General features: G+C 68.5%; 48 protein-coding genes (2 of these 48 running past the window's edge). 23 read left to right on the top strand and 25 right to left on the bottom strand.

The features are described from left to right. The 3 genes from ACRC20_RS12075 to ACRC20_RS12065 all read right to left on the bottom strand — a co-directional run. A protein-coding gene (locus ACRC20_RS12075; protein WP_438686697.1) for a metal-sensitive transcriptional regulator crosses the window boundary here: on the bottom strand, window positions 1–281 show its 5' portion. The gene continues 58 nt to the left of window position 1, outside the view; only the first 281 of its 339 coding nucleotides appear in the window; the start codon lies at window positions 279–281; the stop codon falls past the left edge of the window. Window positions 282–353: 72 nt separating this feature from the next. Next, window positions 354–707: an MmpS family transport accessory protein gene (locus ACRC20_RS12070; RefSeq protein ID WP_438686619.1), complete on the bottom strand. Its 354-nt coding sequence runs from the start codon at window positions 705–707 to the stop codon at window positions 354–356. 234 nt (window positions 708–941) lie between these two features. After that, complete coding sequence (locus ACRC20_RS12065) at window positions 942–1,553, bottom strand: MmpS family transport accessory protein (RefSeq protein ID WP_438686618.1); 612 nt, start codon at window positions 1,551–1,553, stop codon at window positions 942–944. Between the two features lie 184 nt (window positions 1,554–1,737). Between ACRC20_RS12065 and ACRC20_RS12060 the strand changes: the two genes are divergently transcribed. The 5 genes from ACRC20_RS12060 to coaD all read left to right on the top strand — a co-directional run bounded on the left by ACRC20_RS12060 (window position 1,738) and on the right by coaD (window position 6,614). Continuing rightward, entirely contained in the window at window positions 1,738–2,652 is a 915-nt protein-coding gene (locus tag ACRC20_RS12060) for a metal-dependent hydrolase (protein ID WP_438686617.1), read from the top strand. Then, the gene (locus ACRC20_RS12055) at window positions 2,645–3,826 is read left to right on the top strand and encodes a PDR/VanB family oxidoreductase (RefSeq protein WP_438686616.1); all 1,182 of its coding nucleotides are present in this window, start codon (window positions 2,645–2,647) and stop codon (window positions 3,824–3,826) included. The genes ACRC20_RS12060 and ACRC20_RS12055 overlap by 8 nt, the downstream gene beginning before the upstream one ends. Window positions 3,827–3,933: 107 nt before the next feature. Continuing rightward, window positions 3,934–4,848 carry a metal-dependent hydrolase gene (locus ACRC20_RS12050; RefSeq protein ID WP_438686615.1) on the top strand — a complete coding sequence of 305 codons (915 nt, stop codon included), beginning with the start codon at window positions 3,934–3,936 and terminating at the stop codon, window positions 4,846–4,848. Between the two features lie 10 nt (window positions 4,849–4,858). Beyond that, entirely contained in the window at window positions 4,859–6,040 is a 1,182-nt protein-coding gene (locus tag ACRC20_RS12045) for a PDR/VanB family oxidoreductase (protein ID WP_438686614.1), read from the top strand. Between the two features lie 91 nt (window positions 6,041–6,131). Then, entirely contained in the window at window positions 6,132–6,614 is a 483-nt protein-coding gene (gene coaD, locus ACRC20_RS12040; protein WP_438686613.1) for a pantetheine-phosphate adenylyltransferase, read from the top strand. On the opposite strand, the gene ACRC20_RS12035 is transcribed toward coaD, so the two are convergent. Then, complete coding sequence (locus ACRC20_RS12035) at window positions 6,611–8,014, bottom strand: MFS transporter (protein ID WP_438686612.1); 1,404 nt, start codon at window positions 8,012–8,014, stop codon at window positions 6,611–6,613. The two genes, coaD and ACRC20_RS12035, sit on opposite strands and share 4 nt — an antisense overlap. A 102-nt stretch (window positions 8,015–8,116) precedes the next feature. Between ACRC20_RS12035 and ACRC20_RS12030 the strand changes: the two genes are divergently transcribed. Further along, window positions 8,117–8,989 carry a helix-turn-helix transcriptional regulator gene (locus tag ACRC20_RS12030; protein ID WP_438686611.1) on the top strand — a complete coding sequence of 291 codons (873 nt, stop codon included), beginning with the start codon at window positions 8,117–8,119 and terminating at the stop codon, window positions 8,987–8,989. A gap of 2 nt (window positions 8,990–8,991) precedes the next feature. Here ACRC20_RS12030 and ACRC20_RS12025 read toward each other — a convergent pair whose 3' ends face one another. Further along, the gene (locus ACRC20_RS12025) at window positions 8,992–9,906 is read right to left on the bottom strand and encodes an alpha/beta hydrolase (protein WP_438686610.1); all 915 of its coding nucleotides are present in this window, start codon (window positions 9,904–9,906) and stop codon (window positions 8,992–8,994) included. Window positions 9,907–10,004: 98 nt separating this feature from the next. Then, on the bottom strand, window positions 10,005–10,598 hold the full coding sequence (locus tag ACRC20_RS12020) for a CGNR zinc finger domain-containing protein (RefSeq protein WP_438686609.1): 594 nt from the start codon (window positions 10,596–10,598) through the stop codon (window positions 10,005–10,007). 127 nt (window positions 10,599–10,725) lie between these two features. Here ACRC20_RS12020 and ACRC20_RS12015 point away from each other — a divergent pair, with 127 nt between their 5' ends. From ACRC20_RS12015 to ACRC20_RS11995, 5 genes are all read left to right on the top strand, one after another. Then, window positions 10,726–11,718 (top strand): EamA family transporter, encoded by a 993-nt coding sequence (locus ACRC20_RS12015; protein ID WP_438686608.1) that lies wholly within the window; start codon window positions 10,726–10,728, stop codon window positions 11,716–11,718. Window positions 11,719–11,740: 22 nt separating this feature from the next. Then, window positions 11,741–12,568, top strand: a complete 828-nt coding sequence (locus ACRC20_RS12010) for an exodeoxyribonuclease III (RefSeq protein WP_438686607.1) — start codon at window positions 11,741–11,743, stop codon at window positions 12,566–12,568. Window positions 12,569–12,642: 74 nt separating this feature from the next. Then, a complete protein-coding gene (trpS, locus tag ACRC20_RS12005) occupies window positions 12,643–13,704 on the top strand; it encodes a tryptophan--tRNA ligase (protein WP_438686606.1) in 1,062 nt (353 codons plus the stop codon). 3 nt (window positions 13,705–13,707) lie between these two features. Further along, window positions 13,708–14,790 carry a YhjD/YihY/BrkB family envelope integrity protein gene (locus ACRC20_RS12000; RefSeq protein WP_438686605.1) on the top strand — a complete coding sequence of 361 codons (1,083 nt, stop codon included), beginning with the start codon at window positions 13,708–13,710 and terminating at the stop codon, window positions 14,788–14,790. A 116-nt stretch (window positions 14,791–14,906) separates the two neighbouring features. Further along, window positions 14,907–15,152 (top strand): hypothetical protein, encoded by a 246-nt coding sequence (locus ACRC20_RS11995; protein ID WP_438686604.1) that lies wholly within the window; start codon window positions 14,907–14,909, stop codon window positions 15,150–15,152. Between the two features lie 335 nt (window positions 15,153–15,487). Here the strand turns inward: ACRC20_RS11995 and ACRC20_RS11990 are convergent, their stop codons facing one another. From ACRC20_RS11990 to ACRC20_RS11940, 11 genes are read right to left on the bottom strand one after another with little or no spacing between them, the layout of a single operon-like run. Next, window positions 15,488–16,171, bottom strand: coding sequence for a 3-oxoacid CoA-transferase subunit B (locus tag ACRC20_RS11990; RefSeq protein WP_438686603.1), 684 nt, complete (start codon window positions 16,169–16,171; stop codon window positions 15,488–15,490). Next, a complete protein-coding gene (locus ACRC20_RS11985) occupies window positions 16,168–16,833 on the bottom strand; it encodes a 3-oxoacid CoA-transferase subunit A (protein WP_438686602.1) in 666 nt (221 codons plus the stop codon). Before ACRC20_RS11985 ends, ACRC20_RS11990 begins: the two co-directional genes overlap by 4 nt. Continuing rightward, window positions 16,830–18,017, bottom strand: coding sequence for a thiolase family protein (locus ACRC20_RS11980; RefSeq protein WP_438686601.1), 1,188 nt, complete (start codon window positions 18,015–18,017; stop codon window positions 16,830–16,832). The genes ACRC20_RS11985 and ACRC20_RS11980 overlap by 4 nt, the downstream gene beginning before the upstream one ends. After that, entirely contained in the window at window positions 18,014–19,219 is a 1,206-nt protein-coding gene (gene pcaDC, locus ACRC20_RS11975) for a bifunctional 3-oxoadipate enol-lactonase/4-carboxymuconolactone decarboxylase PcaDC (protein WP_438686600.1), read from the bottom strand. Before pcaDC ends, ACRC20_RS11980 begins: the two co-directional genes overlap by 4 nt. Then, entirely contained in the window at window positions 19,216–20,589 is a 1,374-nt protein-coding gene (locus ACRC20_RS11970; protein ID WP_438686599.1) for a lyase family protein, read from the bottom strand. The genes pcaDC and ACRC20_RS11970 overlap by 4 nt, the downstream gene beginning before the upstream one ends. Then, a complete protein-coding gene (gene pcaG, locus ACRC20_RS11965; protein WP_438686598.1) occupies window positions 20,586–21,179 on the bottom strand; it encodes a protocatechuate 3,4-dioxygenase subunit alpha in 594 nt (197 codons plus the stop codon). Before pcaG ends, ACRC20_RS11970 begins: the two co-directional genes overlap by 4 nt. Further along, window positions 21,179–21,964, bottom strand: a complete 786-nt coding sequence (gene pcaH / locus ACRC20_RS11960) for a protocatechuate 3,4-dioxygenase subunit beta (RefSeq protein WP_438686597.1) — start codon at window positions 21,962–21,964, stop codon at window positions 21,179–21,181. Before pcaH ends, pcaG begins: the two co-directional genes overlap by 1 nt. Before the next feature lie 59 nt (window positions 21,965–22,023). Further along, on the bottom strand, window positions 22,024–22,968 hold the full coding sequence (locus tag ACRC20_RS11955; RefSeq protein ID WP_438686596.1) for a helix-turn-helix domain-containing protein: 945 nt from the start codon (window positions 22,966–22,968) through the stop codon (window positions 22,024–22,026). Continuing rightward, complete coding sequence (locus ACRC20_RS11950) at window positions 22,965–24,053, bottom strand: alcohol dehydrogenase catalytic domain-containing protein (RefSeq protein WP_438686595.1); 1,089 nt, start codon at window positions 24,051–24,053, stop codon at window positions 22,965–22,967. The genes ACRC20_RS11955 and ACRC20_RS11950 overlap by 4 nt, the downstream gene beginning before the upstream one ends. Continuing rightward, window positions 24,050–25,345, bottom strand: a complete 1,296-nt coding sequence (locus ACRC20_RS11945; RefSeq protein ID WP_438686594.1) for an MFS transporter — start codon at window positions 25,343–25,345, stop codon at window positions 24,050–24,052. The genes ACRC20_RS11950 and ACRC20_RS11945 overlap by 4 nt, the downstream gene beginning before the upstream one ends. Next, complete coding sequence (locus ACRC20_RS11940) at window positions 25,342–25,875, bottom strand: 2,4'-dihydroxyacetophenone dioxygenase family protein (RefSeq protein WP_438686593.1); 534 nt, start codon at window positions 25,873–25,875, stop codon at window positions 25,342–25,344. The genes ACRC20_RS11945 and ACRC20_RS11940 overlap by 4 nt, the downstream gene beginning before the upstream one ends. 414 nt (window positions 25,876–26,289) lie before the next feature. Between ACRC20_RS11940 and ACRC20_RS11935 the strand changes: the two genes are divergently transcribed. Then, window positions 26,290–26,568, top strand: coding sequence for an MspA family porin (locus tag ACRC20_RS11935; RefSeq protein WP_438686696.1), 279 nt, complete (start codon window positions 26,290–26,292; stop codon window positions 26,566–26,568). Between the two features lie 563 nt (window positions 26,569–27,131). On the opposite strand, the gene ACRC20_RS11930 is transcribed toward ACRC20_RS11935, so the two are convergent. From ACRC20_RS11930 to ACRC20_RS11920, 3 genes are all read right to left on the bottom strand, one after another. Then, window positions 27,132–28,040 carry an aldo/keto reductase gene (locus ACRC20_RS11930; protein WP_438686592.1) on the bottom strand — a complete coding sequence of 303 codons (909 nt, stop codon included), beginning with the start codon at window positions 28,038–28,040 and terminating at the stop codon, window positions 27,132–27,134. A 362-nt stretch (window positions 28,041–28,402) separates the two neighbouring features. Continuing rightward, window positions 28,403–31,708 (bottom strand): arabinosyltransferase domain-containing protein, encoded by a 3,306-nt coding sequence (locus ACRC20_RS11925; protein WP_438686591.1) that lies wholly within the window; start codon window positions 31,706–31,708, stop codon window positions 28,403–28,405. After that, complete coding sequence (locus tag ACRC20_RS11920; protein WP_438686590.1) at window positions 31,709–34,972, bottom strand: arabinosyltransferase C-terminal domain-containing protein; 3,264 nt, start codon at window positions 34,970–34,972, stop codon at window positions 31,709–31,711. 181 nt (window positions 34,973–35,153) lie between these two features. Here ACRC20_RS11920 and ACRC20_RS11915 point away from each other — a divergent pair, with 181 nt between their 5' ends. From ACRC20_RS11915 to ACRC20_RS11895, 5 genes are all read left to right on the top strand, one after another. Then, window positions 35,154–36,305 carry a glycosyltransferase family 4 protein gene (locus ACRC20_RS11915; protein ID WP_438686589.1) on the top strand — a complete coding sequence of 384 codons (1,152 nt, stop codon included), beginning with the start codon at window positions 35,154–35,156 and terminating at the stop codon, window positions 36,303–36,305. A 10-nt stretch (window positions 36,306–36,315) separates the two neighbouring features. Beyond that, on the top strand, window positions 36,316–37,011 hold the full coding sequence (locus tag ACRC20_RS11910) for a demethylmenaquinone methyltransferase (RefSeq protein ID WP_438686588.1): 696 nt from the start codon (window positions 36,316–36,318) through the stop codon (window positions 37,009–37,011). After that, entirely contained in the window at window positions 37,008–38,024 is a 1,017-nt protein-coding gene (locus ACRC20_RS11905; RefSeq protein ID WP_438686587.1) for a polyprenyl synthetase family protein, read from the top strand. Before ACRC20_RS11910 ends, ACRC20_RS11905 begins: the two co-directional genes overlap by 4 nt. Window positions 38,025–38,108: 84 nt before the next feature. Continuing rightward, entirely contained in the window at window positions 38,109–39,959 is a 1,851-nt protein-coding gene (locus ACRC20_RS11900; RefSeq protein ID WP_438686586.1) for an alpha/beta hydrolase-fold protein, read from the top strand. Then, the gene (locus tag ACRC20_RS11895) at window positions 39,956–40,504 is read left to right on the top strand and encodes a DUF732 domain-containing protein (RefSeq protein ID WP_438686585.1); all 549 of its coding nucleotides are present in this window, start codon (window positions 39,956–39,958) and stop codon (window positions 40,502–40,504) included. Before ACRC20_RS11900 ends, ACRC20_RS11895 begins: the two co-directional genes overlap by 4 nt. 6 nt (window positions 40,505–40,510) lie before the next feature. On the opposite strand, the gene ACRC20_RS11890 is transcribed toward ACRC20_RS11895, so the two are convergent. Continuing rightward, window positions 40,511–40,990: a lipoprotein LpqH gene (locus tag ACRC20_RS11890; protein WP_438686584.1), complete on the bottom strand. Its 480-nt coding sequence runs from the start codon at window positions 40,988–40,990 to the stop codon at window positions 40,511–40,513. 24 nt (window positions 40,991–41,014) lie between these two features. Continuing rightward, window positions 41,015–41,509 carry a lipoprotein LpqH gene (locus ACRC20_RS11885; RefSeq protein ID WP_438686583.1) on the bottom strand — a complete coding sequence of 165 codons (495 nt, stop codon included), beginning with the start codon at window positions 41,507–41,509 and terminating at the stop codon, window positions 41,015–41,017. Between the two features lie 140 nt (window positions 41,510–41,649). Between ACRC20_RS11885 and ACRC20_RS11880 the strand changes: the two genes are divergently transcribed. The 5 genes from ACRC20_RS11880 (at window position 41,650) to ACRC20_RS11860 (ending at window position 53,043) form a co-directional block, all read left to right on the top strand. Further along, on the top strand, window positions 41,650–42,696 hold the full coding sequence (locus ACRC20_RS11880) for a cutinase family protein (protein WP_438686582.1): 1,047 nt from the start codon (window positions 41,650–41,652) through the stop codon (window positions 42,694–42,696). A 66-nt stretch (window positions 42,697–42,762) separates the two neighbouring features. Continuing rightward, entirely contained in the window at window positions 42,763–43,770 is a 1,008-nt protein-coding gene (locus ACRC20_RS11875; RefSeq protein WP_438686581.1) for a TIGR03621 family F420-dependent LLM class oxidoreductase, read from the top strand. Window positions 43,771–44,026: 256 nt separating this feature from the next. After that, window positions 44,027–45,955 (top strand): long-chain-fatty-acid--AMP ligase FadD32, encoded by a 1,929-nt coding sequence (fadD32, locus tag ACRC20_RS11870; RefSeq protein ID WP_438686580.1) that lies wholly within the window; start codon window positions 44,027–44,029, stop codon window positions 45,953–45,955. A gap of 46 nt (window positions 45,956–46,001) precedes the next feature. Continuing rightward, window positions 46,002–51,422 (top strand): polyketide synthase Pks13, encoded by a 5,421-nt coding sequence (gene pks13, locus ACRC20_RS11865; RefSeq protein ID WP_438686579.1) that lies wholly within the window; start codon window positions 46,002–46,004, stop codon window positions 51,420–51,422. 34 nt (window positions 51,423–51,456) lie between these two features. Then, on the top strand, window positions 51,457–53,043 hold the full coding sequence (locus ACRC20_RS11860; protein ID WP_438686578.1) for an acyl-CoA carboxylase subunit beta: 1,587 nt from the start codon (window positions 51,457–51,459) through the stop codon (window positions 53,041–53,043). A gap of 9 nt (window positions 53,044–53,052) precedes the next feature. Here ACRC20_RS11860 and ACRC20_RS11855 read toward each other — a convergent pair whose 3' ends face one another. Continuing rightward, on the bottom strand, window positions 53,053–54,804 hold the full coding sequence (locus tag ACRC20_RS11855) for a hypothetical protein (RefSeq protein ID WP_438686577.1): 1,752 nt from the start codon (window positions 54,802–54,804) through the stop codon (window positions 53,053–53,055). A gap of 143 nt (window positions 54,805–54,947) precedes the next feature. Between ACRC20_RS11855 and ACRC20_RS11850 the strand changes: the two genes are divergently transcribed. Further along, window positions 54,948–55,415, top strand: coding sequence for a DUF4334 domain-containing protein (locus tag ACRC20_RS11850; RefSeq protein WP_438686576.1), 468 nt, complete (start codon window positions 54,948–54,950; stop codon window positions 55,413–55,415). Window positions 55,416–55,428: 13 nt separating this feature from the next. On the opposite strand, the gene ACRC20_RS11845 is transcribed toward ACRC20_RS11850, so the two are convergent. Next, window positions 55,429–56,346, bottom strand: coding sequence for a D-alanyl-D-alanine carboxypeptidase family protein (locus ACRC20_RS11845; protein ID WP_438686575.1), 918 nt, complete (start codon window positions 56,344–56,346; stop codon window positions 55,429–55,431). Window positions 56,347–56,405: 59 nt separating this feature from the next. Further along, window positions 56,406–57,544: the 3' portion of an ABC transporter permease gene (locus ACRC20_RS11840; RefSeq protein ID WP_438686574.1), read on the bottom strand. It continues 481 nt past the right edge of the window; the window shows 1,139 of its 1,620 coding nt (coding positions 482–1,620); the start codon falls outside the window, past its right edge — the gene reads right to left on this strand; it ends in the stop codon at window positions 56,406–56,408.

Here is a 57,544-nt window from a genome sequence, read left to right as displayed (position 1 = left end):
TCGTCGCCGTGGTGGATCGCCGAGGCGACGCACCCTTTCAGGTGCTCGTCGAGCAAGCCAAGCGCCATGGATTGCAGCGCCCGAGTCGTCGCCGAAACCTGGGTGAGCACGTCGATACAGTAATCGTCCTGCTCGATCATCCGGGCGAGGCCCCGGACTTGCCCCTCGATCCGGCGCAGCCTGCGAAGGTGGCTGTCCTTGTTCTCGTTGTAGCCGTGCGCGCCGTGCTCGGCTTTGTGGCAGCATTCCACGTCGGCCTTCACGGGGGCCGGGCCGAGCATGTTTTCGACGGCGCTGTTCTCGCTCATCCTGCGATGATACCCCAGGAGGGTATGAACGGCTCGAACCGAAGCTCAGGACCCGGTGATGTCCGTGCTGCAGCGCGCGGAGTATTTGCCCTTGATCTCCGACGTGGGCTTGCCGTCCACGGCGATCTTGCAGGTGACCTCGCCGTTCGGGACGACCACGTTCAGGTGGATGGGGATGGTCTTGGGGATCGCCACCGTCTTGCTCCACGGCAGGGGCACGTTGGTCTCGGTCTGCTTGGTCCCGGTCTCGTCCCAGTAGACGAGCTCGGTGGCCTTGCCGGAACCGACGACTTGGTACGCGACAGTCACGGGGGCCGCGGAGGCGAAGCTCGCGGGCAACGCGAGGGGGAGCGCTGCCGCTCCGATGAGGACTGTCTTGGCCAAGGCAGACATGTGCATGGTTGCTGAGATCCTTTCTCGCCCCGTTGCCGCTGCCGGGCGGTCCAAGTCCCCCTGTTCAGCACTGTTCGGCAACGCTCTTCCCCACGAATGCTAATGCTGGCGCCGTCCCGGTGCAAGCGCTCGGGGCTGGGAAAACGCTGGGAGAATCTGGCTCGCGGCGAGGTTCGCGATTCACGTGAAACGACGGGTCGCGACGATGCGCACGCGCGGCTCGCCGCCCGGAACTGGCGCCTAACGGTCGTGCGAGGCGGGGGCAGGACGGGCTTCGCAGCTCACGAAGAAGTCCGCGGACGCTTCGGCGACGACTTGCCCGTCCACGGCGATCGCGCAATGCACGGCGCCGTGGTCGACCTGGGCGCTGAGCCGGATGAGGCCCTGGTCGACCAGGGTGACCGTGCGGGACCAGGGCAACGCGGTCCCATGCTCGGACGCGATGTCGTGGTCGGCCCGCCAATACGTCAAGACTGTCGCCGAGGCGGGACCGGTGACCGAGTACGAGACAGTCATCGGCGTGCCTCGCACGGCCGGGGCCGACGTGGTGGCGGAGGGCCGCCGCGTCGAGGTCGTGGGGGAGGAGCTGGTCGCGGAGGGTTGCCGCGCCGAGGTCGAAGCGCTCGGCCAGGGGGAGTCGGGACTCGGGCTGTCGGCGCTGGGCAGCGGGCGGGGGGACGAGGCCGTGATGCTCGAACCAGTCGGCTTCCGGGCGGCGTGCGCGGCCTGGCCCGACCGCTCGGCGCCGCCCCGGTCCGGCAGGCCCGCGAGGACCACGAGCCCGAGCGCTCCGGCGACAAGGGCGCCGACCACCGCCACGACGAAGATGATCGGCAGTTTCGCACCTCTCAAGTCGAGCACCTCTCAATTCAGGCGCCGCGCGATTCGGGCGTCTCCGGGGTCGTTCCGCTGTGGCGGTCGCCTCATCCTAGCCCCGCCGCGCAGCGGGGCGGGGCGGCGTTGGAGCGCCGCCGGGCGGGGCCCGCGCGGGCGTATACTCGGATCTAGAACCGGTGAGCGTGCGAAGGAGAAGACCATGGCTGTCGAGCCGTTCGCGGCAGCGGGGGGCGCTCCGGACGCGTTCGCGCCCGAAGAGATCGCGCTGCACGCGCGCGATGTGCATTTCGACTTCAGCAAGGCGCGGCTCAGCTGGATCGAGGGCGATCCGTACGGCTCGCATTTCATCACCGCGCTGAACCTCTTCCTGCCCACCGGCGAGCGCTGGTTCTGCAAAGTCTTCACCGACGCCTTGGAGTACGTGAAAGACGAGCGCATCCGCGAGGAGGCGATCGGCTTCATGGGCCAGGAGGCGGTGCACGCCAAAAGCCACGACAAGGCGGTGGTCCAGTTCCTGGCCCGCCACGGCGTCGACTGCGCGCCCTTCCTCCACCAGGTGGAGTGGGTGGCGCAGCGGCTCTCGGAACGGATCGACCAGGCCGACCCCGGCCGCAGGGCCAAGGCGGTGCAGGCCGCCACCGCGCTGGTCGCCTCGATCGAGCATTTCACAGCGGTGCTCGGCGACTGGGTGCTCAACAACCAGTGGAACGAGCTCGACGTGGACCCGGCGATGGCCGACCTGTTCCGCTGGCATGGCGCGGAGGAGGTCGAGCACCGTCACGTCGCGCACAATCTCGCCACCTACCTCGGCATGGGGTACTTCCAGCGCGCGTATATGAGCGTCATCGCGAGCGTCGGCTTCTTGACCATCATCCTGCGCGGGACGAAATTCCTGGTCCACAACGATCCGGCGTTGCCCAACCTCGGGTACTGCCGATTGTTCTGGCGGCTGCGGGACTCGTGGCGGGGCGGCTCGATCCCCCGGGTGGGCTTCCTGCTGCGCTCGGCCTTCCGGCTGCTGCGGTGGCACTACACCACGGACACGGAGGGCAACACCGCGCAAGCCGTCGCCTACCTCGCCGTTTCTCCTGCGGCCCGGGTGTCGCATGGTTGAGGCAGGCCACGCGCCCGGGCAGGTCGGGCCGGTTCGAAAAGCGGTGCGCGAGTCGTTGATCAAGGCGGGCGTGCTGAAGGCCCATGCCCAGGACGTCCCGGTCGGCCTGTACGGGACGGAGCGCAAGGACCTGCTCATGCGCCTCATCGGCGGCGCGCTCGACTACATCGCGCCCCTGGCCCTCCTCGGGCACGCGGACGAGGAGCTCCTCGCGCTCGTCGCGACGCCGAACCGCAAGGCGATGCTGGTCGTCGACCGGCGGATCGTCGCGGAGGACGACAACGTCTGCCAGCTCACGTTGGCGGCCCCGGACGGGACCAAGCTGCGGCCCTGGCACGCGGGCGCGCATATCGACATCTTCCTGCCCTCGGGCCGGGTGCGCCAGTACTCGTTGTGCGGCGACCCCCGCCGGGAGCGGGAGTACCGGATCGCGGTCCGTCGGATCCCGGACGGCGGGGGCGGGTCGGTCGAGGCGCACACCCTGCGCGTCGGCGACCTCGTCGAGATCAGCCAGCCGCGCAACGCGTTCATGATGCCGCTGCCGGGGTCGGCCTCGGCGAAGAAGAAGCTGCGCTTCGTCGCGGGCGGCATCGGCATCACCCCGATCCTGCCGATGGCGCGGCTCGCGGACCGGCTCTGTCTCGACTGGAGCATGCTCTACACCGGCAGGCATCCGTCGAGCCTGCCGTTCCTGGACGAGGTGGCGGCTTTCGGCCCGCGCGCGCGGGTGCGCACCGACGACGAGCACGGGCTGCCCTCGCCCGCCGACTTGCTCGACGGCGTGGACGGGGACACCGCCGTCTACGCGTGCGGCCCGCCGCCGATGATCGAGACGATCCGGCGGGGCATCGGCCATGAGGTGGAGTTGCACTTCGAGCGGTTCTCCCCGCCGCCGGTGGTGAACGGCGTGGCGTTCGAGGCGGTCCTCGGCCGCAGCGGCGAGGTGGTCGAGGTCGGCGCGGACGAGAGCGCCCTCGCCGCGATCCGCCGGGTCAAGCCGAACGTCGGCTACTCCTGCCAGCAAGGGTTCTGCGGGACATGCGTGCAGCGGGTGCTCGACGGCGCGGTCGACCACCGGGACAGCACGCTCACCGATCTGCAGCGGGAGCAGGGGCAGATGCTGGTGTGCGTCTCGCGGTCCAAAGACGGCGGACGGCTGACGTTCGACCTATGACACACATCACACAACCGAGGGCAATTGCTGGAATATCACGTATGCAAGATATGAGCTACGCCATATAGTCGAACTGAAGCTTCGAGAACGCTGTGAGGAGACAGAGCATGGCTGCTGAGCAGGTCGCGACTATAGATGTCGCCCCGGACCATTTCGCTCCCGAAGAGGTCGCGCTGCACGCGCGCGACGTCCAATTCGACTTCTCGGACTCGCCGTTGTGCTGGATCGAGGGCGACCCGTACGGCTCGCACTTCATCTCCTCGCTCAACCTCCTCCTCCCAACGGGGGAGCGGTGGTTCTGTACGAACTTCACCGAGGCGATGGGCTATGTCAAAGACGAGCGCCTCCGCGAGGAGATGATCGGCTTCATGGGGCAGGAGGCGGTGCACGCCAAGAGCCACGACAAGGCGCTCCCCGAGTTCTTCCTGCGGCACGGGATCGACACGGGGCCGTTCGTCGACCAGGTGGAGTGGTTCTTCGGGCGGATCAGCGAACGGCTCGAAACCGTCTACCCCGCCCCCTCGCGCGGCGCGGCCGAGGTGTCGGTCGAGATCATCGCCGGGCTCGAGCACTTCTTCGCCGCCCTCGGCAACTGGGTGCTCAACAACAAGTGGGACGAGCTGGGCGCGGACCCGGTGATCAAAGACCTTTTCCGCTGGCACGGCGCGGAGGAGGTCGAGCATCGCCACGTCGCCTACAACGTGGCGGGCTATTTCCGCAAGGGCTATCTGCGGCACATGGTGGCGAGCGTCGTCGCGACCGTGGTCCTCGTCCTGCTGGTCGCGAGGGGGACCAAGTTCCTTGTGCGCAACGACCCGTCGCTGCCGAACCTCGGGTATTTCCAGTTGATCCGGAAGGTCCGGCAGTCGGGCAAGCGGGGCTCGATACCGACGCTCAGGTTCTTGCTCGTCACGACGCTGCGCCTCTTCAAGCCGCACTACTCGCCGGAGGCGGAGGGGAACACCGCTCAGGCCATCGCGTACCTCGCGACATCCCCCGCGGCCCGGGAAATCCATGGCTGAGCAGGGTCTTATGAAAGAAATCGGTATGGAAGAGATCGGCCCGGTCCGCCGCCGCGTGCGCAACGCGCTGATCCAATCGGGGATCTTGAAGACCAGCTCGCGGGACGTGCCGCTCACGCTGTACACGCAAGACCGCCGCGACAGGGGGCTGCGCGTCATCGGGGCGGTGATCGACTATCTCGCCCCGCCGCTGGTGCGCAGCATCTTCCAGGACGACGCGCCCGAGCTCGCGGAGAACTCCGGGCGCCGGGTCCTCCGACTGATCGACCGGCAGATCGTGGCGCGGGACGACAACGTCTGCCAGCTCACGTTCGCGGCGGCGGACAACGCGAAGCTGACCCCGTGGCACGCGGGCGCGCATATCGACCTGCATCTTCCTTCTGGCCGGGTGCGCCAGTACTCGTTGTGCGGCGACCCGCGCCGGGAGCGGGAGTACCGGATCGGCGTCCGGCGGATCGCTGACGGCGGGGGCGGGTCGATCGAGGCGCATGCGCTCGAAGTCGGCCAGTTCGTCGAGATCAGCGAGCCGCGCAATGCGTTCATGATGCCGCTGCCGGGGTCGGCCTCGGCGAAGAAGAAGCTGCGCTTCATCGCGGGCGGCATCGGCATCACCCCGATCTTGCCGATGACGCGGCTCGCGGACCGCCTCGGCCTGGAGTGGAGCATGCTCTACACCGGCAGGCACAAGGACAGCCTGCCGTTCCTGGACGAGGTCGAGGCATTCGGCCCCCGGGCGCGGGTGCGCACCGACGCCGAGCACGGACTGCCCTCGCCCGAAGAGCTCCTCGACGGCGTGGACGGGGACACCGCCGTCTACGTCTGCGGCCCGCCGCCGATGATCGAGACGATCCGCCGAGGCGTCGGCGCGGACTCCTCGGTCGAGCTGCACTACGAGCGGTTCTCCCCGCCGCCGGTGGTGAACGGCTCCGCGTTCGAGGCGGTCCTCGGCCGCAGCGGCGAGGTGGTCGAGGTCGGCGCGGACGAGAGCGTCCTCACGGCACTGCGCCGGGTCAAGCCGAACGTCGGCTACTCCTGCCAGCAAGGGTTCTGCGGGACGTGCTCGCAGCGGGTGCTCGACGGCGCGGTCGACCACCGGGACAGCACGCTCACCGATCTGCAGCGGGAGCAGGGGCAGATGTTGGTGTGCGTCTCGCGGTCCAAAGACGGCGGACGGCTGACGCTCGACTTGTGAGAGGGCCGAGGCCGTCTCTGGGCGCGACGAGGAGAAGAACATGACCGCCGCCGCGAGGCCCGCGCCGCGCTGTGCGTTAGGCTGACCGGCTATGGGCCATGCGATTTACCCCGGCACATTCGACCCGGTCACGCTCGGGCACCTCGATGTCATCGGCCGGGCCGCGAAGCATTTCGACCGGCTGACCGTCGTGGTGATGACGAACCCGAAGAAGCAGACGCTCTTCTCGACCGACGAGCGGATAGAGCTGCTGCGCAAAGCGACGGCGGACTTCCCGCACGTCGACGTCGAATCATGGCAGGGGCTGCTGGTCTCCGGAGCGAAAGAGCGCGGCATCCGGGCGATTGTGAAAGGGCTGCGCACCAGCATCGACTTCGAGTACGAGATCGCCATGGCGCAGATGAACCACCACCTCGCCGAGGTGGACACGTTTTTCGTCGCGACCTCGCCCGAGTACTCGTACATCTCCAGCTCGTTGATCAAGGAAGTGGCCGGGCATGGCGGCTCGGTCGGCGAGTTCGTGCCCGAATGCGTGCTCGGCCGGCTCTTGGAGAAGCTGGCCGCGCGGGGCTAGCTCCGGGCTTTCCCGGCCAGCAGGGTCGCGAGGCAGGCGACGGCCGCCGCTGCGGCGAAGCACAGCCCGGCGCCCTCCCGCATCCCGACGGTTGTTGTGGCGAGCGACAGCGCGGCTCCGAACCCGGTCACGCCCATGACCATCATGACCTGCTGGCTGGTGGTGATGATCCCGCCGGTCATCCCGGCGATATCGGCGGGGACATGGCTCATGATCGCGCCGACGAGCGGGGCGTAGATGAGCCCTTGGAAGACGCCGAGCCAAATGAGGACCGCCTGCATGAGCCAGAGGTTCGGGTGCGGCCAGCCGAACATCAGCAGCGCGCCGAAGGCCGCGAGGCCCGCGCCCTGTCCGGCGAGTCCGATTTGGCCGACTCGGGTGGCCCCGTGGCGGAGCACGAGTCTCGCCGCGAGCAGCGACATGACGAGGAACGCCAGGCAGAACGGGGCGAGCTCGGCCCCGGACTGGGAGGCGCTGTGGCCGAGGCCTTGCTGGGTGGTCAGGGCGAAGAGGTAGCCGAAACCGCCGTAGGAGAGGAAGTAGAGCGAAATCGCGCCGAGCCCGGCCAGGATGGGGCGGTGCGCGAGGACTGCGGGCGGCAGGATCGCCGTCCCCTGGTAGGCGCGCTCATGGCGCCAGAAGAGGACGAGCGCACCGCAGGCGGGCACGAGCAGGAGGAGCCAGGGCGCCCCCATGGCAGGCGCGAGGGTCATGGAGGTGAGCAGCAGGGCGAGCCCGGCGGCGAGCAGCAGCACTCCGACCGGGTCCATCGAGGTCCGGCGCTCGGCCTGTGTCGGGGTCACGCCCGCGAGGCCCGCGAGCGTGGCCGTGGCGAGCGCCGCCGTGCTCCAGAACACGCCGGACCAGCCGACCGCCGCGATCAGGAGTCCGCCACAGGCCTGCCCGAACGCGGTGCCCGCGCCTGCTCCGGCGGTGAACAGCGAGATCGCCCGCGCCCGGCCTGCCCCGGTCGTCGTCGCCTGGATCGTGGCCAGGATCTGCGGCAAGGCCATGGCTGCGGCGACGCCTTGGACGGCTCGCAGGCACAGCAGCGTCTCGATGTCGGGGGCGAAGCCTGCGGCGGCCGCCGCGACGGCGAGGAGGGCGAAGCCGAGGACGAGGAGCCGACGGCGGCCGTAGTGGTCGCCGAGGCGGCCGCCGAGGACGAGGAGCGCCCCCAGCGGCAGCCCGTACCCGGCGAGCACCCATGCCGCTCCCGCCTCCGAGGCGTGCAGGGCGGTTTTGATCGTCGGCAGCGCGACGATGGCCGCGTTGTAGTTGTAGGGGATCACAAAGCCTGCGAGGGTCAGCGAGGCCAGCCCCACCGCGCCCAGCTCCGCCTTCGCGGGCTGTTCGTCCGTCGGGCGGGGCTCGGGGGCAGTATGGGCGAGCGTCGTCACGGTTCGAGTGTGGCCGATCGTCTATCCCGGTACCAGACGGCAGTTATCCTGGTACTCATCCTGCTAGGTTCGGAGCGGGCGGAGTGTGCGAGCGAGGCGAGGATGGAGACGAGACGGCGCGCGTTGGCCGAGTTCCTGCGCAGCAGGCGGGACCGGCTCTCGCCGGAGACGGCGGGCATCGCGAGCGCGGGCAGGCGGCGTGCGCCGGGGCTGCGCCGGGAGGAGGTCGCCGCGTTGGCCGGGGTGGGCCTGACCTGGTACACCTGGCTGGAGCAAGGCAGGCCGATCAACGCTTCGGCGCAGGTGCTCTGCGCGGTGGCGAGGGCGTTGCGGCTCGAACCGCACGAACGGGACCACATGCTCCGCCTGGCGGGCGCCAATCCGGGCAAAGTCCGCGACGACAGCGCGGAGGTCGTCACCAAGGCGCAGCGGCTCTTGCTGGAGCAGATGCTGCCGTATCCGGCCTGCGTCGTGGACGGCAAGTTGGACCTGCTCGCCTACAACCGGACGTATCGGCATTTGTACGGCGACCTGGAGACGACGCCGGAGCGGGACCGCAACTGCCTGTGGCTGATCGTCTGCGACCCGGGCTGGCGCAGGAGCTTTGTGGAGCATCCCGAGGCGGCGCGCAACTATGTCAGCAGGTTCCGGGCCGCGTACGCCGACCACATGGACGACCCGTCGTGGACGGGCCTGGTCGACCGGCTGCGCGCGCAGTCGCCGCTCTTCGCCGAGCTGTGGCAGCGCCACGACGTCCAGATCCCGGAGGACCGCAGTTGGCGGTTGCACTGCCCGCATGTGGGCGTCGTCGAGCTCGACTCGATGAATTTCGCGCGGGCGCTCGCGCCGAAGTCGCGCATGGTGGTCTTGACCCCGGCGGACGCCGCCGCGCACGCGGCTCTGGCGAGGCTCGACGCGATGTTCGCCGAGCGGCCGCCGACGACGGTCCGCCCGGACGTGCTCGCCGAGCGCTGAGCTCAGAGCGTGGGGGCGGGCAGGTGCTCGCCGAGGAAGGCGACGTAGTCCTCGATGGCTTCGTCGAAAGCGGCCCCGACATAGATGTCGAAATGCCCGAACGGATAGTGCTTGACGACGCCGCGCGGCGCTTTCGCGGCGTATTTGGCGGTGGGGCCCGCCGGGGCGACGGTGTCTTTGTCGCAGATCGCGAAGTAGATCGGAGCCTTGATCGCCTTGGCGTGCCTGCCGGGCCGCCACAGCGGGATCTGCGCCCCGATCCGGGCGGCGGCGGCGTTTGTGAAGCCCTGCCCCTCGGGGACCAGGCCGAGGAAGCCGTCTTTCGCGTCGGGCGCGTTCATGAGCGCGACCGTCCCCGTGTCGCCCGCGAGGGGCACGAGCCGAGGCGCGCGGCGCAGGAGGGCCGAGGCGATGTCGAGCGCGGCGGCGGCCGAGACGCCGATCAGGCCGGGCAGCTGGACGGTGAACAACGAGGCGACGCCGTTGGTGAACGGGCACTGCGAGATCACGGCGGCGATGGAGGGGTCCTTGCCCGCCAGCTCGATGACATGCCCGCCGCCGAACGACGTGCCGAAGACCGCGACCTTGTCGGGGTCGGCCCCTGGGATGGTGCGGGCGTAGCCGACCGCCGCGCGCCAGTCCTCTTGCTGGCGGTGGATCGAGAGCAGCTGCCGGGGCTCTCCGGTGGACTCCCCGAAGTGCCGGTAGTCGAAGGCGAGCGCCAGATAGCCCTCCTGGGCGAAGCGCCGGGCGTAGGCGGGCAGCCGCATCTGGCGGATGGCGCCCAGCCCGTGTCCGAGGACGACGACCGGCCGTGCGGCCTGGGGCGAGCTCGGGCCGTCCGGGCGGTACAGGGTGCCTGCGCAGGAGCCGTCGCCCGAGGAGAAGCGGATCTCAGTTTCGATGACGGAGCCCATGGCTGCCTTTCAAGGTTCGGGGTTCGAGCGTGGCCGGGAGGCGACAGCAACAATAGTAGGGCAATGTGAACAGCGTTATAGCGGCGAGGGCCGCCCGGTCAGAGCGCGCGGGCTTTGCGGGCGCGGTAGGCGGCGGCGTGCTGCTTGTTGCCGCAGTTGCCGATGTCGCAGAACATGCGCGACCGGTTCTTGGAGAGGTCGACGAGCACGGCGGAGCAGTCCGGCGCGGCGCAGCGTTTGAGGCGCGAGGTCTCGTCCGCGCGGATGAGCTCGGCGAACGTCATGGCGATGTCCGCGCCGATGCGCACCGCGAGCGGGTCGTCGGTCCGATTGAAGTGCAGATGCCAGTACGGGGCCTCAGGGTGGCGGGTGAGCCACGGGTTCGCCTTTGTCGCGACGAGGAGCGCGTTGACCTCGTCGACGAGGGCCTCTTCCTGGTCGAGCAGCTCCCAGAGCGCGCGGACGCGGACGCGGAGGGCGCGCATCGCCCCGAGCTCCGCGTCGTCCCCGTCCCGCCGACCGGTCCACCCGTGCTCGTCGAGGAAAGCGCCGAGCGCGTCCGAGTCCGCGAGCACATCGGTCCCGCCGAGCTCGGAGTTCGCCAAGGGCACGAGCGACAGCAATGTGGCGATCGTGTCCTGGCTGAAGATGGTCCCGTGCTTCGCCGGTGTTCCATGCTGTGACTGCGTCATGACTGAAATCATCTTGACACATGACGGTCGAGGTTGCTAGCGTCATGAGTGAAATAGAAATTAGCTCATGACGTATTCCGAGGGTGCGGCTCCGGGCTCCGTTCGCCCGGGAGGTGAGGACATGTTCATGAAATCGAAGGCTCAGGCGCAGTTCGCGGGCTTGCCGCTCGCGGTCGGCGCGGCGATGTGCTTCGGCGTGTCCGGGCCGCTCGCGAAGACGCTGACCCACGAGGGCTGGTCCACCGGCGGGGTCGTCCTCACCAGGCTCGGGATCGCGGCGGTGGCCGCCGCGCTCGTGGCCCAGTGGTTCGAGCCCGACTGGTGGCGCGGGGTGTGGCGGCATAAGAGCACCGTGGCGCTCTACGGGCTCATCTCCATGGCGGTCTCGCAGTTCTGCTTCTTCAACGCGGCGCAGCACATGTCGGTCGGCATCGCGCTCATGCTCGAATACCTCTCGCCCGTTGTGGTGATCAGCTGGATGTGGGCTTCCACCCGGATCCGCCCGCCCGTCGCGGTCCTCGGCGGAGCCGGGGTCGCCCTCCTCGGGGCGATGACCGTCCTCGGCGTCTTCACCGGCGCGAGCATCGACGGAGCCGGGGTCCTCTGGGGCCTGGCCGCCGCGAGCGCGGGCGCGGGGTACTTCGTCCTCGGGCATCGTTTCTCCGGCAACGTCTCGCCGACGGCGCTGGCCGCGGGCGGCCTGGTCTTCGGAACGGCGGGCATGGCCGTCGTCGTGGCGCTCGGGCTCGCCCCTGCGGTCAAGGGCTCCCAGACAGTGCTGATGGCGGGCGCGCAGACCAGCGCGCTCGTCCCGCTCGTGGCGCTGGGGTTCACGACGGGCCTGGCCTACCCCTTCGGCGTGGCCGCCATCTCCCGGCTCCGGCCGACGGTCGCGTCCATCCTCGGGCTCCTCGAAATCCCGGTCGCCGTGCTGATGGCCTGGCTGCTGCTCGGCGAGCGCCTCACCGGCCCGCAGATGGCGGGCGCGGCAGTGCTGTTGGGCGGGGTCGCGCTGACGCAGCGACAGGGCAGCTCGGCCGAGGGGGCCTCGCCGGACCTGCCCCTCTGCGCCGAGGATGTCGACACCTCTGAACAGGAGTTTCAGTTTTCCTCCCGATGAGGTTCTGTTACTGTTTCTTCTCGTGTCCGAGTCGAACGGCTTTTCCGTCGCCACCGTGAACGTCAACGGCGTCCGCGCTGCTGTCAAAGCGCGCTCCGAGGAGAACACGGGGCTGCTCGGCTGGCTGGCGGGGGCTCCCGCGGACTACATCTGCATGCAGGAGGTCCGGGCGACCGAGGCCGAGACCCGCGCGGCGCTCGCGCCCGTCCTGGAGGACGGTTGGACGCTCGCGTTGGCGCCTGCGGCGCAGAAGGGCCGCAACGGCGTCGCGATCCTCTCCCGCCGCGAGCCCGACGCCGTGCGGATCGGCCACGGCGACCCGCAGTTCGCGGAGTCCGGGCGCTACATCGAGGCGGATTTCGGGACGCTCACCCTGGCGAGCCTGTACCTGCCCTCGGGCGAGGCCGAGACCGAGCGCCAAGTGGAGAAGGACCAGTTCCTCAAGACTTTCGGCGAATACCTCAAGCCGCTGGCGCGCAAGCGGAGGGACGTGCTCGTCTGCGGGGACTGGAACATCGCGCACACCGAGCTGGACATCAAGAACTGGAAGGGCAACCTCAAGGCCTCGGGCTTCTTGCCGCATGAGCGCGCCTGGCTCGGGGAGGTCTTCGCCGACGGCTCCGGCTGGGCCGACGTGCAGCGCGGCTTCCATCCCGGCGAGGCGGGCCCGTACTCCTGGTGGTCGTTCCGGGGGCAGGCGTTCGACAACGACTCGGGCTGGCGCATCGACTACCACGTGGCGAACAAGCCGCTGGCCAAGCGCGCGGCCAAAGTCGCGACCCACCGGGCTTCGCGGTACGACCTCCGCTGGTCCGACCACGCGCCGGTGGTCGTGGAGTACACGGCATGACGGGCAACGCTTCCCAGCCGATCCAGCCGGATGAGGTGCAAGGCGCACCGAGCCGTGGTGTACAGGGAGACGAAGTGGTACACGAGGCGAGGAGCAGCGAAGCAGATCGACGGCTGGGCGGCAGGCCCCGGCTGATCTCGGGGATCCAGGCCACGGGCACGTCGATCCACCTCGGCAACTATCTCGGCGCGATCCGGCAATGGGTCGAGCTGCAGCACGAGTACGAGGCGCTGTACTTCATCCCCGACCTGCACAGCATCACCACGCCGCACGATCCGAAGCAGCTGCGCGAGGCGACGTTGCAATACGTCGCGCAATTGCTCGGCCTCGGCCTCGACCCGGCGCAATGCACCATCTTCGTGCAGAGCCACGTCCCGGCGAACGCGCAGCTGGCCTGGGTGCTCAGCTGTCTCACCGGGTTCGGCGAGGCGAGCCGGATGACGCAGTTCAAGGACAAGTCGGACAAGCAGGGCGAGCAGACCTCGGTGGGCCTGTTCACCTATCCTTGCCTGATGGCGGCGGACATCCTCGCCTACCAGGCCGACGTCGTCCCGGTGGGGGACGACCAGAGCCAGCACCTCGAGCTCGCCCGCAATCTCGCGGAGCGGTTCAACCACCGCTTCGGCGAGACGTTCGTCGTGCCGAAAACGCGGCTGGTGAAGGCGGGCGCGCGGGTGTACGACCTGCGCGAGCCGACGCGGAAGATGAGCAAGTCCGCGTCTTCGGACTCCGGCATCGTGAACTTGATGGACGATCCCAAGGTTTCGGCGAAGAAGTTCCGCTCTGCGGTGACCGACACGGAGAACGAGGTGCGCTTCGACCCGGCGGCGAAGCCTGGGGTGTCGAACCTGCTCGCGATCTTCGCGGCGCTCACCGGCTCGACGGCCGAGGAAGTCGCTTCGAAGTACCAGGGCGGCGGGTACGGCGGGTTGAAGGTGGACCTCGCGGACGCCTTCGTCGAGTTCGCCGCGCCGGTCCGCGAGCGCACGCTCGGCTGGTTGGACAACCGCGCCGAGCTCGACCGGATCATCGCGGAGGGCGGGGAGCGGGCCAGGGAGATCGCTGGGGCGACTGTGGCGCGCGTGTACGACGTCGTGGGGTTTTTGCCCGATCGCGGGCTTTCCGGAAGGAGCTGACCGTTGGCCCAAGACAACTCGACTGAGAGCGAGAAGAAGCCGAGTTTTCTCGACCGGCTCACGGGAAAGTTCGAGGAGCTGCAGCGGAAGCTGCCCCCGCTGGGGCATCTCGTGCGCGCGGTGGGGCGGTACCAGGACCGCAAGGCGGACTTTTTCGCGGCAGGCGTGACGTACTACAGCGTGCTCTCGCTGTTCCCGGTGATCATGGTCGGCTTCGCGATCTTGGGCCAGGTGCTCATCGAGTACCCCGATCTGCTCGAACACATCAAGGAGCGGATCACGTCGTTGGCGCAGGGCGGCCTCGCCAAGCAGCTCAACCAGCTCATCGACTCGGCCATCGCCTCGCGCCGGACGGTCGGGACCGTGGGTCTCGCGCTCGGGCTGTGGTCCGGCCTCGGCTGGATGGCCTCGCTGCGGGAGTCGCTCACCCAGTTGTGGCAGCAGGACGAGGACGAGGGCGGCAACTGGTTCAAGACGAAGCTCAGCGATTTGCTCGCCATGGTGAGCTTCGGGATCGCGCTCATCGTTGTCTTCGGCCTCATCACCTTGTCCAAGAGCTCGTGGCTGATCAAGGGGCTCGGCAAGATAGGCCTCGGTGATTGGTCCGGGGCGCAGAGCGTCGTCAAGATCGCCTCCACCGTGCTCGCGGTCTTCGCCGCGTGGCTGCTGTTCACCTTTGTGATCGCCCGTCTCCCGCGGAAGTCGGTCGCGTTGGGCGACGCGTTCGAGGCCGGACTGCTCGGCGCGCTGCTCTTCCTCGTCTTCTTGGAGTTGGCGTGGTTGCTGCTCAAGGGCGTGACGAACGGTCCAGCGGGCAAGACGTTCGGCCCGATCCTCGGCCTCATGGTGTTCTTCTTCTTCACGGTGCGGATCGTCTTGTTCGCGACGGCGTGGGCGGCGACCGAGCAGGGGGCCGAGGCGCGCTCCGCGCAGCTCGACGCCGCCTCGAAGGCCCGTGTCGGCGCCGCGACCGGATGGTTGGCGGGCACTCTCGGCATCGCGGAGACCGACGAGGGCGACAAGGACAAGGAATCCAAGGGCGACGAAGCCTCCGCCGAGAGCGGCGAGGCGGCGGCGAAAGCTTGACGCGCGTCGGGTGCGGACAGCTACAAGTCGGCGCGCGAGCGTGTGTTTTTCCTTGTGTTGCCCGGGCCTTTCGGGTAGATCGAACGTATGACCGGCGCGGTGGGAGCCGGTTCGTCGTGGAGGATCTGCTTGCCGCGCTCGCGCGGATGTTGGCCAACGCCGCGAAACGTGTCCGTTTCACGACCTGCCCCGAGCAGCACAAGCCGACTCCGAGCGTCGAAGTTCATATGAGCACGCGTGACCGGCGCTGCCGATTCCCCGGGTGTTTCGAAGAGCACGAGCAGAACTGGACCCTCTCCCACGGCCCCGAGCATCCCGAATCGGGCGGACAAACCATCCCCGAGAAGCTGGGACAGCGTTAACACACCCTCTTGTCTCGCGGCCTCGCCGTACGTCCGCACCTGCGAAGTCCCGGGCTCGCTGCCGCATCGCAGCATCAAAAAACTGCTGAACCTCGGCCCGAGCACGACCAACCCAATGAACGCCCGTCACACTCGCATCACGGCCCGAACGCATCGAACCAGTGAGGCAGCTCCCTCCGCGTCCGGCTCCTCCGTCGCCTCACGGACCAATGCTCCACCTGCCGTAACGCCGTCCGACACCGCATCGGATAGCTCATCAGCTGCGAAGGTTGCAATTTCTCTACTGCTATCAAGATTGGCGTCATTCGCCCTCTTGCTGCTTGTGCCGGATCAGCTTATCGGTTGTGCTGTGAGGAAAGCTTCCGCCCGCCCGCAGGTGGTGTCAGGAGCGGGATGCCGAGAGCTTCCTCCAGCTCGGCCGCGGTGGTGCCGAACGCCTCGTGCAGCACCACGCCGTTGGAAGTGATCTCGAAAACCCCGCGGTCGGAATACACCCGGGCCACGCACGAGACTGCGGTGAGCGGGTAGTCGCATATCGGGACCAACTTGGGTTTGTTGTCCCGCCCGAACAGGGTCATCATGACGAAGACTTGTTTGGCGCCGATCGCAAGGTCCATCGCGCCGCCGACCGCCGGGATCGAATCCCGCTCGGATGTAGCCCAGTTCGCAAGATCCCCGCTGGTCGAAACCTGGAAAGCTCCGAGCACGCATACGTCGAGGTGCCCGCCGCGCATCATCGCGAACGAATCGGCGTGGTGGAAGTAGCTGGCGCCAGGCAGCTCGGTGACGGGAGCCTTCCCGGCATTGATCAGGTCCGGGTCAACGTCCCCGGGGGCGGGGGCGGGACCCATCCCGAGCATCCCGTTCTCCGTATGCAGAGTGACCTGTTGTTCGGGGGCAAGGTAATTGCCGACCGCGGTCGGCTGCCCGATGCCCAGGTTCACATAAGCGCCGCGCGGAATGTCGCGGGCAACGAGCCGGGCCAGATCGGCCCGGGCAAGCGGTTCGGTGTTGGTCATTCATTCACTTTCACAATGCGGTCCACATACAGGCCGGGGGTGATCACGATTTCTGGGTCGAGCTGGCCGGGCTCGACCAGTTCAGCGACCTGCACGATGGTGGTGCGGGCCGCGGCGGCCATGATTGGACCGAAGTTACGAGCGGTCTTTCGGTACACCAGGTTGCCGACGGTATCGGCTCGGTGTGCCTTGATCAGTGCGTAATCCGCGTGGAGCGGGGTTTCGAACACGTAGCCGCGGCCGTCGATGGTGCGGGTTTCCTTGCCCTCGGCCAATTGGGTGCCGTAGCCGGTGGGGGTGAAGAAACCGCCGATCCCGGCCCCGGCCGCCCTGATTCGCTCGGCCAGGTTGCCCTGGGGGACGAGCTCCAGCTCGATGTCGCCTGCCCGGTACTTCGCGTCGAAGTGCTGGGAATCGCTTTGGCGCGGGAATGAGCAGATGATCTTCCGGACCCGGCCGGCCTTGATGAGGCGGGCCAAGCCCTCCTCGCCTTGGCCGGCGTTGTTGTTGATCACGGTCAGGCCGGCGGCGCCGCCCGCGAGCAGGGCGTCGATGAGTTCAAAAGGCTGTCCGGCGTTGCCGAACCCGCCGATCATCACAGTGGCGTCGTCGTGGATATCGGCCAGCGCCGCGTGGGCGTCGGGACTGATGATTGTGCTCATGCGAACTCTGGATTCTCGAGGACGACGGCGAGGGCCTGGCCGACCCCGATGCACAGGGCCGCCACTCCCCAGCGCAGCCGTTTGATTGTCAGGGTTTGAGCCAGGGTGCCGAGCAGTCGGGCTCCGGACGCGCCGAGCGGGTGGCCCAGCGCGATCGCGCCGCCGTGTTGGTTGACGATGGCCGGGTCGATGCCCCACCCGTCAATGCATACCAACGATTGCGCGGCGAAAGCCTCGTTGAGCTCGACTGCGCCGACATCGGACCAGCTAATTCTGGCGCGCTCGAGTGCGCGGGCGGCGGCCTCGATCGGGGCGGCGCCGAAAAATTGTGGCTCGTTCGCCGCGGCCCCTCGCCCAGCGATCCGGGCGATCGGATCACGTCCGAGAGCGCGCGCGGCCACAGCCGATCCGAGCAGCACCACCGCGGCGCCATCCGAGAGCGGCGAGGCGTTTCCCGCAGTGATAGTGCCCTCGGGTCGAAAAGAGGTGCGCAGAGCGCCGAGCCTTGCCACGGTGCTGTCCGGCCGGATGTTCTCATCCCTCACCAATTCGGTGCCCGGAACTGGGACCACCAGATCCTGGTAAATTCCGTCGTTCCAGGCCTTTTCGGCGAGCTCGTGCGAGCGGGAAGCGAACTCGTCCTGGCGTTGCCGGGAAATGTTGTGACGTTCGCGCAGCTGCTCAGTTGCCTCTCCGAGCGAGACATTCCACTCCGCGGGCATCCGCGGGTTTACCAGCCGCCACCCAAGGGTGGTCGAGACGAGGCTGAGATCCGCTACCGGGAAAGCTTTTTCGGTTTTCGGGAGCACCCACGGGGCGCGGCTCATCGACTCCACGCCACCGGCGACGACGATGTTGCTATCACCCACAGCGATCGCGCGGGAACCGGCGAAGACCGCATCGAGGGCCGAGCCGCAGAGCCGGTTCACGGTGCTGCCCGCGACAGTCACCGGAAGCCCTGCAAGCAGGGTCGCCATCCGGGCGACGTTGCGGTTCTCCTCGCCGGCGCCGTTCGCGTTGCCCAGGACCACCTCGTCGATCTGCTCGGGGTCGAGGTCCGGCGTGCGGGCGAGCAACGCCTCGAGCGAACGGGCGGCGAGATCGTCGGGGCGGACCCCGGAAAGGCCGCCGCCGTATCGCCCGAACGGAGTACGCACGGCGTCGTAGATAAACGCTTCATTCATGCGTTGGGCTCTGAATCGTCAGCGAGCTCGGTCAGGACCTTGCAAGTGATCCCGAAGGCGCTGTTGGCTGCGGGGACCCCGCAGTAGATCGCGCTCTGCATGATCACCGCGCGAATGTCTTCGGGGCTGAGTCCGTTGCTGACGGCGCCGCGTACGTGCATCGCGAACTCGTCCCAGTGCGCGTGCGCGATCAGCGCGGTGAGCACCGCAATCGAGCGCTCGCGCCGGGAAAGTTGCACATCGGTCCACACTTCGCCCCAAGCTGTGCAGGTGATGAACTCCTGAAATCCCCGAGTCAGCCCGGTCATGGCCGCGGTTGCCCTGTCCACGTGCGCATCGCCAAGTACCTGGCGGCGCACCGCCAGGCCTGCGGCGTACCGCTGGGCGGAGGTCGCGGAGGAAGCCCGCACCGCGGCCAAGCTGGCCAGACGCAACTGCTCGCGCAGTGCGACGGCCAACTCGGCGGGGGCCTCCCACGGCGCCTGGTGGGCCACCTGCGGTAGCACCAACACTCGTCCACCTGTGACCGCGGCGGCCATTTCCTCGGCCAGCTGCGGGGTGGCGATAGTGTCGTACTCGCCAGCCACCGCTAAGAAGGGACAGTTGATCCGGCTAAGTTCGGCGCGCACGTCGTACGCAGCCAGGGCCTCGCACACCGAGGCATAACCGCGCGGATCCATCGTCCGGACCCCATCAAGAAGTTCGACGGCTCGTTCAGGTTGCCGGTCGCGGAACTGCGGGGACAGCCAGCGTTGGTCCAGCCCCGGCAGCAGCGCCCCGGCGCCTTCGCGCAACACCAGCGCGGCCCGGTCCCGCCAGGCCTGGGAATCCCCAAATCGGGGTGAGGAGCAGACCATGGTGACCGAGGCGACGCGCTCCGGCGCGGTCAGTCCGAGTGAAACAGCGATGCCACCGCCGACTGAATCGCCGGCGATGTGGAAGCGGTCGATGCTGGTCAGCGATTCGACGGCGTCGAGGACGCCGTCGGCCAGCTCGGCAATCGTGAATGGATTCAGCGCAAGCGGAGACCGCCCGTGCCCGGGCAGATCGGCGGCGAGGATGTCATATTCGGCGTCGAGCTCGTGGGCCACCTCGTGCCAGAGCGCGGTGGTCGTGCCCAGCGAGGGGCACAAAACCAGCAGTTCCCGGTTGCCCAACTGCGGGCGGGGGGAGAGTCGGGTGAGAGTGACGGTGGGGATCATCGATTGCCTTCGGTATGTGGAGCGAGCGAACTCGCGCGGTAGGCGACGCTCGCGGCGATGGCGCGCTCCGGCGCCTCGCCGAGGTAGCTGCCCGGGTCGAGGAGGAGCTCGAGTTCATCGGCGTCGAGTGCGGGGATTCGGGCGAGGATTTCGGTGCGGAGGTTTTCGGGTCGGTCTCGGGCGCAGTCGATCACAGCCTGAACCTCGCCTCGCCCACCCGGCGCGCGCGCGGCAAGGCGGGTCATCAGCCGCTCGCTGAGCACCGAAGGTCCAGCCGCGGCGAGAGTTTCGGACATTTTTTCGGTGTGCACGACAAGCCCTTCGGTCAGTTCGACCAGCGCCGCCGCGGCGCCCCAAGCCAGCCGGAGCAACTCGCGTAGAGCCGGCCACTCGCTGTGCCAGGCCCCGCCAGTACGTTCCTCCGCGGCCAGCCCGGCCGCCAAGAACAGCTGGGCAAGCTGCCCGGGGGCGGTGAGCGCGGCAGTGTGAATCAACATGGAGAGCACCGGGTTGCGCTTCTGCGGCATCGCAGAGGAGGCGCCACGTCCGGCAGCGGCAGGCTCGGACAGCTCGCCGATCTCGCTGCGCGAGAGCAACAACACGTCGTTGGCCACATGCCCGGCGGCGGCACAGACTGCCGCTAAGGCCGCGCCGATACCGGTGATCGGGCTGCGCTCGGTGTGCCAGGAACAGCCGGGGTCGTCAAGGCCGCACCGGTCCGCCCAATCGGCGCGCAGTACGCGCGGATCGAACCCCAGCTCGACCAGAGCGGCATTGGTGCCCACCGCCCCGCCTAGTTGCACAGGGAATTCGGTGCTGCGGAGCTGGGTGTGCGCGGCGGCGACCCCGCGCAACCACCCGGCTGCCTTGCCTCCGAAGCTGATCGGCAGGGCTGGTTGGGTCAGGGTGCGGCCAAGCTGAACGGTGTGTGCGTGCAGTTCAGCGAGGTCAGCGATGGCCGCCCCGGCCTGGGCCAGCAGCGCCCCGATCGCCGCCGCGGCATTGCGTGCCACCAGGATGAGCGCAGTGTCGAGCGCGTCTTGGCTCGTCAAGCCCAAGTGCACTCGGCGGGCGGCAGCGGCGGATTGCTCGGCCACTACTGCGCGCAGGTCGCCTACCAGCGGAATGACCGGGTTGCCCCCGGCCTGACCGCGTTCGGCGAGGAGTTCCGGATCGATTTCGGCGGCCACGATTTCGGCGGCGATCGCTGGGTCATTGGCGACGCCTTCGGCCACGTCAAGCACCGCGAGCCAATGAGTTTCGGCCGCGACCAATGCGGCGACGATAGCGCCGTCGTCGGTCGCGGCGCGGATCGCCGGATTGGCGCTGCTGGGATCTAGTATTCCGAAGTCGCCACGCCGATCGGTCATCGTCGGCCCCGGTGGGCGAGGAACACAGTTTCCCGTTCGCCCTGAAGGCAGACGTTCCACTCGTAGGCATCCGCGCCGATCTTGGTGGCGACCAAGGTGCTTCGGCGGTCTTCGGGCAGTGATTCGAGCAGCGCGTCGGTCGGTGGCGCGTCCGTGGGGAGGTAGATCCGGCTGAACAACACGTCGAGGAGCCCGCGCGCAAACACAGCCACCGCGATGAACGGCGCCGTTCCGGGCTGCCCGCCGGGGCGCACCGTCGTGAACGCGTAGCGCCCTGCCCCGGTGGTGGCGCAGCGGCCCCAGCCAGCGAATTCGGTCGGGTCGCGCAGCGGGGTGAGCAGGTCGTGGTCGGCGCGCGCGATGATTGCGCTGGGAGCCGCGAGGCTGCCATCGGCAGCGGGCTGGAAGATCTCAAGTAGGCAGTCCGGAATCGGGTCGCCTGCGCCATCGACGACCGTGCCGGTGAGCCGGATCGATCCGGGCAGGCCGGAACCGACGAGGTGCTGCGCCCCGGGGATCGGCAGCGCGTATCCGTAGAATGGGCCGACTGTCTGACCAGGCGTGGGAGCGTACGGGATGAGTTCGGGCATCAGATTCCGTCCTCGGTCGGGGTGGGCCTGGATCCGCTGAGGACGATGTCCCAGCGATAGCCGAGCGAGGTTTCCGGCTGGCTCAGGGAGTGGTCATAGCTGGCCACCAACGCGGCGCGCGCGGCTTCGTCCGGAATCGCCCGGTAAATAGGGTCGAACGCGAACAGCGGATCGCCGGGAAAGTACATCTGGGTGATCAACCGTTGGGTGAACGCGGTGCCGAACAGGCTGAAATGAATGTGCGCAGGGCGCCACGCGTTGTGGTGATTACGCCACGGATACGCGCCCGGTTTGATGGTTGTGAACGAGTACCAGCCCTCGACGTCCGTCAACACGCGACCCACCCCAAGGAAATTCGGGTCGAGCGGGGCCTGGTGCTGATCGCGCCTGTGTGCGTACCGCCCGGCCGCGTTCGCTTGCCACACCTCCACCAACTGGCCGCGCACCGGCCGCCCGACCACGTCGAGGACCCGGCCGCTCACAGTGATCCGTTCACCGATCGGGGCGCCGGTCCCAGCTATGGTCAGGTCTGCCTCGAGCGGGTGGACGTCCTGGTGTCCAAATACGGGGGAGTGCAGTTCGACCTGCTCGGGATCGACACCGATCGGGTCCTTGGTCGGATGACGCAGCACCGAGCTGCGGTATGGCGGGTAATTGATCGCGGTGGCCAGGTCCCGCCTCCCGCGCGCGATGTATTGCCTTGCGTGGTGGGCAATTTCCGCGTCGATCTGGTCTTGGCTGGCAGGTGCGCCGCCAGGTCGGGCAGCACTGTGCGCGGCAGTCATCGGCAACTCCTTGAAATGGCCTGCGGCGCGGCGCAGGCGGGAACGTTAGTGAAAAATGCTTAATGCGACGGGGTATCGCCTGGGGCGTGCCCAAACCGGGTCCGGAACGCTCGATTGAATTGTGGTTGGGAACTAAACCCCCACCGGTACGCGATGTCGATCATGCGATCTGAGCCCCGCCGGGCCAGGTCGGCGCGGGCGCCGTCGAGCCGCAGGCCCAAAATGTAGCGGCTCACCGTGATTCCGGACACCTCGCCAAAAACTCGACTCAGGTGCCGCTCGCTCAGGCCGACCGCGACCGCCACCGCGGGCACTGACAATTCGGCGTCGCGCAGCCGCGTCCGAATGTAATCCTTCGCTGCTGCAACGTAGGCGGCGGTACTGCCGCCGGTGCGTTCGAGGACGGCCGCGGTGATCCAGTCGACCACCGTTTCACGTGGCTCGATATTCCCGCCAAGCGAGTGCTCCAGCGCCGCCATCGGGGCCCGATGTCCGCGCGCAAGCAGCGTCGGCTCGCTGAGCGCGCCCACATCAGGCAGGTGCGCTCGCGGAATCGTCACCATGATCTGGTGCATCGGGGAGGCAAACCCGAACAGGTACGGCCGATCCGACTCGTAGAGCAAGATGTCGCCTGCGGCGACGGCCTGAAAACCGCCTGCCACGTAGAACACCGCCTCCCCCTCGATCAGGATCGACGCGAAAAGCGAATCCTGCGGAGCGCCTGCCACATTTGCCGGGGACCGTTCGATGACGTGGGCGTTGGCCCGAATATCGGCCACCACCACCCCCTTCAGATTCGCGCTGGTCAGCTGAGCGATAAGCCCGTCGTCGGTGTAGCTCGAACAGCTCAGCCCCACCAGGTTTGAACGGTTGTGTTTTTCCCAGCGCGCGACCCGGTCGCGGCCCGGCACCGAGGTGGTGGAGAAAGTCGCGACCCTCTTTCGGGCTGCTGCGGGCGTCCGTCGACATATTTGGCCGCCGCGCGCGGGCGTTCGGGTGATCATGGCAGCTCCGGATCGCATCGGATCAGGGTTTTCACCTGGTCGGAGCCGACAGTGGCGAGAGAAGTGAGCATCTTCGGGGCGTCCTCCAGTTCGATGATCTCGGTCACGATGGCTGTGAGGTCGAGTTCTCGGCGCGTGACCAGGTCGATCAACTCGGTGTGGCAATCGTTGTACCCGACGCTCGCCACGATCGATTGTTCCCGATTGACCAGACCGAACGCATCGATGCTCATAGTGGCGCCCAGCCCGATCAGTATCGTCCGTCCGCCGGTTCGCAGTACCGCCATCGCGGCGTCGAAGGCCACCTGCTTGCCGACGACTTCGAATACCACGTCGGCGGTGGTGAAGCCGGTGACTCTCTTGATCGCAGCGGACAGGTCGGCGTCGGCGGTGACGGTGGCGGTCGCGCCCAGGCTCTCAGCGAGCTCGCGCCGCGCTGGTGTCACATCGACCCCAATGATGGGCCCAATGCCCCGCTGGGCGAGCAGAGCAACCACGAGCAGCCCAACCGGGCCGAGCCCAATGACCACGGCCGAATCGTCCGGGTTGGCCTCGGACCGGCGCACCGCCCGCAGCGCGACAGCCGCAGGCTCGAGCACCGCAGCAGCGGCCAGATCAAAATCGTCCGGAAGCCGTTGCACCATATACGCGGGAACGTTGGCGTACTCGGCCAATCCACCGTTGCCCATCAAACCTATGAACCCAAATCCGGTTTCACAGACGTGGTAGTCGCCGCGCCTGCAGGCTCGGCATGTTCCGCACCGGTAGTTGGCCTCTACCGCAACCTTGGTGCCAGGCAGGAGGCCGTCGACCTCGGAGCCGGACTCGACGACGGTGCCGGAAAACTCGTGACCGAGTGTTATCGGCGCTACGGCCCCCGAGATCGGATGGGGTTGGACCACAGGTATCGCATGCGGCCCTGTCCCGATTTCATGCAAATCGGACCCGCACACCCCGCAGTACCCGACCCGGATCCGCACCTGATCCGGCAGGAGGGCAGGCAGCTGGACCTGGTCCAGGCGGATGTCACGAGCGGCGTGCCAGCGGACCGCCTGCGTCGTGATGGTTTGGGAGGATTCGGTCATGCGAGAGCTCCTGAGCTGATCCGGCGCGGCGCCGTCTCGCGGAGCAGGAAGGTCAGGCCGAAGGCCACCACCGCCGCGCCACAAGAAAAGTATAACGGTGCGCTCGGCCCAATGCCGTCGGAGAGCGCCCCGGCGACCAGCGGAGCGACGCAGCCGCCAACGATCTCGCCGATGCCCTGCACCAGCCCGAGCGAGGTCGCCAATAGAATCGGGGCCACCGTCTCGGCTGGGATGATCGAGGTGAACAGGGTGAAGCAACCCATCCCGGTGTAGGTCAAACAGAGGCAGAAAAATAAAGTCACCGGTTGGTCGATGAAAAGCACCATCAGCGGCGATGTCGCAGCGATGGCGGTAAACCCAGCCATTGCCCTGCGGCGACCGATCCGATCCGACACTGCGGGGATCACCACACCCCAGACCACCCAGGCTGCCCCGGCGCCTGCCAACACCAAGCCCCGCTGTGAGTCGCTGAACCCTTTCTCCTCCCTGAGGTAGAGCGGGGTGAACGCCTGGGTGCACGCGAACCAGGTCATGTAGACGATGGCGATCGCCACACACACCACGATATTGCGGTTCCTCAACGCGATACGGACGGCGCCGCGCTCGAGTCGGGTTTCATGAGCAGCCAACTCAGGGCGCATCGCCAGCGTCGCCGGATGACGCAGCCGCAGATCTCGTATCCACACCAGAATTGCCACGGCGATCAGCACGCCGGGGACCGCGGTCGCCGCAAATGCCGCCCGCCAACCAAACTGGTCGGCCAGGAACACGATGACAATCGGCCCTAGGACGCCGCCGATCAACCCGGCCGCAGTGCCCTGTACTAATCCCATCACAAAACCACGGCGTTTCGGCTCAGCGCTGTGCACCAGCAACGGCTGGACGAGCGGGAGAACTCCACCCTCAGCAGCTCCCATGAGGGCGCGGAGCATGAGCAGGGTGGCAAAACCGCCGACAGCACCGGAGAGCGCGGACAGGATCGTGAATGCGATCACCGCTCCGACAACGAACGGTTTGCGGCGGTCGGCGCGGTCCGAGAGGTAGCCGACGAGAACCCCCGAGAGCGCCCAGGAGAGCGCAGGGATCCCGCTGAGCAGGCCGATATGCCAATCGCTCAGGCCTAGGCTTTCCTTCAAGTCCGGGGCGAGGAACGACAGCGCCAGCCGGTCAAAGAAGACAAGTCCCCAGGTTGAGAACAGTAGGGCAATGAGAGTTCGCTCGTAGTGTCCTCCGCGGGGCGGAGGAACGTAGACATCCGAGGTCTCGATCTGGCCGATGGCCGCCGTGATCATCGGATCAGCTGATTGATGAGATCTGCGCCAAGCCCAACCTTGTCGTAATGCTCGCGGACCAGCGCCAAATAGTCGTGGACATCGAAATGTCCGGTGCTGTTGCCATCCTCGTCGAGCCAGATGAGAGGGCCCTTGACGATGAAGATGCCGCGCATCTGCTCATCGGACTCGTAGGCGACCAGGGTGTGGCCCTCGCCGGGGGTCTCGTAGACGAACGAACCTGCCGTTGCGGTCCATTCCTGCTCCAAGTAGCCCCACTTGCCGGAGATCGTGTACGCGAACACCTCATGCGGGTGGTAGTGACGGTTGACCAGCCCGGCTTCTTTTGCCCACAGGACATCGCACCAGGTGTTGTCCTTGACATTGATCCACAACGGGCGGGTCAACACCGTTTCCGACAGATGGGCGTAGTAACGCTCATCCTCGATCTGCGCAAGCTGATGAAAAACCTCGGGCTGGGCGTCGGGCTTGAGCGAATTGGCAATGGGCTTGAGATTTTGCCAAAACTCGGACTTCGGTGCTTCGGGCATGTCGTTCCTCTAACTTCACGGACTCTTTGCCGCACTTGACGAACTGCCAGATTGATCTGACAGGTTGTGATGGGAATCATTTTTTAGTGAAGCGGGTTGGCGCTGCAAAGTCTTTCCGCCCTCAGCCGGGTTCTTTGACGATTTCGGACATCCCCCCGCTCTGACGGGAAAATCTCGACACGTTCGCGATCTGCCAGGGCGATCGGCAGGCCGGGGAACGCATGCTCGCGTGGGCTCCTCGCCCAGGCAAGACGCCTGTCCGGGTTCATGTTCCCGGCAGAGGCTCGCCCGGGTGGTTCGATGGAGCGAATCGGTCGTTCGATGCGACCTTCCGCTTTCCCGACTTCGGGCAGGGCGCCGTCTCTGGCCTGGCTTGACGAAATCCCATCGTTCCCCGCGTAGCAAGCAGGAGGCCTGCCCGGCATCGTCAAACCGGGCCCCACCGAAGGCATTCCCTATGCCCGCAAAGCGCTCAACGGTCCCAATGCTGCGACGTATACCCGCGAAGCACACGTTTCGGTGGACAACCGCATCGGTGGGGCGCGGACCCGCGCGCAAGCCGCTATCGCGTTCAGCGCCGACCGGACGGGTCACTCCACCGCCGCATTCCGGCGGCCCCGTCTTCATCACAAGGTCGTCGCAATGGCCGAAACGTCCTGTATGCCCTCGCCGCGATCGTGGCTGTTCAGCTGACGGTTTCGGTTTCGCGCAGGCAGGTGCTGTGGCGCACGCCGCGGAACGGCCGGCATCGCCCAGGCGAGTTCTGCGTTGTAGAACGAATCCTTCTGTGGCCCGTTGCGCGTGCGCATGATCGCTCGATGGCCGGAAGCAAGGCGCGAAGACGCGCGGGTGGGGCGAAGTCGATCAGCTGTGCCTGCGCGCTGGAGATAGCTACCCCAGCGGTAGCCGAAGTCCGCGTCGACACGGTTGTCAATGTCAAGCGCAACGGTGGACCGAGGGGGTATCCACTATTTGTCGGTAGGGAAATTATCAGGATGCCCCCGGGGGGCTTGGTCGCGCAAAAGGGTAGCGCACCTCGCTGTTCAAATATGAAATACATCATATCGGTAGATGGAAAAGCGGCCGCAATGCGCTGTTCGGCCTCATGGGGCACTGGGGTGTTGCTCACGATTGGCTAGCAACCTCAAGAGGCTTTGCGGGCACGGCCACCAAGCGCCCGGCGGAACCGTCCACCGGACATCGCCGACCGGCCGGACCTACGTCACCAGTCCGGGCCGATCACGCGCCGCTCAACTTCAGGCGGCCTTTTGGTTCTCGAGCTCCGCCACGCGCTGCTTGCTCTTCGGCGAGACGTGCGCAGAGTAGCCGTCATTGGGGTGGCAGCCGAGCCTGCCGCTCTCGGGGTCGTCGAGCGCCTCGAACGCCTGCAGGTCGGTCGCGTCGAGCACGAAGTCGAAGATGTCGAAGTTCTCAGCCAGGCGGCGGGAGGAGCTGGTCTTGGGGATGACGACATGTCCGAGCTGGGTGTGCCAGCGCAAGATGACCTGTGCGATGGTCTTGCCGTGCTTCTCGGCGATCTCGGAGAGGTGCGGGTTGTCGAGCAGTCCGATGCCTTGCGCGAGCGGGCTCCACGCCTGGGTGGTCACGCCGTGCTGCGCGTTCGCCTCCTTCAGCTGCGACTGCTGGAAGTAGGGGTGCAGCTCGACCTGGTTGACCGCAGGGGCGACTCCGGTGGCTCCGATGATGTCCTGCAAGTGGTCCGACTCGAAATTCGACACGCCGACGGAGCGGGCCAAGCCGGATTCTTTGGCTTCCACCAGGCCTTTCCAGGCTTCCACGTATTTCCCGAGTTGCGGCACCGGCCAGTGGATCAAGAAAAGGTCGACATAATCCGTCTGCAGTTCGTCGAGGCTGCGGCGGAGGCTTCCGGCGACGTCGTCGAAGTCTTCGAACCAGAGCTTCGTGGTGACGAAAATGTCGGCGCGGTCGACGCCGGATTGGGCGATGCCTTGGCCGACGCCGCGCTCGTTGCCGTATTTGGAGGCGGTGTCGATATGGCGGTAGCCCAGCTGGATCGCGTCCCTGACGACCTCATAGGTGTCTTCATTCGGCATCTTGGCGACGCCGAGGCCGACCTGGGGGATGGTCGTGCCGTCATGAAGCTCTACTGTGGGAGCGGGCTGGTATTCCTTGAGCAGTTTCATGAGTTCTTGTCCTCTATCTACCAAAGTCGTTTTTCATCGCGGCTCGTCCTGAGGCGGCTCGTCTTTAGAAATGCGTTGACTGCGCGTACGCCGTACGTCGCGTCGATTTCGAGCCTAAGTGCGCGCTCGATCTCGAATCTAGGCAATGTGAAAAACCACACGGCGGCCTTTTCGCCCCGTTTTTGGGCGCGCCAATGTAAGGCATGTATCTGGTTATGGCCTGTCGATGACGGAATTTTGACGAGAAGTGTTGTCTCTCTCACAGCTTTCGATATCCGCTAGTCGGATGAATTTTGCATATCCCGTATGCGCATAACCGAATATGAATAAGTCAAATTGCGGACTTCGGCCGGGAGGGGGGCTCAGTCCTCTTCGTCCTTGCCGTACATGGTGTACATCGGGCCTGGGCTGTACAGCCCGCTGTGAACTGCGGACCCGATTTCGAGCCGCGCGGGGACTGCCTCGGGGGCATAGGGGATGTAGCGCTGCAGCGATCCCCAGTCGAGATCCGGCCTGCCGAGGAGGTACGTGGGGACCGTGGTCGGCGACAGGAGCCGCTGTGTGACGCCGAGCGGCCCGCCGTAGCGGCCGGAGGCCCAGCGCTCGCTGTTCATCGCGTTCCCGTTGCGGTCCGGGGTGATCCGCCATTCGGGGACCTCGAACATGCCGTTGCGCACCCGCATCGGGTGCTGGCATGGGAATTCGAAGAACACCTGCCAGTCGATGAGCGCCGGGTCGTTCCCGACGACTTCTTGGAGCGTGCGCAGCACAGGGGCGCGCGGCGGGGTGAACGCGACCCATTGGTCCTGGGCGGCGGATTGGTCCGCGACCTGCAGGCGCACCATGTTCGCGTCCGGGGGCAGCGCGGCGCGCGGGAACCGCAGGTTGCGCCATGCGAAGCCGGGTCCGGTGCCGAAGGGGTTCACCGCGCCGATGTCGTAGAGCTTGGTCTGGCCGAGGACGTCCACGGAGCCGTCCGGGCTCGTGCGGCCGTATTCGAGCAGCACCTGCCCGGACGCGGAGCCGACCGGCACGCCGTTCAAACCGAGGGCGGCCATCTGGCCCGCAGCGGCGACGGCGATGAGCGGCCGGTCGGCGGACGGGGCCGGAAGCTCGTACCAACCGGTGGTGACGCTCGACGGCTGGGTGTTCCCGTAGCTGCCGAGGACCGGGACGCGCTGCGGGTCGAGGCCGAAGGGCAGCAGCTTCTGGCCCTGCTCGACAGGCTGGGCCGTCGGCTCGGGCTGGTCGGCGTTGATGTCGGTGTAGTCCGTGTACGTGGTGGAGAGCTTGCGCCACAGCTTGTCCGGCGCGAACGTGCTGGGAGCGGAGCCTTTCAACGCGGCGGCGGGGTCTTGGCCGCCCTGCGCGGCGAGCAGGCCCCGGTTCGGGTCCTCCTCCACGAGCACGTCGTTCGCGAGCGCGCAGCCGTCGCCGGTCGTGAGGTAGTGCGCGTTCGACTTCGCCCACGAGAAGCTGTGCCGCTGGGTCCACGCGCCCTTGAAGAAGGAGAGCAGGATGAACAGCACCATCGCGAACGAGACTGCAGGAAGGCTCCAGGTCCACAGGGTCTTCGGGCTGGCCGGGCGGTCGGAGCCGCTGTGCTGGTCGTCGGCGGAGCCGCTGTGCTGGTCGTCGGCGGAGCCGAAGAGCTGCTGCCAGAACGCGAACAGGGCGACGGCGACGGCGAGCAGGAGCGTCAGATCGGCGAGCTTGTAGCCGTGGACGGCGGGCGGCAGGTTCCACCACGGCACGCCCCAGGACGAGACGTACCACCACATGTTCCACCCGGTCAACGCGATGGCGAGCATAAAGAGCGTGGCCGCCGCGAAATACGTCCGCGCTTGGCGGCGGGCGATGACCGCAGGGCCGATGGCGGCAGCCGTGAACGCGGCGATAGCGCCCGCGATGCCCGCGTAGATCCCGAAGTGGTGGGTCCATTTCGTCGGGGTGAAGGTCATGCAGAAGATCGTCCCGATGAAGATCCCGACCAGTCGGACGGCGGGGCCCCTGGCGAGCCCGCCGAGGTGCTTGTGGCGCAGGAGGATCAACGCGGTCGTGACGAGGCAGAGGAAGGCGATGAGCACCCCGAAGCGCCGGGCGAGCGAGCCGTCGGCGGTGGGCAGGAACAGGTAGTAGTAGCGCAAGAGCTCCTCGTACCAGGCCCTGCTTGGCCCGATCGTGGTCTTGACGTGGAAGTTCCCCTCGATGATCCCGGCGAGGCTCTGGTTCCAGAACACCACGGGCACCACGAGCGTCCCGGCGGCGAGGATGGGCGCGAGCACCGCCAGCCAGCCGAGCCAGCCGCCGCCGACCAGTTTGGCGCGGGCGGCGAACCTGCGCAGGCATTGCCGCAGCCCGACGACCAGCGCGGTGGCGGCGATCAGGGCGCCCGGCGCGACGCCGAGCCCGAACGAGGCGATGATGACGGCAGCCGCAGCGGGCAGGAGCCGTCCCGTCGCGATGGTCCGTTCGATGGAGCACCACGCGAGCAGCGCCCCGAGCGCGACCACTGGCTCCGGGCGCAGCCCGTTCGCGTATGCGAGCGAGAGCGAGAGGAAGACGCCTGCGGCGGCCCATGACGCGGCGGGGGTGCGTCGGGCGAGCCTGCCGAGGCGGGGGATGACTTCCTTGCTGATGGTGAACCAGCAGGCGAGGGAGACGAGCAGCTGCGGAAGGCGCATGACCGGCGCCGCCGTCGAGATCTGCGCGAGCCAGGAGCAGACCTGGTAGTACCAGGTCACCGGGTTCTCGGCGACGCCGAACCAGCGGTGGTAGCTGGCCGCGTAGCCTGCGTCGGGCCAGACCACCTCCCAGGTCAGCTGGTAGCCGTCGTCGGAGGTGTTCGACCCGATCACGAGCCACAGCACGAGCACGCCGACGACGACCGCGTCGACGAGCCCGATCTTCCACCAGCCGGGCGGGAAGAACCGGCGGTGCTTGCGCCGGTCGAGGGTGTCGAACCGGCCGAGCGCGACGAGCGAGAGGCCTGCGGACGCGAAGCCGAGGATCGCGACCCAGAACCGCAACGGGGTGGCGACGGTGTTGAACCGGGTGTCCACCACGATGTGCGCCCCGTAGTGCGCGGGCAGCACGCCGCCGGTCTTGGCGAGGTCGAGGTCGGTGAAGACCCCGGTGACTTGCGGGCGCAGCAGCGGGTCGGCGACGTCGTTGGCGGGCTGCGGGTCGTCTGTCCCGACGACCCGCACGACGGTGTGCTTGGAGTCGGCTTCGACTTCGATCCGGCAGTTCGGGTTGTCCGCTTGGGCGCGGGGGACGGCTTTGAGCGGTTGGGCGCGCACCGAGGCGACGATGGAGTCCTTGTCCGCCGTGATGAACAGCGCGTTGACCCGGTTGTCCTTGCCTCGGGCGGGCGCGGTGGACAGGAGGTTCCCGCCCTCCTCGGGCAGCGCTTTCGCGAGGGCGCAGGGGACCTCGGCGGTCATCGTCTCGGCGACGAAGGAGTCGAGCGGCGCGGTGACGGCATTGATCGTGCCGCCCTGCGGCCAGTCGATGGCCACGGTGGTCTGCTCGACCGGGAGGACCGGCGAGAGGATCGCGCAGAGGAAGGCGATCAGTCCCGCGACGACCGCGACGACGCGCCACGCGGGCAGCCACGCGGGCGGTTGCCAGCCCTCAGGGACGCGACCGGACCAAGAGTCAGACACTTACGGCTCCAATGCTTGGGAAGGGCCGGGGCGCCACCAGCCCCAGCGAGCAGCTTCGTCCGTGGCGACAACTGCGGGCACGGCTCCCTTCGGGATCAACGCGTAGCGCTGGACGGATCCCCAGTCCCGTCGCCAGTCGTCCGCGAAATAGGTGGGAGTCGTGGTGGGGTCGAGCAGCGGCTCGACGACGCCGAGCAGCCCGCCGCCAGGGTCGCCGAGCCAGCTGAGCGAGGCGGTCCCGGCGAGCCGGTGGTCGGGGAGGATCCGCCATTTCGGCAGTTCGGCGACGCCGTCTCGGATGCCGAAGGGACGCTGGCAGGGGAACTGCTCGGCGACGGCGAAGTCGAGGAACACGGGGTCGGCCCCGCCGATGAGCTGTTGCAGCGTGACCAGGCGCGGCAGCCGGGGCGGGGTCACCGCCACCCATTGGTCCGGCTGCAGGTCGTGGTCGTTCACGACGACGCGCACGAAGGCGGAGCCGCTCGGAATGGCGGAGGTCGGCAGGCGCAGGTTCCGCCACGGGTAGCTCGTCAGCGGGTCGCCTGGGTCGATGGGCGGGACAGAGCCGGTGACGACGAAGCCGCCGCCCTCGCGTCTGCCGAACTCGAACGCGACGTTCTGGCCGTAGATCCCGGTCCCGTCGAGGTAGGTCGAGGCGATATGCCCGGCGGCGCTCATCACGACCAGCGGGGTGTCCCCGGTGATCGGGCCCAGCTCGTACCAGCCGCTCACGAGGTGGGCCTCGCCGGTGTTGTAGCCGTAGCTGCCGAGCACGGGCGTGTCTTGGGCGAGGCCGAAGGGGAGTACGAGCGTGTGGGTGGTCTGGCTGTACCCGGCGCTCGTCCCGGCCTCCTGGCCGTCGATCGGCACCGGCTCGGACCCGGAGTGGTTGACGTGCGCGATGCCGGGCGGGCTGCCGTCCCCGAGCGCGGCGACGTCCTCGGGCAGCCCGGTCGGGGTGAAGCCGACCGACTGGTCCGCGCCCAGCGCGCCCTTGGGGTCCGCGCCGTCCGCGGGGCGGAGGAAGCCCGCGTTCGGGTCGGCCTCGGCGAGGACGGAGTCGGCGAGGCCGCACCCGCCTGCGACGGCGCGCAGATTGCCGAGGGCAAGGCTGTACGCGGGGTAGCGGCTGGCCGCGGCGCCCGCGAAGCCCACGAGCTCGGTCAGGACCAGCCCCAGGCTGATCCAGAGGACCGGGCCTTCGACGAGCAGTTTCGCGGCCTTGCGCCAGCCGGGCCGCCCGAGGTCTGGGCGGGACGCGCCGGGCTTTGGCGACGTGTAGTCGCGGCGCAGGTACAAAAAGCCTGCGACCGCCCCGAAGAGGAGGAAGAAGAGGAGCAGCAGCGAGTTCAGCGCATGGCCGCCGAGGAAGGGCCGCGCGTAGTAGGAGGGGATGCTGAAGGACTGGACCCAGAACCAGCCGTTCTTGCCCGCGACGGTGAGCGCGAGGAAGAAGAACGCCGCCGAGGCGACGAGGGCGGAGACGAAGACGCTGCGTTTCGCGTACTGCGCCGCGAGCGCGGTCGCCGCCGCCGCGAGGACCGCGCCGAATGCGGCGAACACTCCGAAGTGCTCGGGCCATTTGTAGGGGACGAGGCTCAGCAGCAGCATGGTGAGGAAGGTCGCCGCGACCAGCCGCCACGCGGAGGCCTGGCGGACTCCGGCGATCTTGCGCAGCGAGAGCGCGAAGACGACGACGCCGAGGCAGAGCAGCATGGCGAGCAGCGGCCAGCGGCGGGGGATGGAGCCCTCCGGGCTGTAGTTGAGCAGCGAGTTCCAGCGCAGGAACTCCTGGGCCCAGCTATTGGTGGTGTCCACGGCGTAGCGCAGGCGCAGCGCTTCGAGGACTCCTGCGAAGGTCTGCTGCGCGAAGACGACCGAGAGGGCGGCCAGTCCGGATGCGGCGATCAGCGCGAGGTCGGCGAGCTTGAAGGGCCGCAGGCTGCGCAGGACGGCGGGGGTCGCGGCGAGCAGGACCGCGACGGCGACGACGCCCTGCGGCGCGAGCGCCTGCGTGAGCGCGGCGACGAGCACCGCGCTCGCGGCGAAGAAGGGGGCCCGCCCGCCCGCGATTGCCCGCTCGGCCAGGCACCATGTCGCGATCGCCCCGAGGGTGATGAGCGCTTCCGGCCGCAGGCCCGAGCAGAACGGCAGCCAGAACGCGATCAGGACGACAGCCGCGGTCGGCGAGGACAGCGGGTGCCCGGCGACCGCGTCGCCGAGTTTCGGCAGGACCACGCGCGAGACCAACGCCCAGACGGCGAGGCCTGCCGCCACCGAGATCAGGCGCAGCCACACGCCCTGGTCGGTCACGCCCACGGCGAGGGAGAGGACGCGGTCGTACCAGTCGAACGGGGCCTCGGCGGCGCCGAAGTAGCGGTAGTAGTTCGCGAGGTAGCCGGTGCTGCGGGCGGCGCGGCCCATGACGACGAGGTAGCCGTCGTCCGCGCTGTACGCGCCGAGCCAGTTCCAGACCAGCAAGACGCCCGCGACGGCGAGGTCGAGCGCCTTGATCCTCGGGACGCGCAGGCGCGGGCGGATCGGCCCCCAACGCAGGGCGAGCGCCGCGACGAGCGCGGCGGCCGACAGCAGGACCACCAAGGTTTTCTCCGCCGTCGCCGTCACGTCGAACCGGGTGTCCGCCGTGGCGACCAGCGACGGCGGGGCGTCCAGCGCGCCTTTCAGATCGGTGAAGACGCCGCTGAACTCCGGGCGGAAATGCGGAGAGACGACGCTCTGCCCGGCGTTGGCTTGCGGGGCGCCGGTCTGCGGCGGAAGGCCGACGAACGAGGCGCCGACCTGGGCGGGCGTCGCCCAGACGTCGATCGTCTGGCATTGCGGCGCGGCGCCCGCCTGGCGCGGGGCCGAAGCGACGAGTTGCCCATGCGAGGTGACTTGCACCTGGTCGGGGAAGACCTGGATGAACAACCCCCGTCCCGTGGAGCCCGCCCAGTCTTTCGGCTCGGTGGAGAGCAGCACCCCGCCGGTCGGCGGCAGCTGGGCCACGGCGGAACAGGGGATCGAGGCGTGCAGGTCCAGCGGCATGAGCGCGATCAGGGGCGCGACGACGTCGTTGCCGCCGTCGGTTTTCCACTCTTGGCCGCCCCAGGCGAGCGAAGCGGTGCGCTGCGTGACGGGCATGAACGGAACGAGCAGCGAGCAGAGGATGCTGACCAGCGCCAACGCGAAGACGATGAGCGATCTTCGGTCCGTCTGGCCGGGCTTTGCGCCGACTGCCGTTGTCGGTCCCTCGGAAGATTGCACGAAAGCACATCCTAGGGCACAAGGCTGAGCCTGCGGCCCCTGACGCGCGACCGACCTGGGCTGTCGTGCGGGCGGGGCCGAAGCGCGGCGGATCGCGCCGCCCCCCGAAGTTCGCCGCGCGTTCACTTCGGCGTTCGACAGATCTCCGCCTGCTGCAAGATCTCCGAGGACAATAAAGAGCGTGCGAGTGGCCATCGTTGCAGAATCCTTTCTCCCGCACGTCAATGGCGTGAGCAACTCCGTGCTGCGGGTCTTGGAGCATTTGCGCGCCAAGGGCCACCAGGCTCTGGTGATCGCGCCGGGCGCGCTCGACGGCGAGAAGACCCCGTATCCGTCCGAGCATGAGGGCTTCGAGGTCTACCGCGTGCCCGCCGTGATGCTTCCGAAGGTGAGCTCGTTGCCGGTGGGGCTGCCGCATATGGGCGTCTACCGCAAGATGGCCGAGTTCGAGCCGGACGTGGTCCACCTCGCGTCGCCCGCCCTGCTCGGGGCTGGCGGCCTCGCGGCGGCTCGGCGGCTCGGCGTGCCGACGGTGGCCGTGTTCCAGACGGACATCGCGGGGTTCGCGGCGAGCTACGGGCTCAAGTTCCTCTCGAAGGCGGCATGGTGGAGCGTGCGCCGCATCCATTCCCAGGCCGACCGGACCCTGGCGCCGTCGAGCGACACCATCCGGGAGCTCGAAGAACAAGCCATCCCCCGGGTGCACCACTGGGCGCGCGGCGTCGACGTCGAAGGGTTCCACCCGCAGCGCCGCGACGACGAGCTGCGCCGCACGTGGGCGCCGAACGGCGAGCTGATCGTCGGCTACGTCGGCAGGCTGGCCCCGGAGAAGCACGTCGAGCGGCTCGCGGCGTTGGCGGGCGAGCCGAAGGTCAAGGTCGTGATCGTGGGCGACGGGGTGTCGCGGGAGAAGCTCCGCAAGAAGCTCCCCGGGGCGGTGTTCACCGGCGAGCTGCGCGGGGAGGCGCTCGCCAAGGCGTACGCGAGCCTGGACGTCTTCGTCCACACCGGCGAGCACGAGACGTTCTGCCAGGCGGCGCAGGAGGCGCTCGCCAGCGGCCTCCCGGTCATCGCGCCCGACGAGGGCGGGCCGCGCGACCTTGTCGCGCACTGCCGCACGGGGTATCTCTTGCCGGTGGCCGATTTCGAGCGCAAGCTCCCCTCTGCGGTGAGCTCGCTCGCGGACGACGAGGTCAGGGCGAAATTCTCGGCGGCCGCCCGGCGCGGCGTGCTGGCGCGCACCTGGCCGAGGATCTGCGACGAGCTGCTGGCCCACTACTGGGACGTGCAAAATGACCCCGTGGTGGAGAGGCTGAAGTCGGCGACCGCGTAGTGTGAAGGCCGTGTCACGCGCGTCATTGGACAAACAGCCGCATGAAGTGGCCGCCATGTTCGACGAAGTGGCCGAGGGGTACGACCGGACGAACACGCTCTTGACGATGGGGCTGGACAAGTCCTGGCGGAAAGCGACCCGCAAGCTGCTCGGCCTCAAGCCCGGCGAGAAGGTTCTCGACCTCGCGGCGGGGACCGCGGTGTCCACGGTCGAGCTCGGCAAGTCCGGGGCGTGGTGCGTCGCCGCCGACTTCTCGCCAAAGATGCTGGCCGCAGGCGCGTGGCGCGGCGTGCCGATGGTGGTCGCCGACGCGACCCGGCTGCCGTTCCCCGACGAGGCGTTCGACGCGGTCTGTATCTCGTTCGGCCTGCGCAACGTCAATCCGGTGGCCGCCGCCCTCGAAGAGATCCTGCGCGTGCTCGTCCCCGGCGGACGGCTCGTGATCTGCGAGTTCTCCACACCGACCCCCGCGCCGGTGCGTTACGTGTACCGCAACTGGGTGATGCCCGTGCATATGAAGGCTTCCCGGCTGGTGTCCAGCAACGACGCGGCATACGACTATTTGGAGGAGTCCATCAAAGCGTGGCCGGACCAAGCGGCCCTCGCGGGGCTGATCCGCTCGGCGGGGTTCGCGGACGTGACGTGGAAGAACCTCACCCTTGGGACTGTGGCGCTGCACCACGCGCAGAAAGCGCCCGCCCTATGAGCACAGTGGCGGGGTTCGCGCTGGGCTCCCCGGAGTTCGCCGAGTCGGTCGGCGCGTCGCTCGACCGGGTCGAGGGCGTCATCCGCGCCGAGGTGGAGTCCGGGATCGAGGCGATGGCAGCGGTGGCGGAGCACCTGGTCAAGGCGGGCGGCAAGCGGTTCCGGCCGTTGTTCGCGGTGGTCGCGGGCAAGCTCGGCCGCGAAGAGCAGCAAGGCGACGTCGAGATCGCGGCGGCAGCGTTGGAGCTCATCCACCTCGCGACGCTCTACCACGACGACGTCATGGACGAGGCCACGATGCGCCGGGGGGTGACGAGCGCGAACGTGCAGTGGGGCAACCAGGTCGCCATCCTCGCGGGCGACTACCTGTTCGCCAGGGCGTGCGGCCTGATCGCCAGGCTCGGCTCGGAGGCGACCGCAGTCGTCGCCCAGACCTTCGGCGAGCTCGTCACCGGACAGCTGCGCGACGTGGTCGGGGCGGGGTCCGACCAGGGCAACGCCGCGAAAATCGAGCACTACCTCGCGACGATCCACGGCAAGACGGCCTCGCTGATCGGGGCCTGCGGCAGGCTCGCCGGACTCGCCATCCGGGCCGACCAGGACATCCAGGACCGGCTCGCGTCGATCGGCGAGCTGACCGGCATGGCGTTCCAGATCGCGGACGACATCATCGACATCGGCTCGGGCTCCGCGGACTCGGGCAAGACCCCCGGCACGGACCTGCGCGAGGGCGTGCTGACCCTGCCGACCCTCTACGCGTTGGAAGAGGAGGGCGGCGGCAGGCTCAAGGAGCTCGTCGGCTCCGGCCCGATCACCGACGACGCGCTGGTCGCGGAGGCGCTCGCGCTGCTCACGGCCTCGCCCGCGATGGCGAGGGCCCGGACGGCGGTGGAGGACTACGCCCGCCGCGCAGAGGAGGAGATCGCCGCGCTGCCGGAAGCCGGGCCGCAGACCGAGGAGGTCCGCGAGGCGATGCGCGCCGTGGTGCGCGCGGCGGTCGACCGAGTCAGGTAAAACTCAGTCGCTGAGCCTGTGAACTGACCCGGTCCCCGGCGCGGGAGCCTGGTATCTCGGTTCTGTCACGGTATGACAGAGAACATGAGACGTATCGTGCGCGCAGGTGCGGCGATGGTTGCCGCGTTCTTGCTCGTCGCCGGGCTGATGACCGTCGCCATGGGCCGGACCGCCCCGGCTGCCCGAGCCGACGACGACCCGTACATCACAAAGACGGCGTGGCTTGGCGACCGGCATGTGGAGATCTGGGTGCACTCCCCTTCGATGGCGGCGGACATCCCAGTCCATCTGCTGCTCGCCCGCAGCTGGTTCTCCGACCCGAACAAGACGTTCCCGCAGGTGTTCCTCCTCGACAGCATGAACGCGGGGGACGAGGACAACGGGTGGCTCAAGAACACGCAGATCGCCGATTTCTACGCCGACAAAGACGTGAACGTCGTTGCCCCGGTCGGCGGCGAGGCGAGCTTCTACTCCGACTGGCTGGACGCCGACAACGGGAAGACCTACAAGTGGGAGACCTTCCTCGTCCACGAGCTGCCGCCCCTGTTGGAGCAGGGCTGGCGCTGCAACGACCAGCGCGGCGTGGTCGGGGCCTCGATGGGCGGCACTGGCGCGATGACGCTCGCGACGCGCAACCCCGGCTTCTTCCGAGTCGTGGCGAGCCTGTCGGGCATCCTGCAGACCACGTCGATCGGGATGCCGCAGGCGATCGACTACGCGATGAAAGAGGCGGGCGGCTTCGACTCCGCGAAGATGTGGGGCGACACCGCGAACCCGGAGTGGGGCGAGCACGACCCGTACGCGAAGGCCGACAAGCTGCGCGGGACGAGCCTGTACATCTCCAGCGGGAACGGGGTGGGCGACACCCCCGCCGCCGCCGAGGTGGCCGAGGCGCAGGCGGGCGTTCCGGCCAACTCCGAGCAGATCGCGTCCGGAGTGTCCGGCTCGGCGCTCGAGCTCCTCGCCCGGCTCTCCTCGCAGAGCTTCGCGGCGAAACTCTCCCAGCTCGGCATCCCCGCGCAAGTCGTCTACCGCCCGTCCGGCACGCACAGCTGGCCGTACTGGCAGTTCGAGAGCACGCAGCTGTGGCCGCAGATGGCCATGGGCCTCGGCGTGCCCCAGGAGGCCGCGGCCTGCAGCCCCGGCGGGGCGATCGGGGACTACGCCAACGAGCATGACGAGCTCGGCGGCTGCTTGACCGGCGAGTTCGACGTTCCCGGCGGCAAGGAGGAGGACTTCAAGGGCGGCAGGGTGTTCTGGTCCGAGGCGGCCGGAGCGCATGCGGTGCTCGGGGCCATCGACGCGCAGTACGCGGCGGCGGGCGGCCCGGCGGGCGCGTTGGGCCTGCCGCAGTCGGACGAGGCCGACACGCAGGACGGCGAAGGCAAGTTCACGAAGTTCGCGAACGGGTCCGTCTACTGGAGCCCCGACCTCGGGGCGAAGACCGTGCACGGCGAGATCTTCAAGGCGTGGGCGGCAGCGGGCTACGAGTCGGGCCCCGTCGGATACCCCTCCGAGGAGGAACGTCCGACCCCGGGCGGCAGCGGCGTCGTGCAAGGCTTCCAGCGCGGCCTCTGGTACTGGACGGCCCAGACGGGCGCGCATCCGGTCGGCGGGGCCATCCTGCAGAAGTACGCGGCGGGCGGGTACGAGCAGGGCCAGCTGGGCTTCCCGGTCTCCGACGAGATCCCGCTCGCCGGGGGCGGCAAGGTGCAGCGGTTCTCCGGCGGGAACGTCTACTGGCGCGCCGACCTTGGCGCGGTGACCGTGCTCAGCGGCCCGATCATGAGCGAATGGGCGATGGGCGGCTACGAGAACGGCCCGTTCGGATTCCCGGTCGAAGACCAGGCCCCGATCGACAACGGCGTGCACCAGGTCTTCGAGCACTCTGTGGTCGAAGTGGTCGATGGGAAGGTGAGGATCGCGCCCCGATGAAACATTCCCACCGCCCAGCGCGCGATCTCCCGCGTTGCTCCTCGCCTCGCGTACCCCGCTCGTTCCTCGCTGTTCGTACGCCACGGCTCGGTGCGCCTTGGATCTCATCACGCTGGATCGGCGGGGCGCTGCTTCTGCTCGCTTGCTCCGCAACCGCCTGCGGCGGGCCGAGCACCGAACGTCCCGCGAAGACCTCGACCGCTGTCGCCGGGCCGACGAAGCTGCCCGACGTCGATCCGGCCTCGCAATCCGCCCCGCCGCCCTCCGGCTTCCCCGGCCCGGCGACCCCGACGCCGCCGCCCGGCGGGACCAAGGAGCAGCGCTTCCTCGACGAGTTGCGCAAGGCGGGCGTGCAGGTCTCGCCGAACGGCGAGACAGAGCTGCCGATCGCCGATCTCGTGTGCCGGTCCAAGAGGGCGGGCAGGTCGGATCCGGACATCCGCACCCACGTGCTCGCCGCTGCGGGCCTCACCGGGGCTCCGGACCCGGAGAAGCTCGCGGACACCTGGATCAAGGTCGCCGAGCAGTCGTACTGCAAGGCCTGAGGGCCGCTATTTGCCCCCCGGGCACGTGACCTCGACTGTGAAGGGGTGCAGCGCCGCAGAGGAGCTGAACGCGGCGTCGCTCAGCTCGCCGGTCACGGTGAAGGTGTCGCCCGACCGGGTGGCGGTGGCGCTGCCCTTCTTGCCCGAAGCGCCGCTCGACCAGGTGTTCGGCTTGTTGTGCTCCAGGCTGATGGTGACCATGTCCACGTCGGTGGTCCCTTGCTTGAGCGCCACGAGCACCGACGGGAGTTTCATCGGCGCGGACACGGCGGTCGACATTCCGGTCACGGTCGCGCAGGTGTAGGGGCCGGGGACGTCCAAAGTCTTGCCGTCGAGCGTCGCTGTGATCTTCGCGCCGTGCTGGGTCGCGACGGTCGTGTGCGCGGCAGCTTTGCCGTCCCGGTCGCAACCGGTCATGAGCATGCCGCAGGCGGCTGCTGCCGCAGCGGTTGCGAGCGCGCGAAGCAAGGAGGGGTTGATCGTCATGGCGGCAGTCTAGAGGTGCTGCGCCTACTTGATCCCTGGGCAGGTGGCCTCGATCTTGAAGTCGTGCAGCGCCCCGGAGGGGTCGAACGCCAATTCGGGCAGTTTGCCGGTCGCGGTGAAGGTGTCGCCCGATTTGGTGACCGCGACGTCGCCGTTCGGGGCTCCGGGCGCCCAGGTGTAGGACTTGCCGGTCTCCGGGGTGATGGTGACCGCGCTCGCCTCCGTGCTGCCTTGCTTGATCACGATGAGCACGGTCGGCGTCTTTCCGGGGGCCGAGGCGGCCGACAGCATCCCGCCCGCCGCTCCGCAGGTGTAGGGGCCGGGGGCTTCGAGGGATTTGCCGTCGAGCGTGGCAACGATCTTCGTGCCGTGCTGGGTCGCGTCGACCGCTTGGCCCGCGACGGTCGCGTGGGTGACCGAGGCCTCGTCTTTGCCGCAGCTCGTCAGCAGTGCGCAGGCCGCAGTCGCGGCTGCCACGGCCGCGATCGACCTCCAGGGGATTAATGTGATGTTCGTCATACCGGAAGTCTATCCCTGCGCGAGGGAAAACACCAGAGTCGATCTTGCGGCCCGGCGGCGGCCCCGCGAGCGGCTCGGGCCGCCGCCGCGCGCCTCGTTCGTTTAGCTTGTTCACAGCACGATCCAGTAGGGTCGAGGCCATGGTGAAGAATTCTCGCGAGAGAAAATCTGGCTCGGGATGGCTGAACAAAGCCCTCGTGGGCGCTGCCGCGTTCTTGGTGGTGCTCGGCCTCGTGTTCGGCGGCGTCCTGTGGTGGCAGGGCCGAGGCGGGCACCTGCCGTCGTTGCCGACGGAGGAGGCGGCGAAACCGCCGCAGCCGCCGAAGGGGCAGGGCGCGCAATGCCCGGACGTGCGCCTGTTCGCGGTCGGCGGGACGCATGAGTCCAAGGAGAGCGACGACCCGTTCAACCCCACGACGACGGCGATCCCGGACATGCCCGCGATGCTCTGGGCGATCACCCAGCCGATCAACGAGCAGTACAACAAAGAGGGCTCGGACAAGAAGGCGGACGCGTACACCCTCCCGTACAACGCGGGGTTCAAAGTGCTGGTCAGCAACAATCCCAACGAGAAATCGTTCGACCAGTCCGTCGCGCAGGGCGTCCAGGCCCTGGAGGACGTGCTCAAGCGGACCGCGTCCGAATGCCCGGCGACGAAGTACTTCGTGGTCGGCTACTCGCAGGGGGCCGTGGTCGTCGGCGACGTCGCGAACGTCATCGGGAACGACGACAAGGCCGTCGTCCCCGCCGACCGGATCCTGGGCATGGTGCTGCTCTCCGACGGGCGCAGGCAGCCCGGCGTCGGGCAGGACGTCGGGACCAAGGTGAACGGCATCGGCGTCGAGGTCGCGCTCAAGGACTCCCCGTTCTTGCCGCTAGTCAGCGCGTTCGGCGGGTTCACGATGCAGGGCCCGAGGGAAGGCGGGTTCGGCAAGCTGCAGGACGAGGTCTTCGAGATCTGCGGGACCGGGGACCAGATCTGCGACCAGGACCCGAACATCGCCAAGGACGCGGGGGCGCAAGCCGCGCTGCCCGGCCAGCTCCTCGGCGCGAGCGGGCACCATCTCGAAGTGCACACCAGCTACGGCACGACCACGTATTGGAAGTCGGACGAAGGCAAGCCCGCCGTGGACTGGATTAAGGACAAAGCACTGAGCCTCATCGCGTCAGCGCCGAACACCCACTAGACTGGCGCGCCGATACAGCCTGTCGTCGGCTGAGACGTCAGCGCCGCAGAAGCCAGGAGAAGACCTATGACCACGCCCGAAGGCCTCAAGCCGTTCAAGTTCGCCGCCGCCATCGAGGGCAACCAGCACGAAGGCGGCGTGCGCAAACTGATCAAGAACGCGCAGCTCGCCGAGGAGTACGGCTACGACGGCGTGGTCGTCCCCGACCACCTCGGCAACCAGGCGGGCCCGTTCGCCGCGCTCGGCGCGCTCGCCGCGTCGACGACGAAGCTCCGCCTCGGCACCTCGGTCCTCGCGAACCCGCTGCGCCACCCCGTCGTGGTCGCGAAGGAGTCCACCACGGTGGACGTGCTCTCCGGCGGGCGGTTCGAGCTCGGGATCGGCGCGGGCTGGATCAAGAGCGAGTTCGACCAGGCCGGGATCGAGTTCCTGTCCGGCCCCGAGCGCCTCGCGCAGCTCGAAGAGTCGCTCATCATCCTCGACGGCCTGCTGCGGGGACAAGAGGTCCACTTCAAGGGCAAGTACTACCAGGTGGACGGCATCAAGGGCACCCCGAGGCCCCGGCAGGGCCCGCGCCCGCCGATCGCCGTCGGCGGCGGCGGCCCGAAGATCCTGCGCCTCGCAGCGAAATACGCGGACACCGTCTCCGTCGCCACCCGCTCCACCCCCGGCGGCAAGATGCTCATGTCCGACTTCACCCTTGAGGCGACGCAGCGCCGGGTGGAGATCGTCAAGGAGGCCGCAGGCGAGCGGTTCAAGGACATCACGCTCAACTGGGCGCTCGCGGCCGTGGTCCTCACCGACGACCGGGAGTCCATCGCCGACATGGCCATCGCGATGCTCGAACAGGGCGAGGCCGACAAGAACCAGGACTTCGCGGACAAGATCGAGGTGGACCGGCCGCTCACCAAGGAGGAGTTCTTGAACTCCCCGTACCTCGCGATCGGCACCGCCGAGGAGATCGCCGACCAGCTCCGCAAGACCCGCGCCGAGACCGGGCTGTCCTTCGCCGGGGTGTTCCCGACGCAGATGGAGGCGTTCTCGCCGGTGGTCGAGATCCTCAAGGGCGAGTGAGGCCGACTCGCCCCCAGGGCGCGCCTTCGCGCCGATTCGCGGGGCGGACGAGGTAGGATGCCTACGGCTGCGTCGGTTTGTAGAGGCCTTGAACTGCGTGTTTTGTTCCTTTCTAAGAAAGGACTAAGATCGGTCGGCGTACACTCGGGCCGAGAGCAGCTGGAAGCATGCGCGCCCGTCACCGCGGAGCGACCGGTCGCCGAGACCGCAGATGCGTCACGACGGCACAAGACTGCACACGGAATAAGGAGACAGCGTGATCAGAGAATGGCATGAAGTTCTGAACGAGCGCGGCAACATCCATCTGCCGGACGACGCTCAGATCCAGGACTTCATCGACTGGACCTTGGAGCGCGCGGGCGAAAACGTCGCTTACCGTTACATGAACTACTCGCACGACAAAGAGGGCGAGGCGGAGGAGATCCTCTGGAAAGAGGTCGGAGTCCGGGTCAAGGCCATCGCCGCGCGGTTGCAGCAGGTCGCCGATGTCGGAGACCGGGTCGCCATCCTCGCCCCGCAGGGCATCGACTACGTGCTCGGCTTCTTCGCCGCGGGCTACGCGGGCCAGATCGCGGTCCCCCTCTTCGACCCGGAGGAGCCCGGCCTCGGCCAGCGGCTGCACCTCATCATGGGCGACTGCCACCCCCGGACGATCCTGACCACCACCGCCGCCGCCGGACGCGCCCGCGACCTCTTCAAAGACGTCCCGGCGAACAAGCGGCCCCGGATCATCGCCATCGACGCGGTGCCGGACGCCGTCGGCGACATGTACAGCCGGATCCGGCTCAACGCGGACGACATCGCCTACTTGCAGTACACCTCCGGCTCGACCCGCACCCCGGCCGGTGTGGAGATCAGCTACCGGGCCGTGATGACCAACGTGGTGCAGATGATCGACTCGATCGAGCTCATGCCGAACATGCGGGCCATCACCTGGCTGCCGATGTTCCACGACATGGGTCTCTTGCATATCATCATCCCCGCTTTCTCGGGCCAGGGCATCACGATCATGAGCCCGAGGGCCTTCGTGCAGCGCCCCGGCCGGTGGATCAAGCTGCTCGGCGACGACGGCACCGGCGCGAAGACCTTCGCGTCCGCGCCGAACTTCGCCTTCGAGCACGCGGCCACCCGAGGCCTGCCGAGGGAGGGCGAGCACCTCGACTTGTCCAACGTCATCGGCCTCATCAACGGCTCCGAGCCGGTGCAGGTCTCGTCGATGCGCAAGTTCTACAACGCCTTCGCCCCGTACGGCCTGCCGAAGGAGGCCATCAAGCCGTCCTACGGGATGGCCGAGGCCACGCTCTTCGTGTCCACCACCCCCTTCGACAACGAGGCGCGGGTCATCTACGTCGACCGGGAGGCGCTCGGCGACGGCCGGATCGTGAAGGTGCCGCACACGGCCCCCGGCGCGGTCCCGCAGGTGTCCAGCGGCAAGGTGGCGCACAGCGAATGGGCGGTCATCGTGGACCCGGAGACCGGGAACGAGCAAGACGACCTGACCACCGGCGAGATCTGGCTGCACGGCGAGAACATCGGCCGGGGCTACTGGAACCGGGAGCAGGAGTCCAAGGAGACCTTCCACAACCTGCTCGGCAAGCGTTTGGCCGAGGGCAGCCACGCCGAAGGGACCGACGAGGACGCGAAGTGGATGCGCACCGGCGACTACGGGGTGTACATCGACAACGAGCTGTACATCACGGGCCGGATCAAGGACATGGTCATCGTGGACGGGCGCAACCACTACCCGCAGGACATCGAGCACACCGCGTACACGGCCAACCCCGCGCTGCGCACCGGCTACGTCGCGGCCTTCTCGGTCCCGGCCAACGAGCTGCCCGAAATCGTCTTCCAGGACACCCGCTCGGGCATCGCCTTCGACAAGGACGACCGCTCCGAGCAGCTGGTCATCGTCGCCGAGCGCGCGGCGGGCCACCACAAGGACGATCTGCAGCCGATCCTCGACTCGGTGCGCGCGGCCGTCGCGCTGCACCACGGGGTCACCGCGCGGGACATCCTGCTGGTCCCCGCGGGTTCGGTGCCCCGGACCTCGAGCGGGAAGATCGCCCACCGCGCGGCGCGCAAGGAATACCTCGACGGGCTCCTTCGCCGGGGCAGCCGGCAGGTGAGCTTCCCCGACGCCGACGCGACTTCGGGGAACGTCCCCGAGCAGGTCGCGTCGTCCTGAGCGCGCCCCTTTGCGCGTTTCTTAGAGTTTTATTAGAGTTGGTGACATGAGCGAGAATCAAAACGTCGAGGTCGACCCAGCCCTGCTGGCTGCCTTGAACGAACGGCCCGACCCGTCGAAGCACGTCAGGCCGGATATCAGCGAGGTCGAGCTCAAGCTCTGGCTGCGCGAATGGGTTTCAGGGGCGACGAAGCTCCCGCTCGACCAGGTCACCGAGGACCGGCCGATGGAGGAGTTCGGGCTTTCCTCCCGCGACGCGGTGGCCTTGTCCGGCGACATCGAGGACAAGACCAATGTGAAGCTGACCGCGACGGTCGCCTTCATGCACCCGACCATCGCCACGCTCGCCGAGTACATCATCAACGGTCCGCCGCCGGAGGCCGAGTACGACGACTCCGCCGCTTACCAGCGCGGCGGCCTCTCGGACTGGCTCGACGTCGCCGTCGTCGGCGTCTCGACCCGCTTCCCCGGCGGGGCGAGCAGCCCGGCCGAGATGTGGGACCTGCTCCTCGAAGGGCGCGACGCGACGAGCGAGCGCCCCGAGGACCGGTGGGACGAGTTCACCTCGGAGCCCCGGATCGCCGACATGCTCTCGAAGATCCCGACCAGGGGCGGCTACCTCGACGACGTGAAGTCCTTCGACTGCGAGTTCTTCTCGATCTCGCCGACCGAGGCCGTCATGATCGACCCGCAGCAGCGCCTCGCGATGGAGCTGACCTGGGAGGCGCTGGAGAACGCCCGCATCCCCGCGAGCGAGCTGAAGGGCAAGGACGTCGGGGTCTTCCTCGGCTCCTCCACCAACGACTACACCTTCGTCGTGCTCGCCGACCCGTCCAAGACGCACCCGTACGCCATCACCGGCACCGCGACCTCCGTCATCGCCGGGCGCGTCTCGTACTACTTCGACTTCCACGGGCCCGCGATCTCCCTCGACACCGCGTGCTCCTCCGCGCTGGTCGCGGTGCACCAGGCGGTGCGGTCCCTGCGCTCGGGCGAGTCCTCCGTCGCCATCGCGGGCGGCGTGAACATGCTGCTGACCCCGCTCGTCCACGTCGGCTTCGGCGCCCTGCCGGGCGCGCTCGCCCCGGACGGCAAGATCAAGCCGTTCTCGTCGGACTCCAACGGCTTCAACCGCTCCGAGGGCGGCGGCGTGCTCGTCCTCAAGCGCCTCGCCGACGCGAAGCGGGACGGCGACCAGATCCTCGCGGTGATCTCGGGGACCGCGGTGAACTCCGACGGGCGCTCCAACGGCCTGATCGCCCCGAACCCCATCGCGCAGGCCGATGTGATCCGAGCGGCCTACCGGGACGCGGGCGTGCACCCGAAGGACGTCGACTACGTCGAGGCGCACGGCACTGGGACGCCGATCGGCGACCCGATCGAGGCCGAGGGCCTCAACAGCTCGGTCTCGTCGCGGCATACGGACGAGCAGCCGCTGCTCATGGGCTCGGCCAAGTCCAACTTCGGCCACCTGGAGTCCGCCGCGGGCGCGGTCGGCCTCATCAAGACGGTGCTGGCGCTGAAGAACGGCAAGATCCCGCCCCAGATCAACTTCGCGGGCCCGAGCCCGTACATCCCCTTCGACTACTACCACCAGAAGGTCGTCACCGAGCCGACGGAATGGCCCCGGTACTCGGGCCACGCCATCGCGGGCGTGTCCGGCTTCGGCTTCAGCGGCACGAACGCGCACGTCGTGCTGCGCGAAGTGCTGCCGAAGGACCTCGGGGTCGAGGAGAAGCAGCCGGAGGCTCCCGCCGAGGACGAGGCGCAGGTCTCGGAAGAGGCACAGGCCGAGGCTCCGGCGGCAGAGGCTCCTGTCGAGCCCAAGCCCGCCGAGGCCCCCGCACGCGGCCCGCTCAAGCAGGTGCCGCTGGTCGTCTCCGCATTCGTCCCGTCCCGCCGCCGCAAGGCCGCCCAGGACCTCGCGGACTGGCTCGAGGCGCAGGACCCGGAGACGCTCGACCTCGAAGCGGTCGGACGCTCCCTCGCCAAGCGCAACCACGCCCGCGCCCGCGCGGTGGTGCTCGCGTCCACGGCGGCGGAGGCCGTCAAGGGCCTGCGCGCGATCGCGGACGGCAAGTCGGCCCTGCCCCCGTCCCCGGACGGCAGCGGCCCGCTGGTCTTCAGCGCCGACCAGCCCGCGCCGCTCGGCCCCGCATGGGTGGTCTCCGGATTCGGAGCCCAGCACCGCAAGATGGCCAAGCAGCTGTACCAGGAGAACCCGGTCTTCCACAAGGCGATCGACGAGGTCAGCGAGCTGATCGAGTTCGAGTACGGCGAGTCCGTGGTCGAGATGATCACGAACGACGAGATCGACTACTCGGTCGGCACCGCCCAGATCGGCATCTTCGCGGTCCAGATCGGCCTCGCGGCCCTGTTGCGCCACCACGGCGCCGAGCCAACCGCGATCATCGGCCACTCCATGGCCGAGGCCACCTGCGCCTACCTCACCGGCGGCCTCTCGCTTGAGCAGGCGGTCCGCGTCATCAGCGCCCGTGCGCGCCTGATGGGCGAGGGCGAGCGGATGCTCGGCGGCGACAACTACGCGGGCGTGCAGATCATCTGGCCGATGGCGCTGGTGGAATACAGCGCCGAGGACGTGAAGGACCTGGTCGCCGAGTTCCCGGAGATCGAGATCTGCGTCTACGCCGCGCCGACCCACACCGTGATCGGCGGCCCCCAGGCGCAGGTCGAGGCCGTGGTGGCGAAGGCGGAGGCCGCGGGCAAGCTCGCCAGGCTCCTGCCGACCCGTGGCTCGAGCCACTGCTCGCAGATGGACCCGCTCCTCGGCGAGCTGTCCGCCGAGCTCTCCGACCTCGAGCCGAACCCGCTCAAGGTCGGGTTCTACTCCTCGGTGATCGCGGACTCCTACTTCCCGCCGGGCTCCGGCCCGATCCACGGCACGGACTACTGGATCACGAACCTGCGCCACGCGGTCTGGTTCGCCCAGGCTGTGCGCAAGGCCGTCGACGCGGGCCACACCGTGTTCCTGGAGATCGCGCCGAACCCGGTGAGCCTCGTGCCGGTCGCCGCGACCACGTTCGCGGCGGGCGTGCACGACGCGACCCTGCTGCACACGCTCAAGCGCAAGGAGGACGAGAGCGCGAGCATTGTCTCCGCGCTGGTCCAGCTGTGGGTGCACGGCAGCAGCATCGACGTGTTCTCCCTGTTCGGCCCCGGCGATTACGTCGACGTGCCGCTCACCGCGTGGCAGCGCAAGCGGCTGTGGGTGGACGCCAAGATCAGCTCCTCGGGCTCCGCGATCGCGCCGGGCGCGCACGTGCTGCTCCCGGACGGCCGCCACGCCTGGGAGGTCCAGGCGCCTGCGGTCAACGACGTGCAGGAGCTCGTGACGCTGGCGGCGAAGGCCGTCTTCCCCGAGTCCTCGGTGACGGCGCTCAACCAGATCGCCCCCATCCCGACCGGCGAGCCGGACGTGCTGCTCACCACGATCCTCACGCCGCACCTCGGCGGAGCCTCGGTGCGGGTGCAGCGCCAAGGCAGCTTCGAGCTGCTGGTGGAGGCAATCATCAGTGACTCGGCGGACGCGGCTTGGGCTGGCCCGCCCGCCGGCGGCGGAGGCACGGCACAGATCAGGGTGCTCGACAACGCCGCCGCGCAGCACGAGGCGGCGAAGACGCAGTTCGACCTCGGCGGATCGGTCGGCCAAGCCGCCGAGCTCTACGACGCGATTCCCGCCGTCGGCGGGCTGGGCTTCGAGGACCGCTGGGACCCAAGCGGCGACGAGACCCTCTCGCACCGCTTGCGGACCATCATCTCGGGCGCCATGGGCTTCGAGGCGGAGGACCTGCCGCTGGAGGTCCCGCTCATCGAGCTCGGGCTGGACTCGCTCTCGGCCCTTCGGATCAAGCACCGCGTCGAGTACGACTTCGACATCCCGCCGATCCAGCTCCAGGCGGTGCGCAACGCGAACGCCCAGGACGTGGAGACCTACGTGCAGTACGCTGTGGACAACCGCGAAGTGGTCTCCGAGATCTACGAGCAGCAGCAGAAGGGCAACCTCGAGCCCGACGACATCGACCTCACCAACGACCCGATCGGGCAGATCAAGGCGCAGCTGGCGACCCCGGGCCAAGAGGACTTCGCGCCGACCCGCCAGACGGTGCGCGAGTACATCGCGCACCTGAAGACGCAGAAGGGCGAGCCGGTCCCGGAGAACCTCTTCGACGACGCCCCCGCGCAGGCCGAGGCGCCTGCCGAGCCTGTGGCAGAGGTCGAGGCCGCCGCTCCTGCGGAGCCGGTCGCGCAGGCCGAGCTTGTCGTTCCCGCCGAGCCGGTTCCCCCGGCGGACTCCGGGCCTGCTGTCGACCTCAACAGCCAGCGCGCAGTCGCCGAGGCGGCTGGTGCGGACGTCCCGCCGCGCGACGCGGCAGAGCGGCTCACCTTCGCGGCGTGGATCTCGGTCACGGGCAAGTCCCCCGGCGGGGTGTTCAACACCTTGCCGGTCCCGGACGAGGAGACCGCCGAGAAGCTCGCCACGCGTCTCTCGGAGCGCGCCAAGGGCGAGGTCACGGTGGACGACGTCTTCGACTGCGAGAACATCGAGCAGCTCGCGAACATCGTCCGCGTGCCGCTCGAAGGCGGCAACGTCGGCCCGGTGCGCACCTTGCGGGCGCGGGCGGAGGAGACGAACGGCGTCCCGCTCTTCCTCTTCCACCCGGCAGGCGGGTCCACCATCGTGTACGAGCCGCTCGGCAAGAAGCTGCCCGTGACCACGCCGATCTTCGGTTTGGAGCGCTTCGAGGCGCAGACCCTCGAGGAGCGCGCCGCGTACTACGTGCCGCTGCTCAGGGAGATCCAGGGCGACGGGCCGTACGTGATCGGCGGCTGGTCCTTCGGCGGCTTCCTCGCCTTCGCCGTGGCGGTGGAGCTCAAGAAGCAGGGCGCCGACGTGCGCCTCGTGGCGCTCATCGACGCCGTGCTGCCCTCGGAGCTTCCGCCGGACACCCCGGAGGAGCGCCGCGCCGCGATCGACCGGTTCTACAAGTTCGCCAAGCGCAACTACGGCGTGCAAGCGGATATCGCCCCGCCGTACGAGAAGCTCGAGAACGCGTCCGAAGAGGAGCAGGTCAAGCTCGTGCTCGACATGATGAAGCTCGCGGGCGTGCAGATCCCGGGCGGCATGATCGAGCACCAGCGCGCCTCCTACCTCGACAACCGGGCCATGGCCCGTGGCCAGATGGTCGAGTACGACGGCCCCGTGGTGCTGTACCGCTCCGAGCGGATGCACGACGGCGCCATCGAGCTGGAGCCAAGGTACGCGCATGTCGAGCACCATGGCGGCTGGGGCCCGTATGTGAAGAACCTCGACATCGTGCAGTGCACCGGCGACCACATCGGTATGGTGGACGAGCCGGTGGTCAGCGTGGTCGGAGCGGACTTGTCCCGTCGCCTCTTGGCGATCGAGGCCACGGTGTTGGCTAAGAATACGGTGTTGTCCCAGTAAGAGGGCTGACCCCGAAGTAGATGGAGTAGACCGTATGAGCGCACCTGCAGTGGAGATCTCCGAGGGCAAGCTGGCCACGACCGCCGAGAAGGTCGCGGACCTTCGGCGCAGGCTGGAGTTGGCGAAAGAGCCCGGCTCGCCGAGGGCGATCGCCAAGCGGGACGCGAAAGGCCTGGCGAGCCCCCGGCAGCGGATCGACGCGCTGCTCGACCCCGGCACCTTCGTCGAGATCGGCGCGCTCTGCAAGGACCCCAACGACCCGGCGAGCCCGTACGGCGACGGCGTGGTGGTCGGGCACGGCCTCATCGACTCGCGTCCGGTGGCCGTTTACGCGCACGACGTGACCGTCCAGGGCGGCAGCGTCGGCGAGATGTTCGGGCGCAAGGTGCTCAAGGCGCTGGAGTGGGCCGCGAAGATGGGCTGCCCGGTCATCGGCATCAACGACTCCGGCGGCGCGCGGGTGCAGGACGCGGTGACCTCGCTGTCCTGGTACGCGAAGATGGCGGGCTACGCCGAGTACCTCGCGGGCATCGTGGCGCACGTGTCGCTGATCTTCGGCAAGTGCGCGGGCGGCGCGGTGTACGGCCCGATCAACACCGACCTCGTGGTCGCGGTGCGCGACCAGGGCTACATGTTCGTCACCGGCCCCGAGGTCATCAAGGCCGCGACCGGCGAAGAGACCACGATGGAGGAGCTCGGCAGCGCCGAGAACCAGGCCCGGTACGGCAACGTGCACCACGTCGCGGACAGCGAGGCGGACGCGTTCGCCTACGTGCGCAGCTTCCTCTCCTTCCTGCCGTCGAGCACGTACGAGAAGGCCCCGCTCATCAACCCCGGCCTCGAGCCCGAGATCACCGACACGGACCTCGAGCTCGACACGATCATCCCGGACGACGCGAACGCGCCGTACGACATGCACGAGATCATCCTGCGGATCTTCGACGACGGCGACTTCCTCGAACTGTACGAGCAGGAAGCCCCGAACATCATCACCGGCTTCGCGCGGGTGGACGGCAAGCCGGTCGGGGTGATCGCGAACCAGCCGAACTTCATGTCCGGCGTCCTCGACATCCACTCCGGCGAGAAGGCGACGCGGTTCATCCGCATCTGCTACGTCTTCGGGCTGCCGCTGGTGTTCCTCGTGGACACCCCGGGCCTCCTGCCGGGCGTTGACGAGGAGAAGAACGGCACCATCCGCCGCTCCGGGCGCATGTTCTTCGCGTACGTCGAGGCGCAGGTCCCGAAGGTCACCATCGTGGTCCGCAAGGCATACGGCGGCGCGTACGCGGTGATGGGCTGCAAGCAGCTCGGCGCGGACCTCAACTTCGCGTGGCCGACTGCCAAGATCGCCGTGCTCGGCGCCGAGCCCGCCATCGACCTCATCCGCCACGCGGAGATCGAGGCCGCGGGCGAGAAGGGCCCGGAGCTGCGCAAGAACTACATCGACTTCTACAACGACTACATCGCCACGCCGTACATCGCGGCCGAGCGCGGCTACATCGACGCGCTCATCGAGCCGCACGACACCCGGCTCCTGCTGCGCGGGGCGCTGCGCCAGCTGCAGGACAAGCAGACCCTGCACATCCCGAGGCCTGACGGGGCTTACCCCTTCGCTATCTAGCTCCTGGGTCTACTTCGGCCAGACCGTGCCGATCGGTCCTGCGCCGAGGCAGAGCGAGAGGCCGGGGTCGAGCGGGCGGAGCATGATGGTCCGCCCGCCCCCGTCGAGCCGGACGAAGACGGTGTGCAACCCGCCGGACACTGGGACGCGTTGCGCGTGGCCGGTGGGCAGTCGGACCTCCACAACGCCGTCGGCCGAGGCGAAGTAGTTCAACTGCGCCGTCCATTCCCAGCTCAAGAGAGACCCGTTGAGCGGGACCTGGGCGTCGTCGCCGGGGTCGATCCGATAGCCGCAGCCAGGGGCAGGGCCTTGCTCGACCGCGCGCGAGTAGTCGACCTTGCCGGGGACGAGGCGGCCTTGGTCGTCGAGGAAGCGCAAGACCGGGGTCGAGGAGGCGAACGGCGGACGTTCGCGCACAGCGGCGAACACGTGGCTCATGAGATTGTCGGGGTAGCTCAGCCAGCTCAGCACCCCGTAGGGGACCGGCTGGTCGAGCAGGGGGGTGGCGCGGTCCTGCGCGAGCTCCCGCCTGGCCGTGTCGAGGTAGGCCTGTGTCGGGTTGTCCGCCCAGGCCTGCGCGAACGTCGTGGTCGAGACCAGGCTGGCGCAGCAGGCGCCCGCAACGAGGGCGAACGCCGGACGTTGCCCTCGGACCCGGCGAGAGCGCCGAGCGGCGCGGACCACGAGCGCGAGCGCCGCGACGAGCGCCACCGCGCAGTCGGCGATATAGCGCAGCGACAATCCCAACGGGATCTGCGGGTCGAGGCTGGTCCGCCAGAGCAGCATCGTCGCCTCGCAGACCGCCGTGTACCCGAGGAACATGAGCCACACCCGGCCTGCGCGGGGCGTGCGCAGCCAGGAGCGCGCGACGAACAGCGCCGCGCCCGCTGTCGCGGCGACGGCGAGCGCGGCAGGCGGGTGCGCCAACGCCGAGCCGGGAGGCTGCCGGGACCAGAACAACGGGCCGCCGAACACCGCAGGTGCGAGGCCTTGCGTGTTCGTCCGCCAGAGCGCGGAGAGCGCGACCTGCGGCGAGGGCAGGCTTGCTCGGGGCGGCGCGGCCGAGAAGTACAGCGCTGCCCAGACTGCCACGACGAGCGCATATCCCGGCCACAGCCATCGGGCGCGCCAGAGCACGGCCTGCGCCGGGCGGCGATGGCCGGTCACAGAGAGCGAGAGCATCGCGATCGCCGTGGCGGCGAAGGGGATGACCAGCGCCTTCTCGAAGAACAACAGGGCGAGGACGAAGCCGAGCAGCGCGCTGGCGCCGTGCCAGGCCCGTCTCGTGCGCATCCGGGCGAGCAGCAGCGTCTCGCCTGCGGCCCAGGCCAGCCCGGCGTGCAGGGGGAGCGCGTTGAGCGCGGCAGACCACCACGCGAACGAAGGCAGGGAGAGCGGTGTGAAGACATACCAGGCGAAGAGCGCGAGCGTCATGGGCCGCCAGCCGAGGATCAGCCGCAGCAGGCGCAGCACGGCGAGCGAGGCGAGGGCTTGGAGCAGCAGCAGCTCGGCGAGCGGGAGGCCCCAGCGCAGCGGCGCGAGCCGCGTGGTCGCCCCGGCGACGAGGAACGCGGCGGGCATGAAATGCCCGTCGTGGTGTTGCAACAGGAAATCGCCAGACCAGAGCGGGCCCATGCCCGAACGTCCGGCGAGCACGAGGTCGTCCCAGTAGAAACCGCCCCGCCAGGCGACCTGTCCGCGCACGGCGAGCTGGGCGGCGAGGAGCAGCGCGGCGAGCGCGAGCAGATTTCTGCGCTTCATCGGACCTCTTGCATCGTGGAGCAACAATACGAGCTCGGGCTGGGCCCGAGGAGACGAGCCGCGTTACGAAAGTGAGACAAGACACTTTGCTGCAAAGAGGGTACGGTAAGTCATACAACGTAAGCGCGAAGGCAGGAGACGCCATGGATTTCGAAAAAGCCCAGATCCGCTTCCAGGAGCTTCGCGAGCAGGCTGACGATGTGTCGACCGAGGAGCTCGACGAGATTTGGGCCGCCCTGCCGACGGTGCGGCCAGAAGAGATCCTCGGGCAGTGGAAAGGCGATGTCTTCAACACCGAGCATCCGCTGAACGACCAACTCCGGCTCATCAAATGGCATGGGAAGACTTTCGTGTCGACGAAGGACGCCAAACCCCTGATCTGTCGGGACGAGAACGGGAAGCTGTACTCGAACACCGCGCTGGGCAAAGGCGAGGCCAGCCTGTGGATGGTGGAGTTCCGGGGCGAGGCGACCGCGACCATGGTGTACGACGGCCAGCCGATCTTCGACCACTTCAAGAAGGTCGACGAGAACACGCTCTTCGGCGTCATGAACGGCAAGCACATCCACGACGAGGGGCCGTTCGTCTACTTCGTCCTCGACCGCGAGTGAGCCCGCCGAGCGCCTAGAGCTGGCCGACGCTTTCGCCCTCCGGCAACGAGAAGCCCCAGTCCAAAAGCGATTGGGCTTGGTCCCAGTAGGTGGGGTTGCCGGGGGTGTTCAGCCCGTACATCATCGAGACGACCAACCGGCGCCCGTCCCGCTCTGCGGCCCCGACGAAGGTTTTCTTGGCGGCGTTGGTGAACCCGGTCTTGCCGCCGAGCGCGCCGGGGTAGAGGGAGAGAAGCTCGTCCTGGTTGTGGATCTCGTTCTCGCCGGAGTCGCCGGGGAACATCGCGGACGGCTCGGCGGTGATCTCCGCGAAGAGCGGGCGGGCCAGCGCCTCGCGGAAGATGATCGCGAGGTCGTGCGGGGTGGTGTGCATCTCCATCCCCGGCCAGTCCAGGCCCGAGGGCGAGCCGGTGTGCGTGTCGGTCGCGCCGATCTCCTGCGCTTTCGCGTTCATCTTCGCCACGGCCGCGTCGAACCCGCCGAACGCCTCGGCCAGGGTGTTCGCCGCGTCGTTGCCGGAGACGAGCAGCAGCCCGTCCAGCAGTTGGCGGACGGTGTACTCGCGGCCCGGTTTGACCCCGACGCAGGAGCATTCCGCGAGGTCGTCCTTCGTGGCCGTCACGACGGCGTCCAGCGGCACCTCGTCGATGACGGTGAGGGCGAGGAGCGTCTTGATAGTGCTGGCGGGCGCGTGGAAGGCGTACGGGTTCTTCGCGGCGAGGATCTCGCCGGAGTCCATGTCCGCGACGAGCCACGCCTCGGCGGGGCCGTCCGGCAGCTCGGCCGACTGCGCAGGGCTGCAGGGGCCGCTGTCGCAGGACGCGGCCAACGCCGATGGGCTCGCTTGCGCGCCCGACCAGGGCAGGAGGGCGAAGGACGGGAGGAGGCAGGCCGCAGCCGCGCACAAGCGCTGGAAAGACAGGGATCGCATCGCTGCCAAGCGTATATCCCGCTGTGACCTACGACAAGTCGAAGGGGGGCATATCGCGCTCACCCCGCGCTGTAGTCCCGGCGGCGGAAGACGGCCAGCGCCCCGCCGAACATCGCGGCGGCGATGAGGACGAGCGCGAGCGGCCCGGCGGGCGAGAACGCCGCGGCGGGCAGGTTCGGCACAGCCTCGAACGGCGAGAGCCGGGTGGACCAGCGGGGCAGGCGGAGGAGCGGCCCGAGGACGCTGGCGACAGCGGTGTAGAGCACGAGGAGCCAGGCCGCAGAGGTCCACGAGGCGCGCCAGGCGAACAACAGCGCCGCCAGCGCGATGAACAGCGCCTGCGCGGGCAGATAGCCGAGCGCCGCCAACGGCAGCCGCCACAGCCATCGCGCGTCGCCGGTGACGGCGGCCCCGGAGACCCCCATGCCCGACCCCCAGAGGGCGAGCAGGCCCGCGTCGGCGAGGAGGGTCGCGGCGGCGGGCCCGGCGAGCGACCGCGCCCGGCTCACCGAACCGGCGAGGATCAGCTCGCCGATCCCATCGGCCTGGTCTTTGGCCAGGCGCAGCATCGCCGCGACCGTGTACGCGGCGACAGCGACGCTGCCGAAGCGCAGGAAGGTCGCGAAGAAGGCCGCCGCGAGGTCGTCGCCGCTGATGTGCCCGAAGATGGCGGCGGCTCTCGGATTGTCCCGGAGGGTGGAGCCGAGCGCGTTGGCGAACGACCCCATCGCCAGGCCCATGAGGGCCAGCCCCGTGCCCCAGCCGAGGAACGTGCCGCGCTGCAGCCGCAGCGACAGGGAGAGCACCCCGGCCAGCCTGCGGGAGGCGGTCCGGGGGCCTGTCCGGCCCCGGAGGAAGCCTTGGCCGAAATCTCGCCGCTCGGCGAGCGCGAACGCCGAGGCGAGGGCGACGGCGGCGAGCAGGGCGGGCAACAGCAGCGGCCACAGGCGCAGGCCGACGAAGGCGCGGGTCTGTTGCGGCCAGTTCAGCGGCGAGAACCAGGCGATGGCGCTGCCTTGGGCGTCCTGCAGGTCGCCGACCCCGCTCAGCACGAACGCGACGGCGAGCGCGGCCATGGCGATCCCGGTCGCGACCCTGGAGTGCTCGGCGAGCTGGGCGGCGAGCAGCGCGAGCGCGCCGAAGGCCATGCCGGTGAGCCCGACTCCCGCGCCGAGCGCCGCGCTGTCGAGGACGGGCG

Source organism: Segniliparus sp., assembly GCF_051660745.1.
Classification (GTDB): domain Bacteria; phylum Actinomycetota; class Actinomycetes; order Mycobacteriales; family Mycobacteriaceae; genus Segniliparus.
Note: the sequence above shows the minus strand (reverse complement) of the source record. Positions and strands in the feature narration are given on the sequence as shown.

What these genes read in the sequence shown, in the direction of transcription:
- ACRC20_RS12070 (WP_438686619.1), bottom strand. Translation starts at nt 707, where the DNA reads ATGCACATGTCTGCCTTGGCCAAGACAGTCCTCATCGGAGCGGCAGCG.
- ACRC20_RS12060 (WP_438686617.1), top strand. Translation starts at nt 1,738, where the DNA reads ATGGCTGTCGAGCCGTTCGCGGCAGCGGGGGGCGCTCCGGACGCGTTC.
- ACRC20_RS12055 (WP_438686616.1), top strand. Translation starts at nt 2,645, where the DNA reads ATGGTTGAGGCAGGCCACGCGCCCGGGCAGGTCGGGCCGGTTCGAAAA.
- ACRC20_RS12050 (WP_438686615.1), top strand. Translation starts at nt 3,934, where the DNA reads ATGGCTGCTGAGCAGGTCGCGACTATAGATGTCGCCCCGGACCATTTC.
- ACRC20_RS12045 (WP_438686614.1), top strand. Translation starts at nt 4,859, where the DNA reads ATGAAAGAAATCGGTATGGAAGAGATCGGCCCGGTCCGCCGCCGCGTG.
- coaD (WP_438686613.1), top strand. Translation starts at nt 6,132, where the DNA reads ATGGGCCATGCGATTTACCCCGGCACATTCGACCCGGTCACGCTCGGG.
- ACRC20_RS12030 (WP_438686611.1), top strand. Translation starts at nt 8,117, where the DNA reads ATGGAGACGAGACGGCGCGCGTTGGCCGAGTTCCTGCGCAGCAGGCGG.
- ACRC20_RS12025 (WP_438686610.1), bottom strand. Translation starts at nt 9,906, where the DNA reads ATGGGCTCCGTCATCGAAACTGAGATCCGCTTCTCCTCGGGCGACGGC.
- ACRC20_RS12020 (WP_438686609.1), bottom strand. Translation starts at nt 10,598, where the DNA reads ATGACGCAGTCACAGCATGGAACACCGGCGAAGCACGGGACCATCTTC.
- ACRC20_RS12015 (WP_438686608.1), top strand. Translation starts at nt 10,726, where the DNA reads ATGAAATCGAAGGCTCAGGCGCAGTTCGCGGGCTTGCCGCTCGCGGTC.
- ACRC20_RS11990 (WP_438686603.1), bottom strand. Translation starts at nt 16,171, where the DNA reads ATGACCAACACCGAACCGCTTGCCCGGGCCGATCTGGCCCGGCTCGTT.
- ACRC20_RS11985 (WP_438686602.1), bottom strand. Translation starts at nt 16,833, where the DNA reads ATGAGCACAATCATCAGTCCCGACGCCCACGCGGCGCTGGCCGATATC.
- ACRC20_RS11980 (WP_438686601.1), bottom strand. Translation starts at nt 18,017, where the DNA reads ATGAATGAAGCGTTTATCTACGACGCCGTGCGTACTCCGTTCGGGCGA.
- pcaDC (WP_438686600.1), bottom strand. Translation starts at nt 19,219, where the DNA reads ATGATCCCCACCGTCACTCTCACCCGACTCTCCCCCCGCCCGCAGTTG.
- ACRC20_RS11970 (WP_438686599.1), bottom strand. Translation starts at nt 20,589, where the DNA reads ATGACCGATCGGCGTGGCGACTTCGGAATACTAGATCCCAGCAGCGCC.
- pcaG (WP_438686598.1), bottom strand. Translation starts at nt 21,179, where the DNA reads ATGCCCGAACTCATCCCGTACGCTCCCACGCCTGGTCAGACAGTCGGC.
- pcaH (WP_438686597.1), bottom strand. Translation starts at nt 21,964, where the DNA reads ATGACTGCCGCGCACAGTGCTGCCCGACCTGGCGGCGCACCTGCCAGC.
- ACRC20_RS11955 (WP_438686596.1), bottom strand. Translation starts at nt 22,968, where the DNA reads ATGATCACCCGAACGCCCGCGCGCGGCGGCCAAATATGTCGACGGACG.
- ACRC20_RS11950 (WP_438686595.1), bottom strand. Translation starts at nt 24,053, where the DNA reads ATGACCGAATCCTCCCAAACCATCACGACGCAGGCGGTCCGCTGGCAC.
- ACRC20_RS11945 (WP_438686594.1), bottom strand. Translation starts at nt 25,345, where the DNA reads ATGATCACGGCGGCCATCGGCCAGATCGAGACCTCGGATGTCTACGTT.
- ACRC20_RS11940 (WP_438686593.1), bottom strand. Translation starts at nt 25,875, where the DNA reads ATGCCCGAAGCACCGAAGTCCGAGTTTTGGCAAAATCTCAAGCCCATT.
- ACRC20_RS11930 (WP_438686592.1), bottom strand. Translation starts at nt 28,040, where the DNA reads ATGAAACTGCTCAAGGAATACCAGCCCGCTCCCACAGTAGAGCTTCAT.
- ACRC20_RS11905 (WP_438686587.1), top strand. Translation starts at nt 37,008, where the DNA reads ATGAGCACAGTGGCGGGGTTCGCGCTGGGCTCCCCGGAGTTCGCCGAG.
- ACRC20_RS11900 (WP_438686586.1), top strand. Translation starts at nt 38,109, where the DNA reads ATGAGACGTATCGTGCGCGCAGGTGCGGCGATGGTTGCCGCGTTCTTG.
- ACRC20_RS11895 (WP_438686585.1), top strand. Translation starts at nt 39,956, where the DNA reads ATGAAACATTCCCACCGCCCAGCGCGCGATCTCCCGCGTTGCTCCTCG.
- ACRC20_RS11890 (WP_438686584.1), bottom strand. Translation starts at nt 40,990, where the DNA reads ATGACGATCAACCCCTCCTTGCTTCGCGCGCTCGCAACCGCTGCGGCA.
- ACRC20_RS11885 (WP_438686583.1), bottom strand. Translation starts at nt 41,509, where the DNA reads ATGACGAACATCACATTAATCCCCTGGAGGTCGATCGCGGCCGTGGCA.
- ACRC20_RS11880 (WP_438686582.1), top strand. Translation starts at nt 41,650, where the DNA reads ATGGTGAAGAATTCTCGCGAGAGAAAATCTGGCTCGGGATGGCTGAAC.
- ACRC20_RS11875 (WP_438686581.1), top strand. Translation starts at nt 42,763, where the DNA reads ATGACCACGCCCGAAGGCCTCAAGCCGTTCAAGTTCGCCGCCGCCATC.
- pks13 (WP_438686579.1), top strand. Translation starts at nt 46,002, where the DNA reads ATGAGCGAGAATCAAAACGTCGAGGTCGACCCAGCCCTGCTGGCTGCC.
- ACRC20_RS11860 (WP_438686578.1), top strand. Translation starts at nt 51,457, where the DNA reads ATGAGCGCACCTGCAGTGGAGATCTCCGAGGGCAAGCTGGCCACGACC.
- ACRC20_RS11855 (WP_438686577.1), bottom strand. Translation starts at nt 54,804, where the DNA reads ATGAAGCGCAGAAATCTGCTCGCGCTCGCCGCGCTGCTCCTCGCCGCC.
- ACRC20_RS11850 (WP_438686576.1), top strand. Translation starts at nt 54,948, where the DNA reads ATGGATTTCGAAAAAGCCCAGATCCGCTTCCAGGAGCTTCGCGAGCAG.
- ACRC20_RS11845 (WP_438686575.1), bottom strand. Translation starts at nt 56,346, where the DNA reads ATGCGATCCCTGTCTTTCCAGCGCTTGTGCGCGGCTGCGGCCTGCCTC.